General features: G+C 48.0%; 58 protein-coding genes and 1 pseudogene (1 of these 59 cut by a window edge). 45 read left to right on the forward strand and 14 right to left on the reverse strand.

The genetic code is table 11. The features are described 5' to 3' along the window. Positions 1-418: 418 nt before the first annotated feature. The 5 genes and pseudogenes from lexA (at position 419) to MHN31_RS20780 (ending at position 5,569) form a co-directional block, all read left to right on the forward strand. On the forward strand, positions 419-1,027 hold the full coding sequence (gene lexA, locus MHN31_RS20760) for a transcriptional repressor LexA (protein WP_125564615.1): 609 nt from the start codon (positions 419-421) through the stop codon (positions 1,025-1,027). 331 nt (positions 1,028-1,358) lie between these two features. Further along, the gene (coxB, locus tag MHN31_RS20765; RefSeq protein ID WP_228553517.1) at positions 1,359-2,471 is read left to right on the forward strand and encodes a cytochrome c oxidase subunit II; all 1,113 of its coding nucleotides are present in this window, start codon (positions 1,359-1,361) and stop codon (positions 2,469-2,471) included. Beyond that, entirely contained in the window at positions 2,468-4,066 is a 1,599-nt protein-coding gene (gene ctaD / locus MHN31_RS20770; RefSeq protein WP_125564611.1) for a cytochrome c oxidase subunit I, read from the forward strand. The genes coxB and ctaD overlap by 4 nt, the downstream gene beginning before the upstream one ends. After that, positions 4,063-4,578: pseudogene (locus tag MHN31_RS20775) on the forward strand (cytochrome c oxidase assembly protein); the annotation flags it as partial. The gene ctaD and the pseudogene MHN31_RS20775, both read left to right, overlap by 4 nt. 127 nt (positions 4,579-4,705) lie before the next feature. After that, positions 4,706-5,569 (forward strand): cytochrome c oxidase subunit 3, encoded by an 864-nt coding sequence (locus tag MHN31_RS20780; RefSeq protein ID WP_239445210.1) that lies wholly within the window; start codon positions 4,706-4,708, stop codon positions 5,567-5,569. Here the strand turns inward: MHN31_RS20780 and MHN31_RS20785 are convergent. Next, positions 5,564-5,776 (reverse strand): DUF2909 domain-containing protein, encoded by a 213-nt coding sequence (locus MHN31_RS20785; RefSeq protein WP_239445230.1) that lies wholly within the window; start codon positions 5,774-5,776, stop codon positions 5,564-5,566. The two genes, MHN31_RS20780 and MHN31_RS20785, sit on opposite strands and share 6 nt — an antisense overlap. Positions 5,777-5,838: 62 nt before the next feature. On the opposite strand from MHN31_RS20785, the gene MHN31_RS20790 reads away from it, so the two are divergent. From MHN31_RS20790 to MHN31_RS20810, 5 genes are read left to right on the forward strand one after another with little or no spacing between them, the layout of a single operon-like run. After that, positions 5,839-6,513: an SURF1 family protein gene (locus MHN31_RS20790; protein ID WP_239445211.1), complete on the forward strand. Its 675-nt coding sequence runs from the start codon at positions 5,839-5,841 to the stop codon at positions 6,511-6,513. After that, positions 6,506-7,003: a transmembrane cytochrome oxidase associated protein gene (locus MHN31_RS20795; protein WP_125564600.1), complete on the forward strand. Its 498-nt coding sequence runs from the start codon at positions 6,506-6,508 to the stop codon at positions 7,001-7,003. Before MHN31_RS20790 ends, MHN31_RS20795 begins: the two co-directional genes overlap by 8 nt. Continuing rightward, positions 7,000-7,992, forward strand: coding sequence for a COX15/CtaA family protein (locus MHN31_RS20800; RefSeq protein WP_125564598.1), 993 nt, complete (start codon positions 7,000-7,002; stop codon positions 7,990-7,992). Before MHN31_RS20795 ends, MHN31_RS20800 begins: the two co-directional genes overlap by 4 nt. A gap of 3 nt (positions 7,993-7,995) precedes the next feature. Next, positions 7,996-8,901, forward strand: a complete 906-nt coding sequence (gene cyoE, locus MHN31_RS20805; RefSeq protein ID WP_125564596.1) for a heme o synthase — start codon at positions 7,996-7,998, stop codon at positions 8,899-8,901. After that, positions 8,898-9,503 carry an SCO family protein gene (locus MHN31_RS20810; protein ID WP_239445212.1) on the forward strand — a complete coding sequence of 202 codons (606 nt, stop codon included), beginning with the start codon at positions 8,898-8,900 and terminating at the stop codon, positions 9,501-9,503. The genes cyoE and MHN31_RS20810 overlap by 4 nt, the downstream gene beginning before the upstream one ends. Before the next feature lie 134 nt (positions 9,504-9,637). On the opposite strand, the gene MHN31_RS20815 is transcribed toward MHN31_RS20810, so the two are convergent. Continuing rightward, a complete protein-coding gene (locus MHN31_RS20815) occupies positions 9,638-9,955 on the reverse strand; it encodes a hypothetical protein (RefSeq protein ID WP_125564592.1) in 318 nt (105 codons plus the stop codon). Between the two features lie 328 nt (positions 9,956-10,283). On the opposite strand from MHN31_RS20815, the gene MHN31_RS20820 reads away from it, so the two are divergent. From MHN31_RS20820 to MHN31_RS20855, 8 genes are all read left to right on the forward strand, one after another. After that, positions 10,284-10,556, forward strand: coding sequence for an STAS domain-containing protein (locus MHN31_RS20820; protein WP_194868742.1), 273 nt, complete (start codon positions 10,284-10,286; stop codon positions 10,554-10,556). A 9-nt stretch (positions 10,557-10,565) separates the two neighbouring features. Next, entirely contained in the window at positions 10,566-10,928 is a 363-nt protein-coding gene (locus MHN31_RS20825) for a response regulator (RefSeq protein ID WP_010387164.1), read from the forward strand. Between the two features lie 18 nt (positions 10,929-10,946). Next, a complete protein-coding gene (locus MHN31_RS20830) occupies positions 10,947-13,058 on the forward strand; it encodes a chemotaxis protein CheA (protein ID WP_239445213.1) in 2,112 nt (703 codons plus the stop codon). Then, positions 13,055-13,570: a chemotaxis protein CheW gene (locus MHN31_RS20835; RefSeq protein ID WP_010387162.1), complete on the forward strand. Its 516-nt coding sequence runs from the start codon at positions 13,055-13,057 to the stop codon at positions 13,568-13,570. The genes MHN31_RS20830 and MHN31_RS20835 overlap by 4 nt, the downstream gene beginning before the upstream one ends. A 1-nt stretch (position 13,571) precedes the next feature. After that, complete coding sequence (locus MHN31_RS20840; protein WP_239445214.1) at positions 13,572-16,259, forward strand: methyl-accepting chemotaxis protein; 2,688 nt, start codon at positions 13,572-13,574, stop codon at positions 16,257-16,259. A gap of 160 nt (positions 16,260-16,419) precedes the next feature. Continuing rightward, positions 16,420-17,241, forward strand: coding sequence for a protein-glutamate O-methyltransferase CheR (locus MHN31_RS20845; RefSeq protein WP_239445215.1), 822 nt, complete (start codon positions 16,420-16,422; stop codon positions 17,239-17,241). Continuing rightward, positions 17,238-17,852 carry a chemoreceptor glutamine deamidase CheD gene (gene cheD, locus MHN31_RS20850; RefSeq protein ID WP_125564582.1) on the forward strand — a complete coding sequence of 205 codons (615 nt, stop codon included), beginning with the start codon at positions 17,238-17,240 and terminating at the stop codon, positions 17,850-17,852. The genes MHN31_RS20845 and cheD overlap by 4 nt, the downstream gene beginning before the upstream one ends. A 9-nt stretch (positions 17,853-17,861) precedes the next feature. Next, the gene (locus tag MHN31_RS20855) at positions 17,862-18,893 is read left to right on the forward strand and encodes a chemotaxis response regulator protein-glutamate methylesterase (protein ID WP_239445216.1); all 1,032 of its coding nucleotides are present in this window, start codon (positions 17,862-17,864) and stop codon (positions 18,891-18,893) included. On the opposite strand, the gene MHN31_RS20860 is transcribed toward MHN31_RS20855, so the two are convergent. After that, positions 18,880-19,917, reverse strand: a complete 1,038-nt coding sequence (locus MHN31_RS20860; protein ID WP_239445217.1) for a polysaccharide deacetylase family protein — start codon at positions 19,915-19,917, stop codon at positions 18,880-18,882. The genes MHN31_RS20855 and MHN31_RS20860 overlap by 14 nt on opposite strands. Between MHN31_RS20860 and dinF the strand changes: the two genes are divergently transcribed. After that, on the forward strand, positions 19,894-21,225 hold the full coding sequence (gene dinF / locus MHN31_RS20865) for an MATE family efflux transporter DinF (protein WP_275446874.1): 1,332 nt from the start codon (positions 19,894-19,896) through the stop codon (positions 21,223-21,225). The two genes, MHN31_RS20860 and dinF, sit on opposite strands and share 24 nt — an antisense overlap. Before the next feature lie 45 nt (positions 21,226-21,270). On the opposite strand, the gene MHN31_RS20870 is transcribed toward dinF, so the two are convergent. Then, complete coding sequence (locus MHN31_RS20870; protein WP_010387151.1) at positions 21,271-21,549, reverse strand: hypothetical protein; 279 nt, start codon at positions 21,547-21,549, stop codon at positions 21,271-21,273. 6 nt (positions 21,550-21,555) lie between these two features. Further along, on the reverse strand, positions 21,556-22,131 hold the full coding sequence (gene nfuA, locus MHN31_RS20875; RefSeq protein ID WP_010387149.1) for a Fe-S biogenesis protein NfuA: 576 nt from the start codon (positions 22,129-22,131) through the stop codon (positions 21,556-21,558). A gap of 155 nt (positions 22,132-22,286) precedes the next feature. Here nfuA and MHN31_RS20880 point away from each other — a divergent pair, with 155 nt between their 5' ends. Then, the gene (locus MHN31_RS20880; RefSeq protein WP_239445218.1) at positions 22,287-24,818 is read left to right on the forward strand and encodes a M14 metallopeptidase family protein; all 2,532 of its coding nucleotides are present in this window, start codon (positions 22,287-22,289) and stop codon (positions 24,816-24,818) included. On the opposite strand, the gene MHN31_RS20885 is transcribed toward MHN31_RS20880, so the two are convergent. Beyond that, positions 24,815-25,489, reverse strand: coding sequence for a phosphoribosyltransferase family protein (locus tag MHN31_RS20885; RefSeq protein WP_239445219.1), 675 nt, complete (start codon positions 25,487-25,489; stop codon positions 24,815-24,817). The genes MHN31_RS20880 and MHN31_RS20885 overlap by 4 nt on opposite strands. Positions 25,490-25,546: 57 nt before the next feature. Here MHN31_RS20885 and bioH point away from each other — a divergent pair, with 57 nt between their 5' ends. From bioH to MHN31_RS20900, 3 genes are all read left to right on the forward strand, one after another. Next, positions 25,547-26,284 (forward strand): pimeloyl-ACP methyl ester esterase BioH, encoded by a 738-nt coding sequence (gene bioH, locus MHN31_RS20890; protein ID WP_239445220.1) that lies wholly within the window; start codon positions 25,547-25,549, stop codon positions 26,282-26,284. 103 nt (positions 26,285-26,387) lie between these two features. Further along, the gene (locus MHN31_RS20895; protein ID WP_010387144.1) at positions 26,388-26,696 is read left to right on the forward strand and encodes a hypothetical protein; all 309 of its coding nucleotides are present in this window, start codon (positions 26,388-26,390) and stop codon (positions 26,694-26,696) included. Beyond that, positions 26,696-27,601 carry a putative metalloprotease CJM1_0395 family protein gene (locus tag MHN31_RS20900; protein ID WP_239445221.1) on the forward strand — a complete coding sequence of 302 codons (906 nt, stop codon included), beginning with the start codon at positions 26,696-26,698 and terminating at the stop codon, positions 27,599-27,601. The genes MHN31_RS20895 and MHN31_RS20900 overlap by 1 nt, the downstream gene beginning before the upstream one ends. 66 nt (positions 27,602-27,667) lie before the next feature. Here MHN31_RS20900 and MHN31_RS20905 read toward each other — a convergent pair whose 3' ends face one another. Beyond that, complete coding sequence (locus MHN31_RS20905) at positions 27,668-30,004, reverse strand: Tex family protein (protein WP_239445222.1); 2,337 nt, start codon at positions 30,002-30,004, stop codon at positions 27,668-27,670. Positions 30,005-30,089: 85 nt separating this feature from the next. Beyond that, positions 30,090-30,563 carry a transcription elongation factor GreB gene (greB, locus tag MHN31_RS20910; RefSeq protein WP_125564563.1) on the reverse strand — a complete coding sequence of 158 codons (474 nt, stop codon included), beginning with the start codon at positions 30,561-30,563 and terminating at the stop codon, positions 30,090-30,092. Positions 30,564-30,783: 220 nt separating this feature from the next. Between greB and ompR the strand changes: the two genes are divergently transcribed. From ompR to MHN31_RS20925, 3 genes are read left to right on the forward strand one after another with little or no spacing between them, the layout of a single operon-like run. After that, entirely contained in the window at positions 30,784-31,503 is a 720-nt protein-coding gene (ompR, locus tag MHN31_RS20915) for a two-component system response regulator OmpR (protein WP_010387140.1), read from the forward strand. Next, the gene (gene envZ, locus MHN31_RS20920) at positions 31,504-32,853 is read left to right on the forward strand and encodes a two-component system sensor histidine kinase EnvZ (protein ID WP_125564561.1); all 1,350 of its coding nucleotides are present in this window, start codon (positions 31,504-31,506) and stop codon (positions 32,851-32,853) included. After that, positions 32,846-33,550, forward strand: coding sequence for a hypothetical protein (locus tag MHN31_RS20925; RefSeq protein ID WP_239445223.1), 705 nt, complete (start codon positions 32,846-32,848; stop codon positions 33,548-33,550). The genes envZ and MHN31_RS20925 overlap by 8 nt, the downstream gene beginning before the upstream one ends. 324 nt (positions 33,551-33,874) lie before the next feature. Here the strand turns inward: MHN31_RS20925 and MHN31_RS20930 are convergent, their stop codons facing one another. The 3 genes from MHN31_RS20930 to hslR all read right to left on the reverse strand — a co-directional run bounded on the left by MHN31_RS20930 (position 33,875) and on the right by hslR (position 36,940). After that, positions 33,875-35,413, reverse strand: coding sequence for a phosphoenolpyruvate carboxykinase (locus MHN31_RS20930; protein WP_125721725.1), 1,539 nt, complete (start codon positions 35,411-35,413; stop codon positions 33,875-33,877). Positions 35,414-35,672: 259 nt separating this feature from the next. Beyond that, positions 35,673-36,518, reverse strand: coding sequence for an Hsp33 family molecular chaperone HslO (hslO, locus tag MHN31_RS20935; RefSeq protein WP_125564557.1), 846 nt, complete (start codon positions 36,516-36,518; stop codon positions 35,673-35,675). Between the two features lie 11 nt (positions 36,519-36,529). After that, a complete protein-coding gene (hslR, locus tag MHN31_RS20940; protein ID WP_125564555.1) occupies positions 36,530-36,940 on the reverse strand; it encodes a ribosome-associated heat shock protein Hsp15 in 411 nt (136 codons plus the stop codon). Between the two features lie 241 nt (positions 36,941-37,181). On the opposite strand from hslR, the gene gspC reads away from it, so the two are divergent. From gspC to MHN31_RS21005, 13 genes are all read left to right on the forward strand, one after another. After that, a complete protein-coding gene (gene gspC / locus MHN31_RS20945) occupies positions 37,182-38,072 on the forward strand; it encodes a type II secretion system protein GspC (protein WP_239445224.1) in 891 nt (296 codons plus the stop codon). A 28-nt stretch (positions 38,073-38,100) separates the two neighbouring features. Then, positions 38,101-40,161 carry a type II secretion system secretin GspD gene (gspD, locus tag MHN31_RS20950; protein WP_138539545.1) on the forward strand — a complete coding sequence of 687 codons (2,061 nt, stop codon included), beginning with the start codon at positions 38,101-38,103 and terminating at the stop codon, positions 40,159-40,161. Between the two features lie 58 nt (positions 40,162-40,219). Then, on the forward strand, positions 40,220-41,707 hold the full coding sequence (gene gspE / locus MHN31_RS20955) for a type II secretion system ATPase GspE (protein WP_171045146.1): 1,488 nt from the start codon (positions 40,220-40,222) through the stop codon (positions 41,705-41,707). Beyond that, positions 41,707-42,933 carry a type II secretion system inner membrane protein GspF gene (gspF, locus tag MHN31_RS20960; protein ID WP_125564547.1) on the forward strand — a complete coding sequence of 409 codons (1,227 nt, stop codon included), beginning with the start codon at positions 41,707-41,709 and terminating at the stop codon, positions 42,931-42,933. Before gspE ends, gspF begins: the two co-directional genes overlap by 1 nt. A 72-nt stretch (positions 42,934-43,005) precedes the next feature. Beyond that, positions 43,006-43,431, forward strand: a complete 426-nt coding sequence (gene gspG / locus MHN31_RS20965) for a type II secretion system major pseudopilin GspG (RefSeq protein ID WP_125564545.1) — start codon at positions 43,006-43,008, stop codon at positions 43,429-43,431. Positions 43,432-43,436: 5 nt separating this feature from the next. After that, entirely contained in the window at positions 43,437-44,060 is a 624-nt protein-coding gene (locus MHN31_RS20970; RefSeq protein WP_239445225.1) for a type II secretion system protein, read from the forward strand. Then, on the forward strand, positions 44,057-44,452 hold the full coding sequence (gene gspI / locus MHN31_RS20975; RefSeq protein ID WP_125564541.1) for a type II secretion system minor pseudopilin GspI: 396 nt from the start codon (positions 44,057-44,059) through the stop codon (positions 44,450-44,452). The genes MHN31_RS20970 and gspI overlap by 4 nt, the downstream gene beginning before the upstream one ends. After that, entirely contained in the window at positions 44,452-45,168 is a 717-nt protein-coding gene (gspJ, locus tag MHN31_RS20980) for a type II secretion system minor pseudopilin GspJ (protein WP_125564540.1), read from the forward strand. Before gspI ends, gspJ begins: the two co-directional genes overlap by 1 nt. Next, positions 45,149-46,147 carry a type II secretion system minor pseudopilin GspK gene (gene gspK, locus MHN31_RS20985; RefSeq protein WP_125564617.1) on the forward strand — a complete coding sequence of 333 codons (999 nt, stop codon included), beginning with the start codon at positions 45,149-45,151 and terminating at the stop codon, positions 46,145-46,147. The genes gspJ and gspK overlap by 20 nt, the downstream gene beginning before the upstream one ends. Then, positions 46,147-47,355, forward strand: coding sequence for a type II secretion system protein GspL (gspL, locus tag MHN31_RS20990; protein WP_125564538.1), 1,209 nt, complete (start codon positions 46,147-46,149; stop codon positions 47,353-47,355). The genes gspK and gspL overlap by 1 nt, the downstream gene beginning before the upstream one ends. After that, positions 47,352-47,828 carry a type II secretion system protein M gene (locus MHN31_RS20995; RefSeq protein WP_125564536.1) on the forward strand — a complete coding sequence of 159 codons (477 nt, stop codon included), beginning with the start codon at positions 47,352-47,354 and terminating at the stop codon, positions 47,826-47,828. The genes gspL and MHN31_RS20995 overlap by 4 nt, the downstream gene beginning before the upstream one ends. A 2-nt stretch (positions 47,829-47,830) precedes the next feature. Beyond that, the gene (locus MHN31_RS21000) at positions 47,831-48,589 is read left to right on the forward strand and encodes a type II secretion system protein N (protein WP_239445226.1); all 759 of its coding nucleotides are present in this window, start codon (positions 47,831-47,833) and stop codon (positions 48,587-48,589) included. Between the two features lie 3 nt (positions 48,590-48,592). Continuing rightward, on the forward strand, positions 48,593-49,168 hold the full coding sequence (locus tag MHN31_RS21005; protein ID WP_125564532.1) for a UPF0149 family protein: 576 nt from the start codon (positions 48,593-48,595) through the stop codon (positions 49,166-49,168). Between the two features lie 5 nt (positions 49,169-49,173). On the opposite strand, the gene MHN31_RS21010 is transcribed toward MHN31_RS21005, so the two are convergent. Together MHN31_RS21010 and MHN31_RS21015 are read right to left on the reverse strand one after the other, a co-directional pair. Further along, positions 49,174-49,377 carry a hypothetical protein gene (locus tag MHN31_RS21010; protein WP_125564530.1) on the reverse strand — a complete coding sequence of 68 codons (204 nt, stop codon included), beginning with the start codon at positions 49,375-49,377 and terminating at the stop codon, positions 49,174-49,176. Continuing rightward, complete coding sequence (locus MHN31_RS21015; RefSeq protein WP_194868754.1) at positions 49,377-49,733, reverse strand: hypothetical protein; 357 nt, start codon at positions 49,731-49,733, stop codon at positions 49,377-49,379. The genes MHN31_RS21010 and MHN31_RS21015 overlap by 1 nt, the downstream gene beginning before the upstream one ends. A gap of 233 nt (positions 49,734-49,966) precedes the next feature. Between MHN31_RS21015 and ccoG the strand changes: the two genes are divergently transcribed. The 4 genes from ccoG to MHN31_RS21035 all read left to right on the forward strand — a co-directional run bounded on the left by ccoG (position 49,967) and on the right by MHN31_RS21035 (position 53,777). Continuing rightward, positions 49,967-51,394, forward strand: coding sequence for a cytochrome c oxidase accessory protein CcoG (gene ccoG / locus MHN31_RS21020; RefSeq protein WP_125564526.1), 1,428 nt, complete (start codon positions 49,967-49,969; stop codon positions 51,392-51,394). Positions 51,395-51,511: 117 nt separating this feature from the next. Next, on the forward strand, positions 51,512-52,486 hold the full coding sequence (locus MHN31_RS21025) for a serine/threonine protein kinase (protein ID WP_239445227.1): 975 nt from the start codon (positions 51,512-51,514) through the stop codon (positions 52,484-52,486). Between the two features lie 19 nt (positions 52,487-52,505). Continuing rightward, entirely contained in the window at positions 52,506-53,129 is a 624-nt protein-coding gene (locus tag MHN31_RS21030) for a thiol:disulfide interchange protein DsbA/DsbL (protein WP_010387105.1), read from the forward strand. 12 nt (positions 53,130-53,141) lie between these two features. Next, positions 53,142-53,777: a thiol:disulfide interchange protein DsbA/DsbL gene (locus MHN31_RS21035; protein ID WP_125564523.1), complete on the forward strand. Its 636-nt coding sequence runs from the start codon at positions 53,142-53,144 to the stop codon at positions 53,775-53,777. Between the two features lie 59 nt (positions 53,778-53,836). Here MHN31_RS21035 and trmA read toward each other — a convergent pair whose 3' ends face one another. Next, complete coding sequence (trmA, locus tag MHN31_RS21040) at positions 53,837-54,934, reverse strand: tRNA (uridine(54)-C5)-methyltransferase TrmA (protein ID WP_239445228.1); 1,098 nt, start codon at positions 54,932-54,934, stop codon at positions 53,837-53,839. Between the two features lie 159 nt (positions 54,935-55,093). On the opposite strand from trmA, the gene MHN31_RS21045 reads away from it, so the two are divergent. Together MHN31_RS21045 and murI are read left to right on the forward strand one after the other, a co-directional pair. Next, complete coding sequence (locus MHN31_RS21045) at positions 55,094-56,206, forward strand: DUF5610 domain-containing protein (RefSeq protein ID WP_239445229.1); 1,113 nt, start codon at positions 55,094-55,096, stop codon at positions 56,204-56,206. A gap of 97 nt (positions 56,207-56,303) precedes the next feature. Continuing rightward, positions 56,304-56,842, forward strand: the 5' portion of a protein-coding gene (gene murI / locus MHN31_RS21050) for a glutamate racemase (protein ID WP_138539535.1). It continues 262 nt past the right edge of the window; 539 of the gene's 801 nt are visible here — the first part of the coding sequence; its start codon is at positions 56,304-56,306; its stop codon lies off the right edge, out of view.

Here is a 56,842-nt window from a genome sequence, read left to right on the forward strand (position 1 = left end):
CAAGCTCCAAATAAAAGAAAGCCCGATTCGAAAGAGTCGGGCTTTTTTGCGTCTGGAGTAGTTTAAAGAAGCTGTAGATAGAATAGCATCGCCTATTCATCCATGAAGCTGGGTTGGATGGTGCATGCAGTACTTAGCAACCTTTGGGGACACGTTCCTGTGGAGGGGTCTTTTTTGCGCTGTGAATAGGTCTGTGTTCTCTACAATAGCTCATTTCACTTTGCACTTGATTGTCGCGTCGCTCGGTAAGTACTGTTTCATATAGATGTTAGTCACTTTATGCGTGGAGCCTCAAGATATAGTGAGCTATCAGGGTAGGTAATAGAATGCGAGTTTGAGGTTCACGCAGAATAACCGTTGCGAAAAAATGATAACTGTATATACTCACAGTAAATGCACTGTATGGAAAACCAGTTATATGCGACCACTCACCAAACGACAAGAACAAGTTTTTGAACTCATAAAAGTCTTCATCAAAGATACCGGCATGCCTCCGACTCGGGCAGAGATTGCTGAGTCGCTTGGGTTTCGGAGTGCGAATGCTGCAGAAGAGCACTTAAAAGCGTTAGCGAAAAAGGGTGTTATAGAAATGGTACCAGGTGCAAGCAGGGGTATTCGGCTAGTAGAAAATGAACCTGAACAACTAGGGTTACCCTTAGTTGGTCGAGTTGCTGCCGGAGAGCCCATTCTTGCTCAGGAGCATATTGAGAGTCACTGTTCAGTAGACCCGGCAATGTTCCACCCCGCGGCCGATTATTTGTTGCGCGTTAATGGCATGAGTATGAAAAACATCGGCATTATGGATGGAGACCTACTTGCAGTGCACCGCACTCAGGTTGTGAATAATGGCCAGGTTGTCGTTGCTCGTGTAGAAGAAGACGTCACGGTTAAGCGCTTCGAAAAGTTAGGGAAGAAAGTCTATCTACATGCTGAAAACGAGGACTTCTCGCCCATTGAAGTTGATTTAGAACAACAGAGCTTTTCGGTAGAAGGCCTGGCGGTCGGTGTTATCCGAGGTGATATTTAATTAATTCCCGTGCGCAGCCTGGTTTGCCTTTTCTGGGCTGTTTTTACTTCTTGTATACACTTTTAAGTGACCATATCAATTGCGCTTGTATATAAGTGACTCCTAACAAACAGCTATTTTTCAATTATTTCCCCGCCTGAAAAACAAAATCTACACGAGACAAAAACTTGCTAAACGGTCAAATTTTGACTAGTTGTTAAATGGTCGTGCAGTACTCATGGGATAACCCAAGTGAAATGACAGTCATCCGATAATAAGAACCGTTGCTTCTCACGCTCGAAGCAATTGAGGGAGACGTCTAATGAAAATAGCCAAACTCATCACGATTGCGATGTGTTTATGTGTCAGTATGCTCACGCTCGCAAGCGACTACAACATGCGTACAGGCGTAACTGACATCAGTAATCAGGTTTATCAGTTACACATGACCATCTTCTGGATCTGTTGTGTAATAGGGCTGATTGTCTTTTCGGTCATGTTTTGGGCACTGATCCATCATCGGCGTTCTAAAGGCGCGGAGCCCGCGCAGTTTCATGAAAGCACTAAAGTTGAAATCCTCTGGACTGCTATCCCATTTTTAATTTTGGTTGCTATGGCTGTGCCTGCGACAAAAACACTGATCGCAATGGAAGACACTGATAAGGCAGATCTGACGATTAAAGTTACCGGATCGCAGTGGAAGTGGCATTACGAATATTTGGGTCATGATGTCGATTTTTATTCCTTAATGTCTACGCCAAGAGCCCAGATAGACAATATGGAAAGCAAGACTGAAAACTATCTGTTGGAGGTCGATAAGCCGCTGGTGATCCCGACGGGTAAGAAAGTGAGGTTTTTACTGACTTCTGATGATGTGATCCATTCCTGGTGGGTACCTGACTTTGCGGTAAAAAAAGATGCTAATCCAGGGTTCATTAACGAAGCTTGGACAAATGTCAATGAGCCCGGCACCTATCGAGGCCAATGTGCAGAGCTGTGCGGCAAAGATCATGGTTTTATGCCAGTTGTCGTCGAAGCCAAGCCCGAGGCGGAATTTCAGGCATGGCTTGCCAACGAAAAAGCGCAAAGAGAGCTTGCCGCGCAGCAAGAGGCCGCGCTTTTGGACCAAACACTCAGCAAAGATGAGTTAATGGCGACGGGAGAGCGTGTTTACATGGCCTACTGCGCAGCATGTCATCAACCCACAGGGCTCGGTCTGCAAGGCGTGTTTCCTGCCTTAAAGGGGAGCGCTATGGTCACCGGCGATCTGCAAGCACACATTGAAATTATTATGGACGGACGCCCTGGCACTGCGATGCAGGCTTTTGCGAAGCAGTTGTCATTAAAGGAAGTGGCCGGAGTTATCACTTATAAAAGAAATAGCTGGGGGAATGATACCGGGGAAGTTATTCAACCTAGCCAAATACAAGCTTACCTTGACGGCAAACAGGAGGAAGCCAAATGACTTCGAGTACACAGCAGGCTGCTCATGAACAAGAGCATGAACATGAACATCATGGCCCGGCAACTGGTATCAAGCGTTGGCTTTTTACGACAAATCATAAAGACATAGGATCTTTGTATTTGTTGTTTTCTTTGTTGATGTTCCTGATTGGCGGCGGTATGGCAATGGTTATTCGGGCAGAATTATTCCAGCCAGGCCTTCAGCTCGTTGACCCACACTTTTTTAATCAAATGACCACAGTGCATGGGTTGATTATGGTATTTGGTGCTGTGATGCCTGCCTTTACAGGCCTGGCAAACTGGATGGTACCTATGATGATCGGTGCGCCTGATATGGCACTGCCACGGATGAATAACTGGAGCTTTTGGATTCTGCCTTTCGCTTTTCTCATATTGCTTGCCTCATTGTTTATGGAAGGTGGTGGTCCGGCCTTTGGCTGGACCTTCTATGCACCGCTCTCCACAACTTATAGTAACGACAATACAGCATTATTTGTGTTCGCAGTGCATATCATGGGGGTCAGCTCCATTATGGGCGCTATCAATGTGATCGTGACGATAGTGAACATGCGTGCGCCCGGTATGACATGGATGAAGCTTCCTTTGTTTGTCTGGACTTGGCTAATTACGGCATTTTTATTAATTGCTGTGATGCCCGTGTTAGCGGGTGCCGTTACCATGGTTTTAACAGACAAGTATTTTGGCACAAGTTTCTTCGATGCTGCAGGCGGAGGTGACCCTGTGATGTTCCAGCATATTTTCTGGTTTTTTGGTCACCCGGAAGTATACATTATGATTTTGCCGGCTTTTGGCGTGATCTCTACCATAGTGCCTACGTTCTCAAGAAAGAAGCTTTTTGGATATGCTTCTATGGTATATGCGACTTCCTCCATCGCACTGTTATCCTTCATCGTGTGGGCACACCATATGTTTACTACAGGTATGCCATTGGCCGGTGAGCTTTTCTTTATGTATGCGACCATGCTGATCTCTGTGCCGACGGGTGTGAAGGTGTTCAACTGGGTGGCCACAATGTGGCGAGGTTCTATCAGTTTTGAAGTCCCAATGCTGTTTGCTATCGCCTTTATTGTGTTGTTTACACTCGGTGGCTTTTCCGGTTTGATGTTGGCCATCACCCCTGCTGATTTCCAATATCACGACACTTATTTTGTGGTAGCACATTTTCACTACGTCTTGGTTACGGGGGCCGTCTTCTCTATCATGGCGGCTGCCTACTATTGGCTACCTAAGTGGACTGGTTACATGTATAGCGAGTCATTGGCCAAGTGGCATTTTTGGTTGTCTCTGGTTAGTGTGAATATCCTATTTTTTCCAATGCATTTTGTGGGGCTTGCGGGAATGCCACGACGTATCCCAGATTACGCGCTGCAGTTTGCGGACTTCAATGCTCTGATCAGTATCGGTGGCTTTGCATTTGGCTTATCGCAGTTACTATTTGTGGCTGTGGTATTTAAATGCATCGCAGGTGGTCAGCGAGCGCCTGCTAAAGTATGGGATGGTGCTGAAGGGTTAGAGTGGGATGTCGCCTCACCAGCTCCTTATCATACTTTCAGTACTCCACCTGAGGTGAAGTGATGCATACCCCGTTACTGAAAAAACTCGTGTTATTGGTCTTTGGTATGTTTGCATTCGCATTTGCACTTGTACCACTGTACGACGTGTTTTGTGACATAACAGGTTTGAATGGCAAAGTTGATTTGACTGCAGCTGAGGCTAGTGAAAAGCAAGATTTGGCGCGGCAAGTCGATGTGAGTTTCACAACCCACACACAAGGGCTGGCACCGTTCAAAGTAAAAGCTGCGACGTATCAGGTGACGGTGACACCCGGTACATTAACAGAAGTGAGCTTTACGGCTGAAAACCTGAGTGGAGATGCTCGGGTTATGCAGGCCATCCCATCTGTTTCGCCTGGGATGGCGGCTAAATATTTACATAAGCTCGCTTGCTTTTGCTTTGACCAGCAAAGTATGCAGGCGCGTCAGAAAATGTCATTTACGCTGCGCTTTTATGTAGACACAGAACTGCCAGTTGACATCGCTGAGCTGACACTCGCCTATACCCTATATGACATTACAGATAGAACGGCGACGGTTCAAAGTACGCTATTGCACTCAGAAACAGAGCGATTCGGTGAGCTCAGGCGTGGCACAGACGGGGACTATTATGTTCGCAGCATACAAGCCGCGGTGTATCAACAAATACGAGGATTAAGTCATGGCTAGTGGTTATGAAAAATACTATGTACCAGAGCAAAGTCCGTGGCCCATAGTTGGGGCTGTTGCTATGTTTGGTGTAGCCGTAGGAGGTGGGTTAACGGTAATGAAGAGTCCCGGTGGCCAATTTATTTTGTATGCGGGAATCGGTTTACTGCTGTTTATGTTGGCAGGGTGGTTTCGACATGTTATTCGGGAGTCTCAGGGAGGGCTTTATTCGGAGCAAATGGATCGCTCATTTAGACAGGGAATGGCTTGGTTTATTTTTTCTGAAGTGATGTTTTTTGCCGCGTTTTTTGGTGCCTTGCTTTATGCTCGCGTGTTTGCGGTTCCCTGGCTTGGCGGGGCTAGTAATAATGCCATGACGCATGAGTTATTGTGGCCTAGCTTCGAAGCAGTGTGGCCGTTACTTAACACCCCGGGGGGAGACACAACGCAAGCCATGGGTTGGCAAGGTCTCCCTTTGATAAACACCGTTATCTTGTTGATTTCTTCAGTGACACTTCATTTTGCGCACACTGCGATGGAGCAAGGGCTGAGAAACAAAGTGAAGGTGTTCCTGGGATTAACCATTTTGTTGGGTTTTGCATTTTTGGTCTTGCAGGTAGAAGAGTATGTTTATGCCTACCAGGATTTAGGGTTGACTCTGGAATCAGGTATCTACGGTAATACATTCTTTATGCTCACTGGCTTTCACGGTATGCATGTGACGCTTGGCGCGATTATCCTGGCGGTTGTTTGGTTACGAGTAATGAAAGGTCACTTTAGCGAACATAACCATTTTGCATTTCAGGCTGGTGCCTGGTATTGGCATTTTGTCGATGTGGTTTGGTTGTGCCTGTTTGTATTTGTTTATGTGTTATAAGCCCGGGGCTGGATTGAATTGGAGCCAGCCCAACCCTTTTGCAATGAGAATAAGTAATAACACACTCGCTGAAAAAAATACTCTTTTACTCAGAAATCGGGACATTGACTCACCAGAGTGAGTGCCTTTGAGCATAATGAACAAAGCTCGAAACAAGTTGTAGATGATGCTGAAAAGCAAAACAATAATAATGAATTTGAGTAGCATGGCATATGACGCAGATAAGTATAAGTAGATCAAAGGTTAGCGCATATTGCACAGTTTTGGCAGTGAGCCTTGTGGTATGTACATGCCTGGCCCTTTCTGTTTGGCAGTGGCAACGAGCTGCCCTAAAGGCACACTTGCTCGAAAAACGGCAAAGTGGTCCGGTTATCGCCGATTTCAATGCAAGCACCGATCTGCAAAATCAACGGGCATTGGAAGGGCAGCAGTTTCGGCTACATGGTCATTTTGATGATTCGCGCTATTGGTTACTCGATAATCAGATAGTCAACGGGACGCCTGGTTATGATGTGATTAGCCTGTTTCGTCCTGTCTATAGCGAAGAATGGTTGGTTGTGAACCTTGGCTTTATTCCCGCGACACACAGCCGGACTGTGTTACCCCAGGTAGCGCTTCCCAGCTCGTTACAAACCGTGAATGTGGAATTCAAAATAGGCAAGTGGGCTGGCTTCACGTTAGCTACCCAACCAGACTTGAACGCGGCGCAGCCTGAGCTGATCCAATATCTTGACCATGCCTATTTTTTGGCACAAACACAACGTCCTGTTGCCGTGTCCTTAGCTTATGCGTCAGACCCAATCATAAACGATATTCAGCCTCACTATGAAGCCGTTGTGATGGGGCCTGATAAGCACCGGGCTTATGCATTGCAATGGTTTTTGCTAGCTGTGGCAGCAATGGTCGTCCCCTACTTAGCTTACAAAAGGAAAAATGATGTATAAGGTGCCTGGATTATTTTTAGCGTGTTGCATTTTACCTTTGATTGTCGCGTGGGGCGTACTTTGGTCTGGGTGGCAACCAGACAGTACAACTAACAAGGGGAGCTTTTTAACGCAGGAGGTTGTACTGAATGTGCCTGAACAGCAGCACAAGTCATGGTTCATTGCGTTAAATCAGCCTGACAGTTGTACTGAGTTATGTCTGGGTCAGCTGGCCTTAATGGAACAGCTTACCGTGGCATTGGGTAAGCACCGTCAGCAAGTCGGTTTGCTCTTATTGGGTCAAGGGCAAAGTGACAAGGCCAGCGTGTTACCTGAGGTACCGTCTTTATCACCGGGGGCATTCTATTTGGTCGATAAACATGGCTTGGTGGTGCTTGAGTATTTACCACAGCGAGACCAAACCGCAAACCGAGTATTGCTCAAAGGGTTGTTGAAGGATTTAAAAAAGCTGCTGTCTTATGAGCGAAGTAGTTCAGGAGGTAAGTCATGACACAAAGTTTTAGAAAATTGGTGCTCATGTCGGCACTGCTAGCAGCGCTGGTTGTGTCCTTGGGTGCTTATACCAGACTAAGCAATGCAGGTTTGGGGTGCCCGGACTGGCCAGGGTGCTATGGGTTTTTGACGGTGCCGAATGAAGCGCATGAGTTGGTGTCAGCGCAACAGCAATTTCCCGGCAGCGAAGTACACCAAGAGAAAGCCTGGATCGAGATGATCCACAGATATTTTGCCGGCAGCTTAGGTTTGGTTGTTGCAGCAATTTTCTTTATGGCATTGCGCCAACCTAACTGCGGCACAAGTATCAAAGGGCTGTCTGCATTACTGGCTGTGCTAATCGTGTTTCAGGCGCTGCTGGGCATGTGGACCGTGACGATGAACTTACAACCACTGATAGTGATGGGCCATCTGTTGGGTGGGTTCACCATATTGAGTTTATTAACTTTGCTTTGGCTCAAAGCCAGTCAGTCGGCTACTGTCGCCATTCCTCATGTTGCAGGCCTAAAAGTGATGACGCTGGTTGTGCTCATGGTCTTGATTGTACAAATTGCATTAGGTGGGTGGCTTGCCGCGAATTACGCTGCACCACACTGTCGTGGATTGCCATTGTGTGAGAATGGGGAGTTGTTCTCACTGAGCAGTTTATTTCAGTTACCTCAGTCTTCTGCCAGCTATGAATTTGGTGTTTTACCGTTTGAAACCCGCCTGTCTATTCATTTGGTTCATCGGCTTTGGGCTATGGTGACACTGTTCGCCATATTGATACTGTGCTGGCGTTTGTATGTGCGAATTCCTGACGCACGTGTACGACCCGTCATTTTGCTTCCGGCAATGCTAGTGCTTTGCCAGGTGTTATTAGGCGGCGCGATAGTGCACTGGCAGTTCCCATTATTGCTGACGCTGTTTCACAATGTCATGGCTGCGCTGCTATTACTGAGCATGGTGCGGGTGTGCTATCTGCTGTTTTATCAATCTAGGGGGTAAGTTATGGCCATTAGTGTGCAGCAACTCGGATCTGTAATCCCTGATTTTTACGCGGGCATTAAGCCTTATTTGGCGATCACCAAAGCTAAGGTGGTCATGATGTTGGTGCTTACTGCCTGGGTGGGTGTTGCGCTGGCCCCGGATGTAGGGCGAAGCATAGGTCATCAACTGATGAGCTTAGTGTCAATCGGGCTAATTTCTGCCTCGGCTGCGGCAATTAATCATGTTGTTGACCGTAATCGGGATCGAAAAATGGCGCGGACACGCCATCGTCCCCTGGCTATGCAGCAACTCTCTGTGTCAAAAGCACTCATTTTTGCCGTTAGCCTGGCTGTTGCCGGAACCCTTGGCCTATTGTTGTTCAGTAATTGGTTGTGTACGGTTTTGACGCTACTAGCTTTGCTTGGCTATGCCGTTGTTTACACTATGTTCCTTAAGCACATGACACCACAAAATATTGTTATTGGCGGATTGGCAGGCGCTTTACCTCCTCTGCTTGGGTGGGTCAGTGAAACGGGCGCTTTGGCAGCGGAGCCCTGGCTGCTCGTTATGATTATTTTCGCCTGGACGCCGCCGCATTTCTGGGCTTTGGCGATAGCCCGAGAAGCGGACTATGCCAGGGCTGGGATCCCGATGCTGCCTGTCACACACGGGATCAAGTTCACCAAATTGTGTATGGTCGTGTATACCTTGTTATTGGCAGTAACATGCGTACTGCCCTATTTGATAGGTATGGTTGGGCATGCATATCTGGTTGCTGCAAGCATTCTTAATGGACTATTTATTTACCTGATTGTGCGACTGTATATGAATCATACAGTGCAACAAGCGATGGGGGTTTTTCGTTTTTCTATCTGGTATTTATTGTTACTCTTTGTCTCTCTTTTTGTCGACAGAGCATTGGTATGAAACTCATTTTTCCTCTTTTTATAATATTCGTGCTACTTACTGGATGTCAGCCTGCTCCCCAAGTGTCTGAGTTCGCTGTACATTATGAACAACCTCGTACGCTCAAGGCTTTTGCTTTGGAAGACCAAGATGGGGCGCAAGTTACGACTGAGCAGTTAAAAGGGCAATGGAGTTTGTTGTTTTTGGGGTACACTCATTGCCCCGATATATGCCCAATGACCTTGGCAAAACTCACTAATATTGCCGCGCAGTTAGAGTCCCACCAGGCTGTCAACGTGTGGTTTGTAGCGGTAGACCCGCAGCGGGACACACAAGCAAAGCGAAAACAATATATTGATTACTTCAACCCGGATTTTGTCGCAGCGTCTGCGCCTCATAAAGTATTGTTTCCTTTTGTACGCGACATAGGCTTGATCTACGCGATCAACAACAGTGATCAACCCGAGTATTATGTTGATCATAGTGCTTCGATTGCATTGGTTAACCCACAGGCACAATTGGAAGCCATATTTAAACCGGAGTTTAAGGTCGGGGAGGTACCTGTTATCAATGAAGCCCAATTGATAGCGGACTTTAAGGTGATCGTGCCCAAGAGCGAGTAGGTGGTGAGGTCGGGATAGGTTCGGATTTATGCCAGGGCAATGAAATTACTGAAGTCATAGGCAGGCTTAAGGTGGGAAAAGGCCATATAAAATGGCAATCGTCAGCCAGCTCACAGCCTGTCCTTGTAACTCTATTATTGTGGGTCCTGGATGGACAATATCAAAATTTCGTTGGTAGTGATTGTGTAGCGAACCCAGACATTTGTTTGCGACAGCTTGGCTGCTAACGCCATTGAAAATCTGGCATCTGCTTTAGGCTCGCCTGCTTGGCCTAAAATTACAAAATGTCCAATTCCACTTACTTTGATTCTAATTTGGCCCGAGTCATTAATGTAAACTCTCTCGACCAGGTTGTTATAATGGTCAGCATAACGGCTGTCATTTGTAGCACTGCTAGCATTACTATTTAGAAATAGTAAGAAAGCGCCTAATGCAAAAATAAGCTTTTTCAAGTGGTCCCTCAATAGTTTTTTCAATAGCTGAAATCTGTTTTGTATTCTAATTAGAAACATCACATTGGGTCAATTCCTGAACTTTAAAGTAAGTAAGGTATTGCAGCTGAATGAACAGGTAATAGTCAGTATAAGATGCCTACTTCCCCTCTGATAACGTTCAGCCAAGCTTTAGCGTTAGTTAGTCGCTTTGCTGGTGAGTTCGCCGATTTCTAAAGTCACTGAATCTAATAATCAATTACTTCTTTTCTGTTATAAATGTGGTAATTTCACAGTCACGGTCTAATCTATTCATATCAATAAGATTTGCAAGGAATGTGCAAGGCACATGATTAAACTTCCCCCGGAGCTGGTCATAAACCAGGTTGAAGAATTACATCAACAGTTGCTGCTCGAGCTTGATGCTGGCCATGCTATTTCATTAGACATTAGTGAAATCCAGCGTGCCGATACCGCATCGATCCAATTGTTGTGCGCGTTGCAAAAGTATTTACTGGATATTGGGCAACATATTTCCTGGGTGGGTGAAAGTGCAGCATTATCTTCATCTGTTGAAAAATTAGGGTTAACCGAACTTTTATCTATCAGTAGTACGAATTAAGAGGTCATTATGAAAAAGATTTTAGCTGTGGATGATTCTGCTTCGATGCGTCAAATGGTTGGCTTTACACTAAAAAAAGCGGGTTTTGATGTTGTAGAGGCAAAGGATGGCAGTGAAGCACTCAATCTGGCTAAGCAGCAAGGGTTTGATGCCGTGATCTCGGACGTGAATATGCCTGTTATGGATGGCATTACCTTGATTCGAGAGCTGAGAAGTTTACCTGATTATAAATTTACACCGCTTTTGATGCTCACAACAGAATCTGGTCTGGATAAGAAAAGTGAAGGTAAAGCTGCAGGCGCAACGGGCTGGATTGTTAAACCATTTAACCCGGAACAATTACTGGCTGTGCTGAAAAAAGTCATCCGTTAATCCCCGCGAGGTGCTGCCATGAGTATCGATTTAAGTCAGTTTTTCGATGTTTTTTTTGAAGAAAGCTTTGAAGGGCTCGATGCGATGGAGTCTGAGCTGCTTAACCTCGAGCCAGGCAAAGAAGATCAGGAAACCATAAATACGATTTTCCGGGCTGCACATTCGATTAAAGGAGGCAGTGGCACTTTTGGTTTTACGGCGGTTTCTGATTTCACTCATGTGTTAGAAACCTTGCTCGACCAGATCCGCAATGGTCAACGGCAGCTCGTTGCTGAGCATGTCAATTTGTTGCTCAAAGCAGTCGATTGCTTGCGGGCTATGCTAACGGCACTGCAAGCCCAAGAAGAACCAGAGCGACAAGAAGCTAATGAATTAAAACAACGCTTCGAAGCGATTTTAAATGGCGAAAACAGCACCGATGCCCCGGAGCAGGCGATCAGCGAACCTGAAGAGCAAGCCGACCTCCCCATCACTTTTCAGATCGATTTTAAGCCACTGCCGTATTTATTCAAAACCGGTAATGAGCCGCTCTATATGATTGCGGAGCTGTCAGAGCTTGGGGAGCTTGAAACCCAGGCATTGCACGATGAAGTGCCCAAATTAAAGCAGCTCAGTGCCGAAGATTGCTACCTTTATTGGCGGTTTTTCCTGACCACAACGCGTGGTGAAAGTGCTATCAGAGAGATTTTCGAGTGGGTCGAAGATGACGCGGAAATCACCATAGTGCAATGTGGAGGCTTGTTTGAGGAGCCAGTTGAGCAAGTCGAGTCATCTGACACCCCGCAGAGTGTTCCGGCGGAAGCTGAGGTACCGGTACAGACCCCTGCGTCTTCTAAAACGGTTCAGGAAAATAAGAAAGAGACTGTGCCCGCCAAAGATGCTCGAAAAAATACAGATCCTAGTACAACCTCCATCCGGGTTGGTATAGATAAAGTGGATTCGCTAATAAACATGGTAGGTGAGCTGGTCATTACACAGGCTATGTTGAGCCAGATTGGCGAGCAGGAAATTACTGAATCTAGCATTGCCGCACTCCAGGAAGGTTTGGCACAGCTGGCACATAACACGCGTGATTTGCAGGAAAACGTGATGCGTATCCGCATGTTGCCCATCAGTTTTGTTTTTAGCCGATTTCCCAGGCTGGTACGGGATATCTCTCAAAAACTCAATAAACAAGTTGAGCTCAAGTTGATTGGGGAGCAAACCGAGCTTGATAAAACCGTCATGGAAAAGCTGTCTGATCCTATGGTGCATTTAGTGCGCAACTCCCTGGATCATGGCCTGGAGACACCCGAGGAACGCATCGCCCAGGGCAAGGACCCCGTTGGTACTGTTACTCTAAATGCGTTTCACCAGGGGGGGAATATCGTCATCGAGATTATGGATGATGGAAAAGGGCTGGATACAGAGAAAATTCGCAACAAAGCCATTCAGAATGGGCTGATTCAGGAGCAGGATGAGCTTACCGTTGATGAGATTAATGAACTGATTTTTATGCCGGGGTTTTCAACTGCTGACAATGTCAGTGAAATATCTGGTCGCGGTGTCGGGATGGATGTCGTGCGTAAGAATATTCAGGCATTAAATGGCTCTGTCGAGGTCAGTTCGGAAGCGGGAGTGGGATCGACTTTTACGATTCGCTTGCCACTGACACTGGCGATTTTGGATGGTCAGCTGGTTCAGGTCGCTGATCATACTTATATTATTCCTCTGATCTCTATCGTTGAATCGCTGCAAATTGATATTGCTAAAGTCAGTAATGTGGGTAAAGGTTTGCAGGTTCTCCGTTTGCGTGATGAGTATATTCCGATCCTGCGATTGTATGACATTTTTAATCATAAAGGCGCACGAGAAGAACTGGACAAGACCTTGCTGGTGGTGGTTGAAAACGACAATTACAAAGTCGGCATTTTGGTAGATGACCTGCTGGCGCAACAGCAGGTCGTGATCAAAAGCTTGGAAGCCAATTATCAACGTGTTGATGGCATATCAGGTGCCACTATTTTAGGCGATGGTACTGTGTCTTTGATCATCGACATCAGCGGGTTAATAAAACTGAGCGGCTTGAGGCGGCCAGGGTCCTCTGAGTTGCTCGTGGACCTAAAAGCGGATGAGGGTATCCCCGCATGACAGAGCATATGAACTTAAATCAGCAGTTGGTACTGGATACCGAGACAGACGAAAAACAGTTTCTGACTTTTATGATGGATGAAGAAGAGTATGGGATTGATATATTGGCGGTCCAGGAAATTCGTGGCTGGGAGCCCGTAACGGTGATTCCTAATTCCCCACCATTTGTGAAAGGGGCGATGAACCTGCGCGGCACGATTGTACCAATCATTGACCTGAGACAGCGATTTGGCATTACTCACATCGGCTATGGCCCTCTCACTGTGGTGATAGTGGTATCAGTGACACTGAAAGAGCAAACCAAGTTGATGGGCATTGTGGTGGATGCGGTGTCCGATGTGTACAGTATTTCTGAGGAAAAGGCGAAGGATGTCCCTGACTTTCAGGACTCAGACAATGCCCAATTTGTTCATGGATTGGTTAATGTTGGGGAAAAAATGGTGGTGTTATTAAATTTGAAGAAGGTGCTCGATTTACACGACAAGAGTTGTGCTAAGAGCAACGGGGGCTGAGATGAGTAGTCAGAGTATCCAAAGTAGTTTAAACAATAAAATCATAATTGCGGGTGTGATACTGGTTATCAGCATCGTACTGGGCATTCAGCTTGGAGCATCGGGCGCTGAAAACATGCAGCTGGTGGCGGTGGCGCTGCCTTTATTTGGGGTGGTTGTCGCGCTAGGTTACCTTAAAATGGCCTTGTCTGCGGTGAGTGCCCAACTGGGGTGTGTATATCGTGTGTTGCCACATGTGACTGTGGCAGATCAGGAACAATTACAAAGCCTGGACCTGACGGATTTTCCTGAGCTGTTTCAAGCGCTAAAAGCTGCGCATGATGAGGATGATCAAACGGACCTGACGCAAAGTCTGATGCTGGCTTTGAAAGGCTGTCAGGCAAATATCATGGTGGCAGACACTGATCTGAACATCGTGTATCTGAACGACTCGGTTAAATCAATGTTGAGGGCCAATGAGCAGCAATTACAGCTTGATTTGCCAGGCTTTAGTGTTGCTGGCCTGATAGGCACAAACATTGACTCCTTTCACAAGAACCCAAGCCATCAGCGTAATATTCTGGCCAATTTGCGCGAAACATATCAAACCAGAATCACTGTTGCCGGGCTGACTTTTGATTTGATAGCGACGCCGGTATTTGATGAAGGGCATCGCATCGCCACCTTGGTGGAATGGAAAGATCAAACAGAGTGGCTTGCCGCAGAAGAAAAGCACAGGAACTTGGCGGAGAAAAATGCACGTATTTCTCGCGCGCTGGATGTGTGCCAGGCGAATGTCATGTTGGCAGATGAAAACTTGAACATTGTGTATGTGAATGAGTCTGTATCGGTTATGCTCAGACGTAATCAGGCACAGCTGCGCACCGCACTGCCAAACTTTGATGTTGATACCCTGATTGGTACCAATATTGATGTATTCCACGAAAACCCTCAACATCAGAGGGGTTTGCTGAACACACTGTCGAATGTGTATAACACGGATATTGTGGTAGCTGGTTTTAATTTTGGCCTGATCGCAACACCTGTGTTTGATCAGACCGGGAACCGGATTGGTACTGTCGTTGAGTGGGAAGATAAAACAGAGCGTTTGGCTGCTGAGCATCAAGCTAAACAGACTGCGGGTGAAAACCTCCGCGTGCGTCGCGCTCTGGATAACGTGCAAACCAATACGATGATTGCGGACTCAGACAACATCATTGTGTATATGAATCAGGCGGTACTCGAGATGATGAGAAACGCTGAGTCAGATATTCGTAAAGATTTACCAAACTTTGATAGCAGTCAACTGATTGGTCAGAACATAGATGTATTCCACCGTAACCCGGCTCATCAAAGACGCTTACTGGAAACCTTGTCTCAACCTTACAAGACCGAAATAAAAGTGGGTGGGCGCACTTTTGGTCTGGTTGCTAATCCAATTGTGACTGATACGGGCGAACGAGCTGGTACTGTGGTTGAATGGGAAGACAGAACGGGTGAGGTTGCAATTGAGCAGGAAGTGAATACGGTCGTCGAGTCAGCTCGCTCTGGTAACTTGTCTGTGCGATTGGAAGAAGGTGATAAGCAGGGCTTTTACTTGCGTTTGACTCAGGGGTTAAATGGCCTGCTGGAGAGTGTAGATAACGCCGTGGCAGATACCGGAAATATGCTTGATGCACTTGCCCGGGGAGATCTGACGCAACGTATTGAGGCCGACTATCAAGGCGCGTTTGATAAGCTAAAGCAGGATGCGAACAGCACCGCAGATAAACTGACTAATGTGTTGGAGCGGATCAGTACCTCTGCGTCTTTGGTCGCCAGTGGTGCTGAGGAAATATCGCAAGGTAATGCCGATCTGAGTCAGCGTACGGAAGAACAGGCGTCCTCACTGGAAGAAACAGCTTCGAGCATGGAGCAAATGACCAGCACTGTGCGACAGAATGCAGACAATGCCAAGGTTGCCAATGAACTGGCTGAAGATACCAGTGAGAAAGCAACCCGAGGCGGGGAAGTGGTAAATCGCGCAGTAGAAAGCATGTCAGCTATCAACGATGCCAGTAAGAAGATAGCGGATATCATTAGCGTGATTGATGAAATCGCCTTTCAAACTAACTTGCTGGCATTGAACGCAGCGGTAGAAGCTGCACGTGCAGGAGAGCAGGGGCGTGGTTTTGCCGTAGTCGCGGGCGAAGTACGTAATTTGGCGCAGCGTTCGGCCGGAGCGGCAAAAGAAATCAAAGATTTGATCCGTGACAGTGTGAGTAAAGTTGAGGATGGTACTTTATTAGTTAATGAGTCTGGTGAAACGCTCAAAGAAATTGTGGCGGCGGTGCGGCGTGTTACCAATATGATTTCAGATATTGCAGATGCATCGGTAGAGCAGAGCTCTGGGATTGAGCAGGTGAATAAAGCTGTCACACAGATGGACGAAATGACGCAGCAAAATGCGGCGTTGGTAGAACAAGCATCCGCAGCAGGTGAGTCAATGGCCGAGCAGGCCAATGACATGCGTAATATGCTGAACTTCTTTAAGGTCGCAGAGGCGCCGGCCAGCCGAGAGGCCATTGCAGAAAAACCAACTGTCACGAATGGCCAGGCTCGCACGTCCGCGATTGGTTTATCGGCGCCGGAAAGTCGCAGTACGCGACAGCCCCTGGAGACAGCAGCTAATCGCTTTGCGGACGACTCTGAGGAGTGGGAAGAGTTTTAACAGTTCTGGTTTGTTTGTACCCTGGTTGAGCTGTACGCCATCTTTGGTGTCGGCTCAGCCTTAGTGACACACCTGACTCACCGGGATTACCACATAATGAATGCATAAGACGGCGCAGATAACACGTAGTCGGGGTCGCAGCGCATAGGTGAGGAGGGATATGAAAGAGTTTTTGATGACGGATGAGGATTTCAGCAGTATTTCTCAGCGTGTATATGAGACTTGCGGCATCGTGCTTGGACCCCATAAACGCGATATGGTTTACTCACGGCTTGCCCGCAGAGTGAGGGCTAACGGCCTCACGTCTTTTTCCGAATATCTGGCTCTGTTAAATGAAGAGCCAAATACCGAGTTTAGCCATTTTATTAATGCGATTACGACTAATCTCACGTCATTTTTTCGCGAATCACATCATTTTGACTTTTTACATCAACAAGTGATCCCAGAACTGAAGATCAAACATAGAACAGATAAACGCATACGAATTTGGTCTGCTGGCTGCTCCACTGGTGAGGAGGCGTACAGTATTGCGATGACCATCGCGAATGCCTTTCCAGCAGACTGGGACGTGAAAGTATTAGCTACTGATTTGGACTCAAACGTATTGCACAAAGGCCAAGAGGGTGTTTATAACAGTGCCTCGGTCACAGGTCTCGACAGTGAGCACCTGAAAAAATGGTTTATGTGTAGTTCGGATGGCACCCAGTACAAAGCAAAAGATGTATTACGGTCCAGGGTGTTTTTTAAACGCCTTAATTTGCTTGAACCCTGGCCTATGAAAGGTCCTTTTGATGTTATTTTTTGTCGTAATGTACTGATTTATTTTGATAAAGAAACCAAAGATAGATTGTTTGATAATTATCACCAGCTATTGGCAGAGCAAGGTTATCTGTTTATTGGTCATTCAGAGACAATGGGTAAAGAGCATTTGGGCTTTAAAAACCTGGGGAAAACTATGTACCAAAAGGTAGCGCAGATATGAATCAGTTTCAGCCCGTACTGCATGGCTTTGAACACGTAAAGCGGTTTTGGGATTCAGGTCGTGGTGCTGTGGTAGCTAAAGTGCTCCCAGGAGAGTTTTATGTGTCAAAAAGTGACGAGCTAATCTCTACGGTGTTGGGCTCTTGCATTGCGGCCTGTATTTATGATGAACAGCAGGGGGTAGGAGGGATGAACCACTTTATGCTGCCGGGTGTGAAGGGTGCTTCAGCGATTCATGCCGATGACCTCAATTGCCGCTATGGCAACTGGGCAATGGAATACCTGATTAATGAAGTGATAAAAAATGGCGCCCGGCGGGAGCACCTGAAGATAAAGCTGTTTGGTGGTGGGAAAATCATCAGTTCGATGACCGACATCGGTGTTGGTAATATCCGATTTGCTGAGGCATATGTTGAGGAAGAGCAGCTTACCCTGGTGTCCCATGATGTGGGTGGACCCTGGCCGCGCAAAGTGGTGTTTCATCCACAAACAGGTAAAGCGCAGGTGAAAAAACTGCGTCAGATGCACAACGACACCATTGAAAAACGTGAGGTTAAGTATCTTCATGATATTGAAGAGCAAGGTAAACAAACAGACATTGAGCTGTTTTAGAGAGATTGCATGATTAAGGTATTGATAGTTGATGATTCCCCTTCACTCAGAGCAATTCTGACTGAGGTGTTGGAGTTGGCTCCTGATATTCGGGTCGTTGGGGCAGCAGAGGACCCCTATGAAGCGCGCGAGATGATTAAAAAGCTCAATCCAGATGTGCTGACGCTGGATATTGAAATGCCAAAGATGAATGGACTGAGTTTTCTAAAAAATCTGATGCGCTTGCGCCCTATGTCTGTGGTTATGTTATCTACCTTAACGCAGCAAGGCTCTCCCGCAACGTTAGAAGCGCTTGAGCTGGGGGCAATTGACTTCATTGCCAAGCCAACCACGAATGTCGCCGCTCAATTAAATGCCTATGCTGAGACCCTGCATCAGAAAATCCGTATTGCCCGTCAGGCCAATCTTTACGCTTTTCGCGCTGAAAAAGGCAAAAAGCAGGCCCCAGTTTCACAGAATGCCCAATTTAAAAATAGCGCGGTGCTGGCTCTGGGCGCGTCTACCGGTGGCACAGAAGCGCTGCGTGAGGTCTTGGTTCGTTTGCCTAAACACTGCCCACCGGTGGTAATTGCGCAGCATATTCCACCAGTATTCAGTACTTCATTTGCACTGCGTATGGACCGTTGTTGTGATGTGCATGTCAAAGAAGCAGAAGAGGGTGACGTGCTTGTGCCAGGGCATGTGTTTATCGCACCAGGAGACATGCACCTTAAAGTGGTGCAAAAAGGCGGACGACTGCAATGTCACCTGAGTCAGAGCGAGAAAGTTAACCGACACCGCCCTTCGGTAGATGTGCTGTTTGATTCCTTGCTGCCCTGGGCTAAACAAATCAGCGCCGGGCTACTGACTGGTATGGGCAGTGATGGGGCAGCAGCCTTGCTGCGCCTCAGAGAAGCTGGCGCAAAAACACTGGCTCAGGATGAGGCCACTTCGGTGGTTTGGGGTATGCCCCGGGCCGCCGTTGAGATGGCATCGGCCGAGAGGGTTGTGCCCCTGTCTAAAGTGACGATGGAGTTACTTAATGCGGTTAAGCGCGCGTAATCACCCAGGGCTGAGAGTACCAGTAAAATTGACCACTGAATTGTTTTGATGGAGCTGTGCAGTTGTATCGAGAACGCCCTGTAGGTAAGTCCTTAGGTGTTGTAATTGTCACGGTTTTCTCTCCCTCCCAGGTGAGCTCTGCTCTGCCTACGCCTGATACAAAGCAGGCAAATTGATTCTGATAAAAATCCATTTCTTTGAAGGTCAGAGTAATCGATGGGGTCGGGTCATCCGTTACCGAGTCCTGATATTGGGCTTGTGCCAGTGAAAAGGGCAATGAGTGAAGTTTGGTTTTCAACGTCTTCAGGTTGGCATAGATGCCGGACGCGGGAAAGCGGGGCAGGCGCGTGAAGTCTGAATCGGGCCCCACGGCGCCGGAATGCTGACCAATACCTACTAAGCCGAGTTCAGCGACTAACTTCTGTAGCGGACGATCAAATTCGCCGTAGGGGTAAGCGATATAAGGAAAGTCATGGCCTGTCTCTGCTTTGATACGAGCTTGTGACCAAACTAAGTCCTGACGGATCCGGTTGTGCCACTGATCCTGCGTTTCTCCGGCTTGCTTGTGATGCAAATAGTCGTGCTGAGCACTGTGGTTCGCAATGATTGCGCCGCGTTTTGCCAGCTGGCGTAGTTGTTCCCAGCTCATCACGTACCCTTTCTTTTCATCAATGAGTTTTGGGTTTACAAAAATAGTATAAGGATAACCAAACTGCTCAAGTAGTGGCGCTGCGGCTTCCATGTTATTCAGATAGCCATCGTCAAAGGTGATTGCGACGGTTTTTGGTGGCAGAGCTTTGCCAGCTTGCAGTTGCTCAATGAGCTTATCTAATGCAATGACTTTGAATTGCTCTGTTTTGAGGAAGTTCAGGTGCGCAAGAAAGGTGGCTTCGCTGACACTAGTCACGGCCGGCAGTTTTTCACTGACATGATGATACTGTAGAATAACCGCGGCCAGGCCTGCCCGGGTGTTGAACAAAACGAGTATAAGAACTAAAACATGAAACCACTTAATCGCGCGCATACTTCTCACCATATTCAATTGCTTGCTATTGCTGCTCCGATGATTTTATCAAATATCTCGGTGCCCCTGTTAGGATTAGTTGATACGGCGGTCATAGGCCACTTGAGCGAAGCTTATTATCTTGCCGGGATAGCCTTGGGATCCGGGAGTATTGCCTTGTTGTTCTGGCTCGCCAGTTTCCTGCGCATGAGCACCACCGGTGAAATCGCCCAGGCAAATGGTCAGCAAGACAGTGTTCGGGCGTTACAATCGCTGTCGGCCAGCATGAGTTTTGCGGTGTTGTTTGCTCTGTTACTGATAGTGTGCACGCCCTGGTTGTTAGAGCTGATAGCTGTATTGTCCGGGGCTACGCCCGAGGTATTTGAACAAGCGAGTGTCTATTTTTCTATTCGTATCTTTAGCGCACCGGCGGCCATGCTGAATCTGGTGATGCTCGGATTTATGCTGGGGATGCAATACGGACGTGGGCCTTTTTATGTCGTGCTGTTTACTAACTGTGTCAACATAGTGCTTGATGTTTTGTTTGTGGTGGTGCTGGATTTCGCTGTTGCAGGCGCGGCCTGGGCATCGGTGATCGCCGATTATTCAGCACTGCTGTTGTCTTGCTATCTGCTGCGTGGCGTACTAAATCGCGCAGGTTGGCAGTGGCAGCTTAAAGTACCCCACAAAGAAGAAATACAGCGATTATTGCACCTTAATCGCGATATCTTTATTCGCTCACTCATGCTGCAGCTGTGTTTTAGCTTTATGACGTTTTATGGTGCGAGGCTGGGTGAGGACATTTTGGCAGCCAATGCGGTGCTATTGAACTTCCTGATGCTGGTGAGTTTTGCAATGGACGGCATTGCTTATGCGGTGGAAGCAAAAGTTGGGCAGGCCAAAGGGGCGCGTGATGTGTCGATGCTCAGGCGGTGGGTGCAAATAAGTTGTTTTTGGGCTGGGTGTTTTGCGCTTATTTATAGTGGGGTATTTGTTTTATTTGGCCAGGCAGTAATAGGGTTGCTAACCGATATTCCGGCTGTAATAGACACCGCACTGGTGTATTTACCCTGGCTGGTGGTCCTGCCTTTGATTGCAACAAGCTGCTTTTTGTTTGATGGGGTATTCGTTGGCCTGACTCGGGCCAGGGAGATGCGCAACAGTATGTTGTTGTCTGCTCTGTTAGGGTTCTTTGTGCCTTTTTGGCTGGCGCAGCAGTGGGGGAACCATGGGTTATGGTTTGCCATGAGTTGCTTTATGGGTTTAAGAGGGCTGACGCTGGTCATTAAGTATCGACAGCTGAGTATCAGGCAACAGCTGCTGGAATAAGGAATAGAATGGGGCGTTGTCCCGGTGCAGCGAGCGGTGTATGGCCTATTTTAAATCCTCAAAGGCTTTTTTGGCCGTCGCTTTGGCTGAGTCACGTGCTGACAGCACCTGAGAAAAACGGTTAGCGAAAATGCCCAGGTAACCATATCCTGCGACACCTAGTGCAATAGCAAGAATGATCAGGCCGGGCAGCTGAAGCCAGGCTTGATAGACATAGCCCAGTGCAATGAGCACCACACTGAGAGCAAACAAGGCCAGTCCGCAGAGGAAAAATCGCAGGCTTCGCTTAGGGTGAGACCCTAAGCGATAGATAATACGGCGCATACGCAATTAATAGTATGAGTGATCGCCTCGTGAATGTTCAGTAATATCACGTACACCGGTGATTGCATCGAATTTTGCGATCATTTCTTTCTCGATGCCCTCTTTCAGTGTGACATCAATCATAGAGCAGCCGTTACAGCCACCGCCGAATTGTAATACTGCAACGCCTTCAGCCGTGATTTCTACCAGGCTGACCTGACCACCGTGGTTGGCCAGTTGCGGATTCACTTCAGTCACCAGCATGTGCTCAACTTGCTCTTCCAAAGAGGCATTTGAGCTGAGCTTTTTGGCTTTCGCATTTGGCGCTTTTAGGGTCAGCTGGCTGCCCATTTTGTCGGTGACAAAGTCAATTTCAGCCTCTTCCAGGAAAGGGGCACTTTCGGCGTCGACGACGGCATCAAAGCCATTAAAAGGAAGGCGAATATCGCTGTCTTCCACAGCATCGGCAGGGCAGTAAGATACACCGCACTCAGCTTGAGCAGTACCTGGGTTGACGACGAATACACGAATGTTAGTGCCATCGGCTTGATCGGCTAATAGCTTGGCAAAATGTGACTGAGCTGTCTCTGAAATTGTGATCATAATCTACGCTATACTTGACTAAATTACTCGGTTAATCCCTATGATACTCCCCTCATCTTGTTGTAGCTAGTGTTGGGCGTAAAAATTTGCAGCAACTTAAGTCGCATTGATAGCGTACTGGCTGGTCAAAAATTGCCGGAATAAATGGAGACTTTATGTATCGCCTGTTAGTTATGCTGTGTTTGTTGAGCTTGCCGCTAAGTGCCAAGCCATTGAATTTTTATTTTGATGACACAAGCCAGTTTGATCCTGCAATTCCAAAACCGCATGAGGTGCTCGGTTATGAGGTGGGTGAGTGGCATGTTCGTCCAGAGCAACTGGTGCAGTACTTACATACCCTGGCACAAGCCAGCCCCAGGGTTGAAATAACCACCATTGGCTACAGCCATGAACGCAGGCCGCTCATCCTGCTGACGATCACAGAGGCTGCGCGACTGAAAAACATCGAAGCTGTGAAGCGCGCGCACATCGCTTCACTTGCGCAGCCTAAGCAACGCACAGAGGCACCAGCGGTTGCCTGGCTGGGTTACAGCGTGCATGGTAATGAGCCGTCCGGGAGTAATACCGCCATGCTGGTGGCTTATTATCTGGCTGCTGCACAGGGCGAAAAGATCGAAGCTTTGTTGCGCGACACCGTAATCCTGCTCGATCCGTCTTTGAATCCAGACGGGCTAGCGCGCTTTGCGAACTGGGCTAATAGCCACCGGGGCCAGGTATTATCAAGCGATCCCCAACACCGGGAACATGTTGAACGATGGCCTTCTGGCAGAACCAATCACTACTGGTTTGATTTAAACCGGGACTGGCTGTTGTTGCAGCATCCGGAATCTCGCGCCCGAATTGCGGCATTTCATGACTGGAAACCCAATGTGCTGGCCGATTTTCACGAGATGGGTCCTAATTCGAGCTATTTTTTCCAGCCTGGGATCCCCTCACGCACGCATCCTTTGACGCCTGAGCGCAACCAGAGCTTAACGGCGGCCATTGGCCAGTTTCACGCCGATGCGCTGGATCAGGCTGGGCAGTTATATTTTACTCAGGAGAGTTTTGACGACTTTTACTATGGCAAAGGCTCAACTTACCCGGACATTAACGGCGCGGTGGGGATATTATTTGAGCAGGCTAGCAGCCGTGGTCATGTGCAAGAAACCATTAATGGCTTGTTAACCTTTCCACAAACCATCAAAAATCAGCTCATTACTTCACTCTCTACGTTACGGGGCACAGCCGCTAACCGTCAGGCTTTACTCGACTATCAGCAGCACTTTTATCAAAGCGCGCAAAAAGAAGCCAAGCAGCAAGATTTTCTTGGGTATGTGGTATCGGCAGGACAGGACCCATATCGATTCAGCCAGTTTTCCGAGCTGCTTAGCCAGCATCAGGTACAAGTGCAGCAGCTGGAAAAGGCATTGAAAATTAAAGATCAGCAATTTAAGGCCGGCGATCTGTATATTCCTCTGGCACAGCCGCAAGTCCGTTTGGTCAAGGCTATGTTCAGTGAACAAACCCAGTTTAAAGACAATACCTTTTATGATGTTTCAGGGTGGACGTTACCTTATGCCTATGATCTAGATTTTGCCAAGGTAACCAGTAGCTGGGGATTGAAAGTCACTGAATCAAAAGCACAAAACGATGGTATCGTCGCAGAGACGCCCCTGACAGAGGCATATGCCTACGCTTTCTCCTGGCAGCATTATCTGGCACCTAAGTTACTTAACCAGCTGCTGACAGAGGGCCTGGAGGCACGAGTGGCACTGCAACCCTTTACTGCAAAGCTGACTCAGAGCGAACAGCAGTTTGATGCTGGCACTGTGGTGATCCCGGCGGGGCTGCAAAATCAGGAGAACTGGCGGCGTATCCTGTCAGAGCAAGCCAGTGCGCTCGGTATTGAGGTCATGGCGATTCGCTCAGGCCTGACGCCGCAGGGCATTGATTTAGGCTCGCGACGGATGATGCCACTGCATAAACCCGAAGTGTTGTTGGTTGGTGGGCTAGGCACCAGTCAGTACGAAGTCGGTGAGCTTTGGTATCACCTTGACAGGCATGTCGGAATTGCCCCCAGCGTGATAGAAATAGACCGCCTTGGACGCGCAGACTTAAGTCGTTACAGCCATATTGTGCTGGCGGATGGCCGTTACTCAGCAATGAGCAAGAAAGCGCAGGCCGCGATTATCAGTTGGGTCCACAAAGGTGGGGTGATCTGGGGTCATAAGCGCGGCGCACAATGGTTGATTGAGCATCAGTTGCTGAATGCTGAGATCATCAGCAACAAAGATTTACGAGCGTCTTTTGATACTCAGGGGATGCGTTTTAAAGACAAAGAGCAGCTGGCCGCACAGCAAAGGATCGCAGGGGCTATTTTTGGCACGCAGCTGGATCTTTCTCATCCACTGGCATTTGGATTTGAGAATAGTACCTTACCTGTTTTTAAAAACAGTGCCTGGGTGCTTCAGGCCAGTGAAGAACCGTTTTTGGATGTGGCCGTGTATCAGCAGCAGCCTCTACTGGCAGGCTATGCTGATGAACGAAATGTATCGCAGATCGCGCAGTCGGCGGCATTGGTGGCTGATACTTATGGCCAGGGCGTGGCTGTCGCAATGACGGATAACCCGGTATTTCGCGGATTCTGGTATGGCAGCAGTCGACTGTTTAGTAATGCGTTGTTTTTCTCGCAGGCGATTCATTAATAAGGTGTGAGGCAGGTAGCACAAGCCCAGATCTGAGCGGCGCCAGCGCGTCGGCAGAGCTGGGCAGCGGCATTCATGGTGGCCCCTGTGGTGATCACATCATCAACCAGTAAAATTCGCTGACCTGTTAGGGTGCCCTCTAGTCTAAAAGCCTGGGTCTGGTTTTTTAAGCGGGCCCCACGCGTTAATGACTGTTGGCTACGTGTCATACGTTTCGATAAGACGGGCAGCGTGGCAAGCTGGGCTTCGAGCACGCGGCCCCAGGTTTGCATTACCTGATTAAAGCCGCGATTGATCAATCTGTGTCTGGGTAAGGGAATGAGAATAGCCGCATCCACATCGATTATTTGTTCGGCACAGTAGCGCCGCCATTGATGGCTAATGACCTGACGTAATAAGTAAGCAGCATGACTTCGATGACGTAGCTTGAGTTCACATAACCAGCGTTTCAGCATGCCCTTATACCAGCCACAGGCAATCAGGCCATCGCAGCAGGGCAAATTAAACTGCGTCTGAATATCTGCACGCAACAGTAGGTTGCCCTGGTCCGGGGAAAACAGTGGCAGTGCACTCAGACAGGGAGCACATATCCCTTGAGTGTCAACTGTGCTGTGGCAACAGGGGCAGTAGCAGGGAAACAGCGTGTGTGTGAGTGCGCGGGCTAATGACATTGCTTTCCATCCTTGAATCGCTATCATAGCCACAAGTTTGGTCGAGGAAGTGAATGAATGCAAAGCGAGATTGTCTTATTGCACGGTTGGGGTATGAATAAACAGGTATGGCAACTGAGCATTGAGCAGCTTCAGCAAGTACAGCCTTTACCCGTGCGGGCGATAAATTTAGCGGGGTTTGGCGGAGCGGCATTTCCTGAACACTGCAAATCTCTCGACGACCTTGCCGATGAGATTGCGACAGAGCTTGCCGATGGTTCGGTGTTGATTGGCTGGTCGCTGGGCGGGCTGGTGGCGCTTAATCTGGCGCATCGATATCCCGCTAAGGTAGCCAAAGTGGTGATGGTCGCTTCCAATCCATGCTTTGTAGAGCAGCCAGACTGGCCGGGGATCAAGCCTAAAGTGCTGGCAGGGTTTAAGCAGGCGCTGGCCGACGATAGCGCTAAAACCATAGAACGTTTTTTGGCTATTCAGGCGATGGGTAGTGAGCATGCCCGTGATGATATTAAACAATTACGTCAGTTATTGGCGCAATTGCCAGCGCCACATCCAGAGGCATTAAGTTTGGGCCTTGATGCGTTGAACCGGTGTGACTACCGCGCTTATTTTCGTGAGCTTACGCAGCCAGTGTTTGGCCTCTTCGGCCGACTCGATGCGCTGGTGCCCGGTGATGTGATTGAACGTATGAGTGCGCTCAATCCACATTTCAAGGCGTTTGTTTTACCCAAAGCATCGCATGCCCCATTTATCTCGCATAAAGATGAGTTTGTTACTCATTTAAAATCAATTCTTTAGTTTCCCACAATGAAAAAAGCGGCAATTTTTTGCCGCCCAGACTTTATTTCGTTTATAAATTGAGCAATAATTAGGGTGAGATTTTCTAACTGTGGGGCGATATATGGCAGTCAGTGACATCCTAAATGCAGGTGTTCAGGGGTTTGAGCTTGCCCGCCAAAGTGCCGAGCAGGCAGCAGCCGACATCAATAAGGCGACACTGGACCAGCAAAGCGAGCAACAGGTCGCACAGCAACGACAACTTCAGGGCGCATCCAGCAATGAAGGTGTGACTGCTCCTGTGGGTCAACCACCAAGGTTGGACGAGGCGGTCGTAGACCTCAAAGTGGCAGAATTTAATGCTAAAGCAAATGCACAGACGATCCGCACAGCTGACGAAGTCCTGGGTACCTTAATTGACATTAAAGCGTAATGAACATAGTAACGCCACCCCCGGCGATGAACTTAAACACGGCGAACGTCTATACTGAGACGGCGCAACGTGACAATCAGCTCCGCGAGGTTATTCCAAAACCTGCGCCGGTCTCCCCTGCGTTTACTGAAAACAAACCCCTTTCAGATGGTGACAAGCAAAAACCTTTGTCTGCGGACGACTCCGGCTTATATGACAGCACTGGTCAGCTTAAAGATGGCAAAACCATTGAGGAGCGTGAGGAAGGCGGACAAAGCAGTCAGGGAGAACAACAGGAGCAACAAGACTCACAAGAACTGAGTGACCGCGAACAGGCTGAGTTGGAAGCTGAGCAGGCACAGATTCAGGAACTGAAAGACAGAGATCGCGAAGTGCGTCTGCATGAAGAAGCGCATGCCAGAGTGGGGGGGCAGTACGCAGGGTCACCAACTTATGAATATCAGCGTGGGCCGGACGGCAATAATTATGCGGTTGGTGGTCAGGTGATGATAGACGTGGCACCCACTGGGGATCCACGCGAAACCATTGATAAAATGCAAACAGTGCGTGCTGCCGCGTTGGCACCGGCAGAGCCGTCGGGTGCTGACAGAGCCATCGCAGCAGATGCGACAGCCAAAATAGCTCAGGCTCAGGCGGATCTTGCCAAGCAATCCATTAGTGGCGATGAGGATGAGGACGACAGCAGTAATCGTGTTGTGGGGTACCAAACCCGTCGTCTTAATGAAGATGAGATCAGTGAGCAACAACCTGAGTCTGCCCGGTTAGAAGAAGAAGTGGACCCATTTGCTGTGGCATTGCCTATCGAACGGGATCCGGAAATTGCTTCACGCGCACTGAGAATTGAAGGATTTTATGGAGACGTTGCCAGGCCCAAAGGGGCATCGCAGTTATCTGTGGTGATTTAACTCGCCTTTATGTATTAAACGACAGAGGCCCGCGATTGCGGGCCTCTGTCGTTGTGGTATCAGCCGTTACTTTTTCAGCTTTGCAAAGGCCTCTGCAAAGGCATTGCCCATAGCTGCGTTGCTGTTGTCACGTCGATTATCACGGCGAGGCTCTTTACGCTGTGCGGGTCGCTGAGACTTGCCGCCAGGTTTTTGCGAAGCAGGTTTACTTTGCTTCTGCCCGGTACTTGCCGGGATCTCATCGTTCAGTCGCATGGTAAAACTGATCCGTTTACGGGCAACGTCCACTTCGATGACTTTCACTTTAACAATATCACCGGCCTTAACCACTTCACGTGGATCGGAAATGAACTTGTCCGTAAGTGCAGAAATATGTACCAGGCCATCCTGATGTACACCAACATCGACAAAGGCACCGAAGTTCGCAACATTTGAGACGACACCCTCAAGGGTCATGCCGACTTTCAGATCAGCAATGGTCTCGACGCCCGCTTTAAATTGGGCCGTTTTAAACTCAGGACGCGGGTCACGGCCCGGTTTGTCCAGCTCACCCAGAATATCCGTGATGGTTGGTACGCCAAACTTATCGTCGACATACTCGGCTGGATCCAGTTTGCTCAGCACATCGCTGTTGCCGATCAGTGCGGTGACATCAAGTGCCTTGCTGCCACAGATCTTTTTCACAACCGGGTAAGCTTCCGGGTGAACCGCTGAGGCATCCAGCGGATCATCACCATTAGCAATTCGCAGGAATCCGGCAGCCTGTTCAAAGGCTTTAGGTCCCAGGCGCTCTACTTGTTTTAGCTGTTTGCGGCTGCTGAATGAGCCATTGCTATCACGGAACTTAACGATATTGGTGGCCAGGGTTTTATTTAGGCCAGATACGCGTGTCAATAACGGCACAGACGCAGTATTAACATCGACACCCACTGAGTTTACGCAGTCTTCCACCACAGTCGTCAGTGTCTGACCCAGCTGGCTTTGTGACACATCATGCTGATATTGGCCTACACCAATGGATTTCGGCTCGATTTTAACCAGCTCAGCCAGCGGATCTTGCAGTCGGCGGGCAATGGAGACGGCACCACGCAATGATACGTCGAGATCCGGGAACTCGTTGGCGGCAAACTCAGAAGCGGAGTAGACCGAGGCACCGGCTTCACTGACCATCACTTTGGTCAGTTTTAGCTCACTGGCTGCTTTGAGCAGTTCAGCTGCCAGTTTATCGGTTTCGCGAGACGCCGTACCATTACCGATCGCAATCAGTTCAACCTTGTGCTGACGACATTGCTGTTCCAGCGTGCGCAGTGACTTATCCCAATGATTTTGCGGTGCATGGGGGTAAATGGTGGTGGTTGCCAGTAACTTACCTGTCTTATCGACAATGGCGACTTTACAGCCAGTTCTCAATCCCGGGTCGATCCCCATGGTCACGCGTGGGCCTGCCGGGGCAGCCATCAGCAGATCTTTGAGGTTTTTGGCAAAGACATCTATGGCGCCTTGCTCGGCAAATTCTCGAGTAGCACCCAACATTTCGTTTTCAAGATGGGTGGCGAGTTTGATTTTCCACGCCCACTGTACCACGGTCATTAGCCAATTGCTGGCCGCTCGCCCCGAGACCTCCAGACCATAATGGTCTGCTATCATTTGCGCACAATACTGCTGCGGGTCTTCCGCTTGAGGCTCTGGGTTGATAGATAGCTGCAAAATGCCTTCATTGCGGGCTCTGAGCATTGCCAGGGCACGGTGAGAAGGGACGCTGGCGAGCTTTTCGTCGTGCTCAAAATAATCGCGGTACTTACTACCTGCATCTTCCTGCCCTGGCACAACACGGCTTTCTAGATAACCATGCTGTTTCAGCTGATTTCTGAATTTACTGAGGAGTTTGGCATCCTCGGCAAAGCGCTCCATCAGAATAAACTTGGCGCCATCCAGTGCGGCTTTGCTATCTGCAATGCCCTGATCGGCATTGATATAGGTTTCGGCAGCTTGTTCTGGTGTCTGATCTGGATCGCGGAACAGCAAGTCGGCCAGCGGCTCAAGCCCGGCTTCTATGGCTATTTGGCCTTTGGTGCGACGTTTGGGTTTGTAGGGGAGGTATAAATCTTCCAGTTCGGTTTTACTCTGCACCTGGTTTAGCTCTGAGGCTAATTGGTCAGTGAGCTTGCCCTGCTCATCAATGGTTTTGATGATAAAAGCCCGTCGTTCTTCCAGCTCCCGCAGATAACCGAGGCGTTGTTCGAGCAATCGTAGCTGAGTATCGTCCAGACCGCCTGTGACTTCTTTACGGTAACGGGCAATAAACGGAACAGTCGCACCTTCATCGAGGAGTGCGGTGGCAGCATCCACTTGCTGTTGTGATGCGTTTAGCTCAGCAGCTAAACGGGCTGAGATATTGCTCATGCAAAATCCTTATATAGTTCAATTGGCTAGGCCTCTTTCTCGGCCTGCGTTTGCGGTCATCATATCATATCTGAAACGGAAGTGTTCAGGCCGTGTAGTCGATCTTATTGACATACCAAAGCATTTCACCTTGCGGGGTTTTTACACTGTATTCTTCGTCGACGGCTTTCCCAAGTAACGCGCGCGCCATGGGGGAATCGATGGAGATATAATCATTCCGTTCATAGATTTCATCGGGCCCGACGATGCGAAAGCGTTTTACTTCGCCGTCATCGTTTTCAATTTCGACCCAGGCACCAAAATAGACTTTGCCCTGCTGTTGTGGAGAATACTCAACAATTTTTAAGTCGGGCATGCGTTTACGCAAGTAGCGTACTCGACGGTCTATTTGTCGTAACAGGCGCTTGTTAAAAGTATAGTCGGCGTTTTCTGAGCGATCGCCCAAACTTGCTGCCCAGTTAACGATTTTGGTCACTTCCGGGCGTTTTTCAAACCACAGATGATCGTGTTCCTGCTGTAGCTTGCGATAGCCTTCAGGTGTAATTAGGTTGGTTTTCATTTTGTTGCTTACTTTGGTAGAACAACTACATGTGTCTAGTGTAATTCGGATCCGGTCCGATACCAATCTTACCTGCTTCACCTGGGGCCAGGTAAGGTAAAGCCACATCAGGCGACACTTGTAACGTTCGGTAACAATCTTATTCATTGTTAATGGTGTCTAAGCGTTTTAATTTCAATTATATTTAGGGTCAACTAAAGAAAAAATAAGAAGAATGCCAATGGGGAATGAAACCACCAAAGTGTTAGTCGTTGACGATGATATGCGTTTGCGCAGCCTGCTGGAGCGATATCTGGTCGAGCAGGGGTTTATCGTTCGTAGTGCTGCCAATTCTGAGCAAATGGACAGATTGCTGGAGCGTGAAAACTTTCATCTGATGGTATTGGATTTGATGTTACCTGGTGAAGATGGTTTGTCTATCTGCCGTCGTCTCAGGCAAAAAGAAAACGAAATACCCATTGTGATGTTAACGGCCAAAGGGGATGAAGTTGACCGGATCATCGGATTAGAGCTGGGCGCGGATGATTACCTGCCTAAACCATTTAATCCGCGTGAGTTGCTTGCCCGGATCAAAGCGGTGCTGCGCCGTCGTGCCAAAGAAGTCCCTGGGGCTCCGGCTGTTGAAGAAAATGAAGTCGAATTTGGCGCCTTTAAGCTCAACCTGGCAACCCGGGAAATGCAAAAAGACGATCAAACCATTGCGCTGACCAGCGGTGAATTTGCAGTATTGAAGGCGTTGGTGAGTCACCCCAGAGAGCCATTGAGCCGTGACAAACTAATGAATCTGGCCCGCGGCAGGGATTACAGCGCACTGGAGCGCAGTATTGATGTGCAGGTCTCTCGGTTGCGCAGAATGATAGAGGAGGATGCCTCTAATCCACGCTATATCCAGACCGTTTGGGGTCTGGGTTATGTTTTTGTGCCAGACGGCGAAAAGTAAATGAGTATCCTGCCACGCAGCGCGTTTGGACAAACGGTGTTTTTTGTCGGTGCGCTGCTACTGATCAACCAGATCGTCTCCTACATCACAGTCACGCTGTACGTGTTCAAGCCTACTTTTGAGCAGGTCAACCTGATGCTTGCCAAGCAGGTTAAAACCGTTTTCATTGACTGGGAAGAAGGGGTTGAGATTGATTCCGCTTTATCAAAAAAGTTTTTTGAGATCACGGGCATTGAAGTGATGAGCCAGCGTGAGGCCTATCGCAATGGCCTCGGAGAGGCAAAAGAATACACTTTGTTGTCGCGTAGTATGTCTGAGCAGCTCAATGGCTCCGCGCGGGTACGGATCAGTCAGGGCGATCCTGTGGTCTACTGGGTAGAAGCGCCCCAGGCACCGGGTTATTGGGTTCGGGTACCACTCACCGGGTTCTCTGAGACTAAAATGGAGTTTTTGGTGTTTTATCTCTCCAGTATCGGCTTTTTAAGCGTACTGGGCGGTTGGCTGTTTGCGAGACACCTGAACCGGCCTCTCAAGGCTTTGCAGATTGCAGCCAGCCGGGTTGGGGTGGGGGACTTTTCTACTCGCCTGGTTGAGCATGGCTCTACGGAGGTCATCGAAGTGACCAGAGCTTTTAATAAAATGTCCAAAGGGATCGCTGAGCTGGAGAACGATCGGCGTCTATTGATGGCTGGGGTATCTCACGATTTAAGGACACCTTTGACCCGGATCCGACTGGCAACAGAAATGATGTCGGACGAAGAAGCCTACCTGAAAGACGGCATTATTGATGATATTGAAGATATGAATGCCATTATTGATCAGTTTATTGAGTACCTCAGGCACCATAACAGTGGAGAAATGGTGCTGGACGATGTCAATGCTGTCGTTGAGGAAGTAGTGCATGCTGAGCAACAGCATCAGCGCGAAATTGTATTGACGACAGCGGCAAATGTTCCCGCGGTGATGATGAACCATGTGGCGCTAAAACGGGTGGTTACGAACATGATAGAGAATGCTATCCGTTATTCAGACGACCAGATTGAGGTTGTGACAGAGTTTAGTGCTCGCCACAAGGCGGTGTTTATTAAAGTTAAAGACAGAGGGCCAGGGATCCCTGAAGAGGAGCTGGAAACGTTATTTGAACCTTTTAAACAGGGTGATCTGGCGCGTGGCAGTGAGGGCAGTGGGCTGGGCCTGGCGATCATCAAACGCATTGTTTCTACCCATGGCGGTAAAGTACGTTTACGTAACCGCGAGAAAGGGGGGTTGAGCGCGGAGGTGATGTTGCCAGTTGCGAAAAAATTTACTCCCCTGACAGCCGCACCTGAGCCGTCAAAGCCCAGTGAATAAGCGCGACTTATCGTACGGGGCTGGTTGCCTGAGCTCAGCAGACAGAGCTCAGCTGTTGTCTATTATTGGCTTGTGCTTTGAGGGGATCGACCCTGAAGCATATTTTGCTTATTACTTTGAGCAAAGCGGGCCTACGCACCGCCGGCTGAGACTTTATTATTCGGATTCAGCAGAGCTCATTGGTTATTGTTTGCTGACCTTTGACGATAGCCATAAGGCATTGAGTGTTATCGGGGCGTCGGCCGGCTTTTTACCGCAGTTCCGGGGTAAGAATAATACCTTTACATTCTCTATTTTCGAAGTGACCAAGGCTTATCTGCGCCGGCCCTGGCGCACTTTGTTATACGCAGATACTATGCTCAGTCCGGCCATGTTCCGGGCGATGGCGAAGAACATTGCCACTGTATATCCAACAGCGACAGGATCTCCGGTTGAGTCCCAGCTTTATGGAGCGTTAAACCCGACTGGATTAGTATCTGAGGTGAATGGTTTGCCGTGTCTTAAAGTGGTGGGGCGAAAAACGCGTTATTCGGCGCTGGAAGTAGCCCAGTTTAAAGCCAGCAAGAAACCCGAAATTGCCCATTACTGCGCGCTGAATCCCAATTTCGATAAGGGGGTGGCGTTGCTCACGGTGATCCCGGTCACACTGGGTCAGTTGCTTTCAACAGCCTGGAAACAGCTCAAGCACTCCCGCTAAATTTATACCAATTTCACTTAGTACCTGCTCTATTTGAAGGTGCAAATATGACGCTAACGGTGTTAAAACCTTCTCATTTAGAACCTTTACCTATGGTATAAATTCGCAAATTTTCGCCTCGTCTATATGGACCTAGATGCCTCAGCGATAGCAGAACGCGGGAGCGGTGTTATCGACCCTGTTTTCTCGCCTCAAAATAGAACACTTAGTTAAGCAAATTGGTATTACTCTAAGCGGCAGCGTGCCAGAGAAGGGTGACTATTGGGCATAAAAAAACGCCCAACGAGGGGCGCTTTTGATAAAGGAATCTGATCCTAAATTAGCTTAGCCGCGAGGACCTGCTGATTTGATGGCTTCAGAGACATCGTATTTTGCGAAGTTCGCTTCGAAGTCCGCAGCCAGCTTAGATGCATACTCAGCATATTTTGCTTTGTCTTCCCAAGTGTTGATTGGGTTAAGCAGTTTGCTGTCTACGCCTGGTACAGCAACCGGTACGTCCAGGTTTAGGGCGTCAATGTGTTGTGTTTCTACGCCTTCCAGGGTGTCGTTAACGATTGCGTCAATCACAGCACGTGTGGTTGGGATATCGAAACGTTTACCAATACCGTAAGGGCCGCCAGTCCAGCCAGTGTTAACCAGATAAACTTTTGAGTTGAACTCACGTACACGCTTCATAAGAAGTTCTGCGTAAACGCCAGCCGGACGCGGGAAGAAAGGTGCGCCGAAACAAGTAGAGAAAGTTGACTCGATGTCTGAAGTAGAGCCAATTTCTGTAGAGCCCACTTTTGCAGTGTAACCGCTCAGGAAGTGATAAGCCGCAGCCTCTTCTGACAGAATAGACACAGGTGGTAGTACACCGCTCACGTCACAAGTCAGGAAAACCACTGCGCGAGGTTCGCCAGCACGGTTTTCTACTTTACGCTTTTCAACGTGCTCAAGCGGGTAAGCTGCACGGGTGTTTTGCGTCAGGCTAGTGTCATTGAAATCAGGTACGCGTGCTTCGTCCAGTACCACATTTTCAAGGATGGTGCCGAACTTGATTGCGTTCCAGATGACCGGCTCGTTCTTTTGCGACAGGTCGATACATTTAGCGTAACAACCGCCTTCGATGTTGAATACACTGCCAGGTGCCCAGCCGTGCTCATCGTCACCGATCAGGAAGCGTTTAGGATCTGCCGACAGGGTTGTTTTACCTGTGCCAGACAAACCAAAGAATAAGGTAGTGTCGCCTGCTTCGCCTACGTTTGCACTACAGTGCATTGGCAGTACGCCCTTCGCTGGTAACAGGAAGTTTTGTACTGAGAACATAGACTTTTTCATTTCACCGGCATAATGCATACCTGCGATAAGCACTTTGCGCTCTGCAAAGTTGATAATCACTGTACCGTCACTGTTCGTGCCATCACGCTCTGGATCGCAAACGAAAGAAGGTACATTCATTACCTGCCATTGGGGTAAATCAGCTGCATTGTATTTTTCAGGCTCGATAAACATGTTTTTGGCAAAAATGTGGTGCCAAGCTGTTTCTGTTGTTACAACAACGGGTAAATAGTGCTCAGGATCTGAACCCACTTCAAGGTGAGAGACAAAGTGGTCGTTGCTGTTCACGTGTGCTTCTACACGGGCCCACAGCGCGTTGAATTTGTCAGCATCGAATGGGCGGTTAACGTTACCCCATTGGATGTCGTTTTCTGTGCTTGGCTCTTTAACGATAAAACGGTCGTTAGGTGAACGCCCTGTGCGGCGGCCTGTTTTTGCTACAAAAGCTCCATTTGCGGCCAAAGTCCCTTCACCACGGCGGATGGCGTGTTCGACAAGTTCAGCTGCAGTTAAATCGACAAAACGAGTAGCGCTTGAAGTCATGTTTATACCTAAATGTGAGAATTGAACGGGATAGCTCTGGAGAAGTTTCACCAAAAGCTGAAATTATAGTAACAGATGAAATTCAGATATTCGAGCCCTGAAACCGGGTAAAACGCCATAAATTTGTCAAAAAAATCGAATAATTTCAATGATACCGGTGTCATAAAATATGACCTTTAAATGACACCGGTATCAATTTTAAGCGACAAAAAAGCCGCCAAAATGGCGGCTTGTCTTCAATGTGATTAAAATATCCCAGCTAATTAAAAATAGCCTTGATATCTTGTTCTTCAAATCGGTAATTTTTTAGGCAGTAGTGACAGCTGATATTGATCTCACCTTGCTTCTGAATATCCTCCAGCAGCGCCTCTTGGCCGATGTTGGCTAATGCACTGATGGTTTTGTCACGGCTGCAACCGCAAACAAAATTAATCTCCTGGGGTTCGAACAGCTGTGGGTTATCTTCATGATATAAGCGTGTCAGGACTGTTTGTGCGTCCAGCGTAAGCAATTCCTCATCTTTAATAGTATTGCTCAGTGCTTCTAGATGCGCAAAATCCTCTTCCGACTTAGTTTTGTCAACAGGCAGTACCTGTAAAAACAATCCGGCCGCTTTGGCACGCTCACCGTTTACATCGGTGGCAAACCACAAGCGGGTCTTGAGTTGTTCAGACTGGATAAAATAATCTTCCAGACAAGCCGCCAGCGTCTCACCGCCTAGCGGAACGACCCCTTGATAGCGCTCACCCTTATTGGGTGTAATGGTGATCACCATATAGCCTTTACCCATCAAATCCTGAATACTGCTACCTGTGATCTCACCTTGTAGACGGGCAATACCGCGCATATTCTGCTTGTGATCGCCATTGATAGCTGCGTACTTAACTGGGCCATCCCCCTGCAACTGTACAGTGATGTCGCCTTCAAATTTTAAAGTGGCAGTCAGCAGGCTGGACGCAAGCAGCAGTTCACCCAATAAAGTTTGTACTTCCTTCGGGTAGTCATGACCACTGATAATGTCATTAAAGGTCTGTTCAATTTGTACGAGTTCACCACGTACATCGAGTTGATCGAAAATATATCGATGAAGTAAATCTTGTTGCATCAATTCGGATCCTAGCTAGATTTCAGTTTGAGCAGTTCGCGACGCTGCTTTTTATCTGGTTTATGCTCAGGGCGCGGTGCAAAAAAGCTATTGTTTTTGCGCGCAATGGCATTTTGTGCCCGTTTTTCAAGGCTGGCAGCTGACTCTTCGTAGAGGGTCTGGGCAATGGGCGCACTCTGACGCTTTTCCATAATGTGCAGCACGGTGACTTCCTTTTCATCGAAACCCTGTGCCAGTTTGATCACAGCACCAACCTCAACCATTCGGCTGGGTTTACAGCGTTGGCCATTGTAGTGTACCTTGCCACCCTGGATCATCTCGCGGGCAATGGTACGGGTTTTATAAAAGCGTGCCGCCCAGAGCCACTTGTCCAGGCGTACTTTCACTTCGCTTAGGTTGTTTTCTTGATTGACTTTTGTCACAATTCGTTAACTAATGCCCAAAGCTAATTTAATCGGTGAAATTTAACACATTTGATGAGGCAAAAAAAGCATCTGAACACGCTCTGATGTGGTTACATCTCAGCCACAGGCACTGTTAATGCTGTGTTCAGTTAGGTATTCTAAGTTGTACCTATTTACTTTAAAGTTTCATATACGCGTGCTTGTTGAATCGAATTCGAGGCGGTACACTGAGGCGCTCAACAGAATAAGAATATGACATATGGAATTACAGCTACAACAGTTGCAAAAATTACTACATAACTTACCCCATGCGAAACTTAGCCGCCTGGTGGTGTATTTGGCTGTTGTGTATATCGCATTTCTTTTTGCTAAGTTATTTTGGCTGCTTTGGCCAGTACCGCAGACACAGCCTTTACCTACTCAGTCTCAAGTTTATGCGCAGAATTCGGCCGCGGTTAGCAGTCGCTCTATTCTCGGCCACAACATATTTGGCAAGGCCAATGAAAAACCTGTGGTTGAAGCGCCTAAGCCGGTAATATCTGATGCCCCCGAAACGCAGCTAAATGTTCGCCTAACTGGTATTGTAGCAGTTAGCCAGAATGATGCTGCCGGGCTGGCGATTATTGAGTCCCAGGGGCGCCAGGAAACCTACGTGGTCCAGGATGCCGTTAAGGGTACCCGCGCCAAACTGGCTCAAGTTCTGCCTGATAGGGTGATCCTGGATGTGGGTGGCCGGTTTGAAACTTTGATGTTAGATGGCATTGAGTTCAGCCGTCAGGTTGCTTCACCGGTACAGCCGCGTCGTACTAGCGCAAAGCCAAACAGAGTCAGTAATCAAACCCGTGAAGAGCTTAAGCAGCGCCGAGACGAATTGCTGGCTGAGCCGGGTAAATTGTTTGACTACATTCGTATTTCACCTGAAAGGCGCAATGGCCAACTGGTTGGTTATCGTTTGCGTCCAGGTAAAGACCCTGAACTGTTTAAGAAAATGGGGCTTAAAAATAACGATCTCGCCATTGCTATTAATGGCTTCCAACTCACGGATATGAAACAGGCTATGTCAGCAATGAACGAGCTGAGAAATAGCACTGATGCCAATATCACGATTGAACGTGACGGCCAGACTGTCGATGTGCAATTTAGCCTGTAAAGACAATAATTTTGGAGTTATAAAAATCATGGGTAGAAAGCTACACCTCACAAAAATCAAAAAAGGGTTAGCTAAGTATGCAGCTCTGTTATTTGCGGCTGGATTGTCCTTGTCTGTTTCTGCGGTTGAGTATGCGGCCAACTTTAAAGGCACTGATATTAACGAGTTCATTAATATCATCAGTAAAAATCTCAACAAAACCATCATCATTGACCCAAATGTACGGGGCAACATTAATGTTCGCAGCTACGAGCTGATGGATGAGGCCCTTTATTATCAGTTTTTCCTTAACGTTCTAGAAGTTTACGGCTATGCCGTCGTTGAAATGGAAACTGGGGTTCTGAAAGTTGTACGCAGCTCGGATGGTAAGAAGGCCAATGTTCCATTGGTCGGCGATGGTAACGACAATAACGGGGATGTGATGATCACCCGAGTTGTTGAAGTTAAAAACGTCAGTGTACAGGAACTGGGACCATTGATCCGTCAGTTCAGTGACCAAAAAGATGGTGGTCACGTGACTAACTTCAACTCAGCTAACGTGATGATGTTGACGGGTCATGCTGCGTCGGTGAATCGCTTGGTTAATATCATTAAGTCGGTTGACCAGGCAGGTGATCAGCGCGTTGACATTGTACGTCTGCAACATGCGACAGCTGACGATGTTGTTCAGGTAGTTGAGAAAATCTATAAAGATGGCGGTAAAAACCAGGTTCCAGAGTTTCTGATCCCTAAAATTGTCTCGGATAACCGAACTAACAGTGTGGTTGTTAGTGGTGAAGTACAAGCGCGTACGCGTGCCATTGAATTGATCAAGCGTCTGGATGAAGAACTGGAGAACCAGGGCAATACGCAGGTGTTTTACTTGGATTATGCCAAGGCAGAAGAGCTGGTTAAAGTGCTTCAAGGGGTGAGCAAAACGCTACAAGAAGAAGCGCAGGGAGGCAGTAAGACCCGCACCCGGAGCAGCCAGAACGAAACCAGTATTGAGGCCCACGAAGATTCAAACTCACTGGTTATTACTGCGCAGCCGGATACCATGCGCTCGTTGGCCAGCGTTATCGAAAAGCTTGATGTTCGTCGAGCTCAGGTATTGGTTGAAGCCATTGTAGTTGAAGTACAGGAAGGTGACGGTATTAACTTTGGTCTGCAATGGATCACTGAAAAAGGCGGTATGCTGCAGTTCAATAATGGTACAACGGTACCAGTTGGTGCATTGGCCGTGGCAGCTGAGCAGGCGCGCGACAAGACGGTCGTTCGTACTCAGGCTGGTACAGAAGATCCGACTAAGATCACCGAATACAACGAAACCGTTGAGGGTGATTTAGGTGCATTGGGTTCTTTGCTGGGCGGTATCAATGGTCTGGCAATGGGCGTAGTGAAAAACGACTGGGGTGCGATCATCCAGGCTGTATCAACCGATACCAACTCAAATATTCTGGCTACGCCATCGATCACTACCATGGACAACGAAGAAGCGTCTATGATTGTCGGTCAGGAAGTCCCTATCATCACAGGCTCAACGGCCAGTGAAAATAACTCTAACCCGTTCCAGACCGTAGACCGTCAGGAAGTGGGTGTTAAATTGAAGGTCACGCCACAAATTAATGATGGTACCGCGGTACAGCTAACCATTGAGCAGGAAGTTTCCAGTGTCAGCGGCGCAACCGCGGTTGATATCTCGGTGAATAAACGTGCTATTAACACAACCGTAATTGCTGATGACGGCGGCATGGTTATCCTGGGTGGTCTGATTGACGAAGATGTTCAGGAAAGTGTATCTAAAGTGCCTCTGTTGGGTGATATTCCATTCTTAGGGCACTTATTTAAGTCAACAAACACAACTAAGCGCAAGCGTAACCTGTTAGTGTTTATTCGTCCGACGATTGTCCGTGACAGCCGCAGTATGAACGAGCTGAGCCATGCTAAATATAAGTTTATCCGTGGTGAGCAGACTAAGCAGCGTGAAGACGGTATTGATCTGATGCCACTGCAGGATGCGCCAATTCTGCCTCAGTGGGATGATGCCATGGTATTACCACCGACGTATGAAGAGTTTCTGAGCGAGCAAAACGAGAAGAACAATGACTGAAGCAATACAGGAACTCATTGACGGTCATGATGAAACAGCGTTGGCGCTGGATGAATCAATGGATGCAGAGGCTGGGTCGCATGTGCGCTTGCCCTTTGCTTATGCAAGACGCCAGAGTTTGCTGTTAAGTCAGCAATCAGAAGGTCTGAAAGTTTATTATAAAGGCCAACCTTCGCTGGATGCGTTGCTTGAAGTACGTCGTATTGCTCAGGCTGGATTTACCCTTGAGCAGCTGGATGACGACAAGTTTGAGTTGCTGCTGGAAGCCTCGTATCAGCGAGACAGCTCTGAAACACAGCAGATGATGGAAGACATAGGTAACGAAGTTGACCTATTCTCGCTCGCCGAAGAAATGCCGCAAACTGAAGATCTGCTTGCTGCTGATGACGATGCGCCAATCATCAAACTAATTAACGCCATGCTCAGTGAAGCGATCAAAGAAGGGGCCTCGGATATTCACATCGAGACCTTTGAGCAGGAATTAGTGATCCGTTTCCGGGTCGATGGTGTGCTGAAAGAAGTGCTTAAGCCTAACCGCAAGCTGTCTTCATTGCTGGTATCCCGGATCAAGGTTATGGCTAAACTCGACATCGCTGAAAAGCGGGTCCCACAGGACGGTCGGATCAGTTTACGTATCGCTGGTCGTGCCGTTGATGTGCGGGTTTCGACTATGCCATCCAGTTTTGGTGAGCGTGTAGTACTGCGTCTGTTAGATAAAAACAATGCGCGTCTGAACCTGGAAGATCTGGGTATGACGGAGCGCAACCGTGAACTGTTTGCTGAGATCATTGCCAAACCACACGGTATTATTCTGGTTACCGGTCCGACCGGTTCTGGTAAGAGTACCACCTTGTATGCTGGTATGACGCAGATTAACTCCAAAGATCGCAACATACTGACCGTAGAAGACCCTATTGAATATGAGATCCCCGGAATTGGTCAGACTCAGGTGAACCCCAAAGTGGATATGACCTTTGCCCGTGGTCTGCGCGCGATACTGCGTCAGGATCCAGATGTGGTGATGGTTGGTGAGATCCGGGATCTGGAAACCGCCCAGATAGGCGTTCAGGCGTCACTGACAGGTCACTTGGTGATGTCAACACTACACACCAATACCGCTTCGGGTGCGATTACCCGGATGGAAGACATGGGCGTTGAACCTTTTCTACTATCTTCATCTTTATTGGGTGTCTTGTCACAGCGACTGGTACGAACTTTATGCCCTAACTGTAAAGAAGCACATCTTGCGGATGACCGTGAATGTGAGCTGTTGGGTGTTGAGAAAGGATCTCAAACCACAATTTATCGTGCTGTGGGTTGTGAAGAGTGTAACTTCAACGGCTATAAAGGTCGAACCGGTATCCATGAACTGTTAATTGTGGACGAGCACATTCGTGAATTGATCCATAACGGTAAAGGTGAGCAGTCGGTTGAGAAGTACATACGAACGTTCAGCCCCAGCATTCGTCAGGATGGCTGTGCCCGTGTGCTGAAAGGTCAGACGACGCTGGAAGAGGTGATGCGGGTCACCCGTGAGGAAGGCTAATGGCTGCGTTTGAGTATCGTGCTTTAGACGGCAAAGGAAAAGAGAAAAAAGGCATACTGGAGGCAGATACTGCCAAGCAGGTTCGCCAGATGCTGCGCGAAAAAGCCATGATGCCACTTGAGGTGGCGCCTGCAGCGGAAAAAGAAAAGTCTGCCAGCTCTGGTGGTTTTAGTCTAAGACCTAGCTATAAACCTTCGGTTTCCGATATTGCCCTGATCACCCGCCAGCTAGCGACGTTGATCCAATCCTCTTTGCCAGTAGAAGCTGCCGTAATGGCAGTGGCAGAGCAGTGCGAGAAGCCACGTCTCAAACGCATGCTGATGGCCGTTCGTTCTAAAGTTGTTGAAGGTTACACGCTGGCTGATGGTATGTCAGAGTTTCCGCATGTATTTGATAATTTATATCGGGCTATGGTGGCGGCCGGTGAAAAGTCGGGCCATTTGGATCAAGTATTAAATCGCCTGGCAGATTACACCGAACAGCGTCAGCATATGCGCAGCCAGATCACCCAGGCAATGGTTTATCCAACCATTCTGGTGATATTTGCTATTGCTATCGTGTCAGTTCTGCTGGGCACTGTGGTACCAAAAATTCTAAAAACGTTTGAGAAGTCTAAACAGGTTCTGCCGTGGACAACAGAGTGGGTTATGGCAGCCAGTAATTTTGTGCAGGCCTACTGGATGGTGTCTCTTATCGCTATTTTTGGCAGCGTCTTTTTAATCAAGCAAGCGCTGAAACGGCCCAAGGTGCGTTTTTGGTACGATGCTAAGCTATTACAGCTTCCCGGCATTGGTAAAATTAGTCGCGGCATCAATACCGCGCGCTTTGCTCGTACTCTGAGTATTTTGTCTTCCAGTTCCGTACCTTTGCTGGAAGGGATGAAAATCTCCGGTCAGGTACTGGAAAATGAGAAGATAAAAGCGGCCGTGACCGAAGCGGCAACCCATGTGAGTGAAGGTGCAAGCCTGCGAGCTGCATTGGCACAAACAAAGTTATTTCCGCCCATGATGCTTCATATGATTGCAAGTGGTGAAAAGTCCGGGGAACTGGAGCAGATGCTAGAGCGTGCTGCTAACAACCAGGACAGGGAATTCGAAAGTATGGTCAGCGTTTCGTTAAAACTGCTCGAACCCGCCATGATTGCAAGCATGGCCGTGATCGTGCTGTTTATCGTAATGGCGATCCTACAGCCAATCATGGCGATGAACAAAGCAATTGGTCTGTAGTCAAATTAATTGCATATACAACATCAGCGTGTCGGTTTGATATCGCACGCAAACAGCATTGAGGTAATCAACGTGAAAAAACAATCTGGATTTTCATTATTAGAAGTAATGGTGGTTTTGGTCATCATTGGGATGATCATGTCTATCGTGGCGCCTAACATCATGGGTCAACAAGAAGAAGCTGCAAAAGAAAAAGCGATGCTGGACATTCGTCAGATTGAAGACGCAATGAAAATGTACAAGCTTAAGAATAAAAAGTACCCAACCACAGAGCAAGGTTTGGAAGCCCTGGTAACACAAACCTCCATTGACCCTGTACCAAAGCGTTTCCCTGAAGGCGGCTTTATTTCAAAGCTACCTGAAGATCCTTGGGGTAATCCGTATCAGCTGGTTAGCCCGGGTGAAATGGGTAAGATCGACATCTTTTCAATGGGGCCTGACGGTGAAGTAGGCACAGAAGATGACCTGGGTAACTGGGACAACGAAGAAGACCGTTAATTCTTATGCACACAGCAGTAAACCTTCAATCAGGTGCGCATCAGGCGCACCTACCGAAATCTGGCCGCCAGGCCGGGTTCAGCCTTATCGAAATTCTGATGGTGCTGGTGATCATTGGCTTTTCAGTCAATCTGGTCACGTATACGCTGTCTGACGATATGGAAGAAGAATTAGAGCGTGAAGCGCTCCGACTGCATAGTGTGATCAATATGGCCTCTGAATTTGCCATTCTCAATCAAATTGAGCTGGGCTTTCATCTGGATAAGAAAAAGCTCGAGTTTCTGGTTTTTGATGGTGAAAAATGGACGACTTTTGAGGCCGAAGAACTCTACCAGGCGGTAGAGTATTCCGATGAGTATAAAATTGTACTCACTACGGAAGATTTAGCCTGGGCACAAGACAACATGCTTGAGCAGGCCAATTGGCGTGAGTTGATGGGCAGCGGCGATGAAGAGAGTTTGTTGGAACTGAAAAAACTGAAAATTCCTCAGGTCTTGCTATTGTCGTCGGGTGAAGTCAGTGCGTTTCAGCTCAGCCTTGAGCTCGAGGAAGACAGTGAGCCCGTGTATTTTGTTGAAGGCGAGTTTATGGCGCCGGTGAATTTACGTAAGGAGCCGGAAGACTCATGAATGGCCTGATAGCAAGGACAAAACAAGCTGGCTTTACACTTCTTGAGGTGATGGTTGCACTTAGTATCTGTGCCGTCGCGGGGATTGCTGCGATGCAGGCAACGGGTGAGCATATTAATCATATCAGCACTTTGGAGCAGCAAGCTTATGCTTCTTGGGTGGCCGAAAACCGCCTTGTTATGATGCGCGCTGGCGCCAAAGAAGGCGCGGTGCGCAATGGCCTTAAAGGCGATGAGGAAATGGGCGGAGTAACCTGGTATTGGTCACAGTCTACCCTCGCAACGGCCGATCCCACTTTTGTGAAGGTCACAATAGAAGTGTTTTCCGATGAAAAACGTGAACACTCAGTGTACGACCTGACCACCTTTATTTATAAAAAAGGGAAGCGATAATGCACGCGCATATTTCCTCCCGACAGGGTGGCTTTACCCTGATTGAGGTATTACTGGCCTTGGCTATTTTGGCCATGGTGGTCACTGCCACTCATCAAATCCTGGATACCACACTCAGAGCCAAAGAAGCATCTGAAGAAACGGTGGCAGAGCTGGAATCATTGCAAACTATGTTTCGTTTGATGGATCAGGACTTCAACCAGATGACCAAACGGGAAGTACGTAATGAGGCGGGGGATTTTAGCCCAACATATATCATTCATGGTCGCTACAATCTGAGCAGTCAGTACGATGGGATTGCTTTTGTACGTGATGGCTGGACCAACCCAATTAGTCTGCTGCCTCGTTCTGAATTACAGGCAGTGGGTTATCGTGTCGTAGACGACAATCTGGAACGTATTTACCGAATTTATGTTGACCAGCTTGATGGCACTGAACCTCGCAGCCAGGTGATCCTGGAAAACGTTGAAGAGCTTAAGTTTGAGTTCCTAGACGATAAGCAGAAGTGGCAGAATAGCTGGGACATTAAAGCCCTGCCTTTGGCGGTTGCTGTGACTATCCAGCAACAAGAAGCTGAGCCAATTCGACGCATTTTTTTAACGCCGGGCGATGGCAAAGTGAAACAAGCCAGCAGCGGTGACGATAATCGCAATGGTAATAACGACAATAACAACAATAACGGCCAAAATGACAATGATGGACAAAGGAGGGGCTAGCGTGAAATCTCAACGTGGTGCAGCGTTAGTCATTGTTTTGTTCATTGTGGCTCTGGCCGCGACTATCGCAACAGAAATGACCATGAGTCTGATGGTACAGGTGCAAAAAGCCACCAACCTGCAGACCCATCAGCAAGCTAAATGGTATAGCTATGGGGCGGAAGAGTTGGTCAAAAAGGTCCTGCTCGATAGCCGTAAAGACGAGCCTGATAAAGTTCATTTGGGACAACCCTGGGCATTGTCAGAGGTACCCTATCCGGTGGATCATGGCACTTTGAGTGGTGAGATCACGGATTTGCAGGCCTGTTTAAACCTCAATGCGTTGCGTAATAAACCGCAAAACAGCGGCAACCGGAATGACACAAACCCAGCACACAAAGCGTTGCTTGAGCTGTTAAAGAACATCGAAGACCTGCCCAGTGAAGAAAGCGAAGAGGCCATGGCAGACAGCGTGTATGACTGGTTGGATGATGACAGTATTACGTTCCGCTCGGGCGCCGAAGAAGATGAATATATGTCACTCAGAACCCCTTATCTGACAGCAAATAACCTGTTTGCCTCGGTCAGTGAGCTGAGGATAATCAAAGGGTTTAACCCTCTGGTAATGGAAAAGTTACTGCCTTATGTATGCGTTATCCCGGGCAGCACTGAGTTGGCTATTAATGTCAATACCATTCAGCCCGAACAGGCGTTGTTGCTGAGCGCGTTGATGGAGGGGCTGAGCGAATCTGGCGCAGAGGCAATTATTTCGGCCCGTCCGGAAAAAGGCTTTGACTCAATACAGGAATTTTATTCGGAAGCGGCAAATCAGGGTGCTTCCGACAAACAAAAGAACGATAAAATTTTTACTATTTCAAGCAATTATTTTAAGTTACGAGCAAAGGCTCAGTTCGATGAGCGTTTGTTTCGCCTGACCTCAATAATCGAAATAAAAGATGGTCGGGCGAGCATCCTAGCGCGTAAATTTGGAGGCGTTTAGTGTCAGAAAATTTGATGATCCGTGTGGGTCACTCACAACAAGAGCCGGTTCACTGGTTAGTCTGGTCGGCGCAAGATGCGCAGATCATTGCCAGCGGTGAGCTGGAGCATGCCGGACTGCTCGGTGAGCTTAGTGAAAAAGCACAGAGCCGTTCGGTTGTCGTGTTGCTGCCAGCCTCTAGCGTGCAGTTAAAAACGATTGATTTACCGGCCAAGTGGAATCGCAAACTGGAGCAGGCCCTGCCTTTCATGCTGGAAGAGCAAATTGCCTGCGATATTGATTCGGCCTTTATCGCCGTAGGTAAAGCCGGTCAGCGGGACGAGCAGCACACCATAGATGTGGCCTTATGTGATAAAGCCTGGTTAGCAGCCTGGATGGCCTTATTCGATGATTTTGACATCAGTGTTCAGCGTTTGCTACCTGATGCATTATTACTGCCTGCGCCGCCAGAAAACACTATCAGTGCTATAGAGCTGGGCACGCAGTGGTTGTTCCGCTCAGCAGACTGGCAGGTCAGTGGTGTTGAATCTGACTGGCTCGCAGGTTTCTTAAACTTGCTACCTGAGGAGCGTATTCAACATTTCAGTCCGGGTGAAGCACTGGCATCGAACAAAACGCTCGATGCGATGGAAAGCGAGTATGACTTACCATTGGCGTTGTTTGCTAAACAACTTGAGCAGCAAAGCTTTAACTTACGTCAGGGTAAATTTGCTGCCAAGAAAAAGCAGCCTCAGTGGTGGCGTGATTGGCAAGCTGGCCTAATTGCGGCGTCAATCGCATTGGTCTGCTTTATCGGAATAAAGTCAACGCAGCTGATCTTGTTGCAGAATCAGGCTGATGAGCTAAGCGCGCAGGCTGTTGCCAGTTATAAACAAGCTTTTCCGAATAAAGTGGTGCGCCCACACTTGCTGAAGAAACAGATCCAGAATGAGCTAAACAGTTTATCAGGCGAGCAGCAAGGCGGCTTCCTTGAGTTGACCAATCATTTTGTGACTGTATTCGATGAAGTGAAGGACTTTGAACCCGAAACACTGCGTTATGATCAACGTCGTAACGAACTGCGGATCCGGGCAAAAGCCAACGGCTTCCAGGTCTTTGGTCAGGTAAAAAGCATCCTGGAGCAGCGCGGCATGACAGTGCAGCAAGGTGCACTTAATAATGATGGCGACTACGTGATCGGTGAGATCCGCATTCGAGGTGCAGCATGAAACAGCAAGTGATTAATTATTGGCAATCTCTTAAAGAGCAGGAGCAAAAGCTGCTGATCCTTGGCGGAGTTGTGTTTTGTGTGTTTGTGCTGGTGATGGGGATCATCCGTCCACTCAATACCGCTGTTGAAAAAGCAGAAAAAGAAGTCGATAAACAGCAGGCCCTGGTTTCCTGGGTAGGCAAAAGTGTGACCCAGCTGAAGAGCCAGGGGGTTGGCCGTGCCTCTGCGGCCAATGTTAACCTGACTCAATTGGTGAACCGTACGCGTGGCAAATATAAAATTGTCATCAGTAAAATGCAGCCAAATGATAATGCGCTGCGTGTCAATATCGACAATGTGGAGTTTAACCAGTTGATTGCCTGGCTGGACGAGCTGACCAATCAGCATGGTGTTAAAGTGGCTAACCTGGATCTGGGGAAGGAAGATGCGCCCGGGTATGTTCGAGTTAGCCGTCTGGTATTAGAGAATTAAGTATGAAGAAGATCATCAGTTTAGTGCTGGTTTTTTTACTGGCCTTTGGTGTTTTTGCTGCCATTAGCATGCCAGCCAGTATTGTTTTGCAGCTTTCGCAGGGCTCTTTACCTCGTGCGTTGGCCATTGGAGCCGTATCGGGCTCGGTGTGGGAAGGGCGGATCAGTGAGGTCCGTTACGAAAATGTGCAACTGAATGACGTCACCTGGCAGCTAAATGGCTGGGGACTGTTAACGGGTCAGTTACAGGGTAAAGTTCGTTTTGGTTCACCCAGAGCACTGGATGAAATTTCAGGTAATAGTAATTTCTCTGTGTCTTTACTGGATCAGGCTGCGCAGCTGGATGATGCCACCTTGCGTTTTAGCGTCGAGCAGGCGATGCAGCAGGTTACCCTGCCGCTGCCAGTGGATGCCAAGGGTCGCGTGATCCTGAGTATTGATGAATACCATACTGGCCAGCCATACTGTGATGCCCTCACCGGTGAGATCAGCAGTCCCAATATTGATATCAAAGGGCTCAGTGGCTGGTTCAGTATCGGTGATATGAGTGGTGTACTGAGCTGTAAATCTGGCGATATTGCCGTCACAGTGGATCCGGAGAACCGTTTAGGGCTGCGTGCTGACGCCACGCTGGCTGCCAATATGCAGTTCCGGGTTGCAGGCAATATCAAACCTGAAGCCTCTTTACCAAAAGAAGTTCATGATGCCGTTAAATTCTTAGGCCGTCCTGATAGCGAAGGGCGTTACCCGGTGAACTTATAAATCATGATGACGTTTAACTACGACGCGCAGCATCAGACTGCGCTGACTAATTATCTTGAGCAGCGGCCAGGTGCATTGAGCCTGCGCGCTGTTGAAGGCTATTTGTTTGGGTTGATTTGTAGCCCGGACGGGATAGAGCCTGAGCAATGGCTAAGCGAGCTGAGCCTGAACGATGAGGCGCTGGAAGAACACACCGTGTTTGCTTTTTTAGCACTGCATCATCATATCAGCGAGCAGGTTTTCTCTGAGCAATTTGCTCTGCCTGCACAGGCACACTCTCCCTGGTCGGAAAAGCAACAGTGGAGCCAGGGCTTTTTATTGGCCAGCCAACCCTACTATGAGCGTTTAGCAACCGCTTCTGAGGTGCCACAAGAATTGGTTGAGGCGTTGCAAATGGCGACGGAGCAATTGGCATTTTTCAGTTTGCAAGAGCAGCAAGTAGCACAGTTTTGTCAACAGTCGGGGCAAGAGATGTCGGCCTTTTGTGCTCAGCAATTGAGCTTAGCTAATGACTTTGCGCAAGGCTATGCAGCCTTGATTGAGCAGGTCGCTCTGGCGAGCGGCCTGTACAACGAGTAATTCAGTTACATCAAATCCAGTTCAATGTGAGTGCAGCCTTTCGCACAATGTGCACTCCCTTTAGCTCCCTTTGCAGCGGTCAGGTCGAGTTGGATTGGCTGCTCACAGTGCTGACACAGCACCGTCTGGCCTTTACTCAGTTTCTTCAGCAGGGCTTTTTGTTCATTGAAAGACTTAGCACTGGCTTTGTTCAGTTGAGAAAAGTCCATTACAGCCCCGCCTCGCGCAAAGAGCCGGCCGCGATTTCACACACATCCAGTAGCTTGGGGCCATAAAAGTACATATTCAGCTCATTGCCTTCACAAAACTTGAGGTGAAACACTTTCATTTTTTCATTAGTCGACAGGGCAGACATAATATAGTCGTGCTCTGACTCGGTTAAGGTTAGCTCTTTTTTGATTTGCTGGCGTGCGAGCTTGGCTGCCAGGCTATACTGGGCTTTGCTGGTATCACCAAGCAGATCAACACCATACTGTATCATCTTCTCACGCGGCTCTTTGACACTTGGGTGGTCAATGGTAAACAGAGCCAGGATTGCCACGACTAAAATTAAGTACTTTTTCATAACTGCAACAACTTTGATCTAAACAGCTAAAAGATGTTGCCAGTGTAATAAAATGACGGAATTAAAAGCAAGTTTAGCGCTCAGAATTTTTTATTACCCGAAATGAACGCGATGCTGTTTTATGTCGGGTTTTCCCTTTAAAATGAGCGAGATCTGATCCAGATTGATATACTACATATATAAAATAGAGGTCACTGTAGCAAGTACCTGTCCCAGGCGCGTAAGGAGCTGTGATGGACAAGCAAATTAAGGTCAAAAATATTCCCGTCGACGTCAAAATCCACAAACCCGACGATTTACAACCAGACAGGTTTAACCCTCGCAATCGTATTTATGTCAGGGCTGTTACCGGGTTGCACCAGAAACTCAGAAAGCAGATAGGCTTTATCGGCATGCTGGCGTTCATGCTGTTGCCCTGGATTAACTTCAATGGTGAGCAAGCGGTGCTGTTCGATATCTTTGAGCAAAAATTTAATATTTTTGGTCTGACTCTGTGGCCTCAGGACCTCACCATTCTGGCCTTTATTTTGATGATAGCGGCCTTTGCCTTGTTTTTGGTAACGACTTTCTATGGTCGGGTGTGGTGTGGTTACACTTGCCCGCAGACGGTCTGGACGTTCATTTTTATCTGGTTTGAAGAAAAGCTGGAAGGTACCGCCAATCAGCGTAAGAAGCTTGATCAGCGGCCCATGGATTTTGATAAGTTCTGGCGTAAATCAGCCAAACATCTCAGTTGGGTGCTGTTTTCTCTGTATACCGCCATTTCGTTTGTCGGTTATTTCACGCCCATCCGTGAATTACTCCCCGACCTGCTGATGTTTTCAGCTTCAGGGTATGCGGCGTTAAGTGTGGTGATCTTTACTCTGTGTACTTATGGTAATGCCGGCTGGATGCGTGAGATCATGTGTCTGCATATTTGTCCCTATTCACGTTTTCAGTCTGCGATGTTCGATAAAGACACTTTCACTGTGAGCTATGATACCGCACGTGGCGAAAATCGCGGACCTCGTGGTCGTAAGGAGGATCCTAAAGCGCTGGATCTGGGTGACTGTATCGACTGTAAACTATGTGTGCAGGTTTGTCCGACCGGTATCGACATCCGTAATGGGCTGCAATACGAGTGCATCAATTGTGGTGCCTGTATCGATGCGTGTGATGGTGTAATGGATAAAATGAACTATCCCAGGGGATTGATCTCCTACACAACAGAACGCAATCTCGAAAGCAGCAGTGAAAAAACCAAAGCCGTACGGGGCAAGTTGGTCGGTTACCTATTGATCCTAATTGTCTTAACTGGGGCTCTGGTTGCTAATGTTGCGATGCGCAAAACACTTGACCTGGATATTATCAGAGACAGAAACCAGCTGTATCGGGTCAATGTAGAAGGGTTGGTTGAAAATACTTATACACTGAAGATGATCAACAAAGCACAGGTGCCTCAAACTTTCCTTATCAGTATTCGCGGTTTGTCTGATTTCACTATTCTGGGCAAGCAGGAGATCCACATTGCAGCTGGCTCTACGGTAGATCAGCCGTTGTCGGTCGTCATTGACCCTTACGATCTGACGTTACCGGTTACCGAGTTTGAGTTCGTCATCACAGTTAAAGATGCGCCCTCGGAGTCAATCGCACAGCCGACAAACTTTTTTAAAGGTCGTTAGCATAGATAGGGTACAATGGGGATAACTCAGATAGACATCACAAAAGCGGGGTAGCCCGCTTTTTTGTTACTTTGTCCTAGGCCAGTTTTTGGAACAGGACAGTGAAAGGTAAACACTATGACAGATTTCAGCTTTCAAAATTTAACGCCTGACCTGATCCTGGATGCCATTGAAAGCGTCGGGGTTTATCCCGAATCGGGATTGTTGCCCCTCAATAGTTATGAGAATCGGGTTTATCAGTTTCGTGCCGACGATAACCGTCGCTATGTGGCGAAGTTTTATCGCCCTGAACGCTGGCAGTCCGAGCAAATTCAGGAAGAACACGACTTCACGCTCGCCCTGCAGCAAGCTGAAGTACCGGTTGTTGCCCCTCATCGTGTTGACGGACGCAGCTTGTTTGAGCATCAGGGCTATCGTTTCTGTCTGTTTCCAAGTGTCGGCGGTCGTCAATTCGAGGTGGACAACTTAGATCATCTGGAAATGCTTGGGCGCTATATTGGGCGTTTGCACAGCGTTGCGAAGCAGGATGACTTTGCGCACCGACCGGCGATTGATGTGACCAGCTATCTGCATCAGCCGCGTGTTGATATTTTGGCTTCTGAGTGTTTGCCTGATACATTACGGCTTGCATTTACCACGGTGCTTGATCAGGTCATTAACAAAGCAGAAGAAAAATTCACATCAATCCAGCCGATCCGTTTGCATGGTGATTGCCATGCTGGCAATATTCTATGGTCTCAGGAACAGTTAATGATAGTGGACCTTGATGATTGTCGTCAGGGACCCGCGGTTCAGGATCTCTGGATGATGTTAAGTGGTGACAGGCAGAATCAGGTGATGCAACTTGATACCCTGTTATCTGGCTATGAAGAGTTTGCCTCGTTCGATGCGCGCGAACTTGCCTTAATTGAGCCGCTGAGGGCCATGCGTATGGTGCATTACATGGGATGGCTCGCTAAGCGTTGGCATGATCCGGCATTTCCCCGGAACTTTTCGTGGTTTGCAACAGACAAATACTGGGAACAGCAGATCCTGGCATTAAAAGAACAACTTGCCGCTCTGGATGAAGCGGCGATCAGTCTTTATCCATAAAAATTTAGAGAGAATAGTAATGTTAAAATCGATCAAGGTTGCGCTAATTGCGTTGTGTATGCCAGTGTTGGCAATGGCAGCCGACTTCACGGATGGTAAGCACTATCAGACGCTAACGACAACAAAAAGTGAATCGGCCAAAGTCACCGAGTTCTTTTCTTTTTATTGCCCGCATTGCTTCCAGTTCGAACCGGTTGCCAAAGCGTTGGAGAAAAGCCTGCCACAAGGTGCTGTGTTTGAAAAAAGCCACGTTAATTTCCTGGGTGGCCTGGCACCAGAAGTACAGAGTAACCTGAGTTATGCCTACATCATTGCAAAACACCATGGTAAAGCACAGCAGGTGAGCGACCAGATCTTCAACACCATACACGTGCAGCAAGTGCAACTAAAAGACTTAAAAGATGTCAAAAAGCTACTAGAAGCGAATGGGATCAGTGCTGAGCAGTTCGATGCTGCTATGGCCAGCATGCCGGTGATCAGTGCTGAGAAAGCGATGGTTGAGAAGCAAGATGCATTTAGTAAAGCGGGTGCCTTAACGGGCGTCCCCACTTTTGTTGTGAACGATAAATATAAGATTAACCTGAGAGAACTGAGCAGCCAGGCTGAGCTTGATGCTCTGGTTAAGCACCTATTAGAAAAATAAGGGAAGCAGACTATGTTTAAATCCATTTGCGCCGCTGCACTGGCGCTGTTCCTACCTTTAATGGCCAATGCTGCTAACTTCCAGGAAGGCAAGCATTATGAAGTGGTTGCGGAGCGCGGTACAAAGAAACCTGAAGTGACAGAGTACTTCTCTTTTTATTGCCCTGCCTGTAATAACTTTGAATCATTGATCGGTGAATTTAAGCCAAAACTGGATCAGGACGTGAAGTTCAAAAAGAGTCACGTCGACTTTGTTGGCGTCAGAGACCCTGAAATTCAGCAAATGATGAGCACGGCATTGGCGACAGCGTCAGTATTGCCGCAAAAAGACAAGATTGTATCGGCCATGTTTGCGCACTTGCATGGCAAGCGCGGTAAGTTCAATGAAGTAGCGGACATCAAAGATCTGTTTGTTGCACAGGGCGTGTCTGGTGAAAAATTTGATAAGCTGTACAAGAGTTTCTCAGTTCGCACAAAAGCGAAGAAAATGAAACGTGCGCAAGAGCAAATGCAGGACAAAGGTGCATTGAGTGGTGTACCAACGTTTATCGTCAATGGTAAATACAAGCTGATCTTGTCGCGAGAGTCTGGTGTAACTTCACCGGATGACATTGCCGCACTGATTAATTATCTGGCGAAAAAATCTTAATTTGCCAGAATGAAAAAACCCGCGATGTTCGCGGGTTTTTTTATGTCTTAGATTCGCATTTACTTTCTGGTCAGAAAGACACCCGATTCAACATGGTGGGTGTAAGGGAACTGATCGAAGATAGCGATACGCGACACCAGATGCGTTTCACACAGCAATTCCAAATCACGTTCCAGCGTATCCGGGTTGCAGGAAATATAGATGATGTTGTCGTATTGGCTGACCAGTTTACAGGTTAGTTCATCCATGCCTGCGCGTGGCGGGTCTACCAGAATGGTCTGGCAGTTGTAACTGTGCAGATCTATCCCCTTGAGGCGTGAGAACTGTTTTTCGCCCTTCATCGCTGCCGTAAATTCCTCACTCGACATACGAATGATATCAAGGTTATCTACTTTATTGGCTGCGATATTGTACTGTGCTGAGTGTACAGAAGATTTAGAAATTTCTGTGGCCAATACCCGGTTAAATTGACCCGCCAGGGCGATGGAAAAGTTGCCATTGCCACAATACAGTTCAAGTAAATCGTTTTGCAGTGGTGCGCACAGGTCTTGTGCCCAGGCCAACATCTTTTCGTTCACTGCAGCATTGGGTTGAGTAAAGCTGTTTTCGACTTGTTGGTAGGTGTACTGCTTGTCATTAACAGTCAGCCGCTCAGTCACAAAGTCATCACCAAATACCACTTTTTGTTTTCTGGCTCGGCCGATAAAGTCAACTTTATAACTCTGCTGTAGCTCATGACGTAGCGTTTGCATAGCTTCTTGCCAGGCATCATCCAGTGCTTTGTGGTAAAGCAGGCTGATCAGTACTTCTCCACTGAGTGTGGTGAGATAGTCAATCTGGAACAGTTTACGGCGCAGGATCTCGTTGTGACGTAGTTTATCCATCATCACCTGCATCATTTCATTGACCAGAGGCGCACCTGGATCAAACTGATCCACCCGGATCTTCTCTTTGGTTTGCTGATCGAACATGATGTGGAACAGATCGTCACCGTCATGCCAGACTCTGAATTCACAACGCTGACGATAGTGGCTTTTGGGGGAGTCGTACACTTCCAGCTGTGGCGCATCGAAGCGGGCAAATTGCGCACTGATCCGCTGTTGTTTTTCTTTCAACTGTTGCTCGTAGGTCGAAGTGTCAATCGTGATCACCGCCATATTAAAACCACCATAGTTAATGCAAAGAGGCGCTATTTTAGGATGCACTTTCGATTTGTCCAGCACAGAGCAAAACTTTTTGCTCTTTTATTGTACAATAGACTTAAGCTTATGGCGTTTTGGCCGATAACCAACTATCAAGTAAAGCGGAGAGCAGACATGAAAATCGGACAGTTGAATCAGCTGTTGAATCCGGCGATGCAGCATAACGCGGGTAAAGCTAAATCGCTTATCCCTAATATGTCAATTAATACGGATAGTTACCACGGAAACAAATCTCAGGCAGCGGCAAAAATGCTCGATGATAAACTGGCGCAGGCGCTGGGCATTGAGAAAAAAGAAGAAAAAGACAAGCCGCTGTTTGATTTTGAGGAAATTGTCAAAAATGTGCTGGGGTTTGTACAGGGGGCTGTGAAGAAAGCCAAAGCCGCAGGGGAAGATGACGACACACTCAAGAGTATGCTTGATCAAGCACGCAAGGGCGTGCAGATGGGGATTGATGAAGCGTCTGAAGAGTTAAAAGGCACCGGTTTATTCAATGATGAAATTGAAAATGGGATAGAAAAGTCCAGAGAAGGTATTTTTAGCGGCCTGGACGAATTTGAAAAAGAACTGTTTGATCCTAAGCCCCAACAAGTGTCTGTTAGTGCCGCTCAGTTTGCCAGCTTATCTAATCAGGCTGAATACGCCTTTACTACAGCAGAAGGCGATGAAGTGGTGATTTCATTCAGTGATGCGATGAGCCAGTCTAAGGCGGCGAGTTATGCACGCAATGGTGATGGTGAAGGATTTGCTTATGGTGAGCAGAGCAGTCGTGAACTTAACTTTTCTATCAGTGTGAATGGCGATCTGAATGAAGATGAGCAGGCTGCCATCAACGATATGATGAAAGATATCCGTGATGTCAGCGACACCTTTTTTGCCGGTGATTACGACGATGCCTTTGCCAAAGTGCAGGAGCTGGGTATTAACAGTGAACAAATCGTCAACTTCACCATGGACCTGCGCCAGACTAAAACATCTGCAGCGATTGCTCAGTATCAGCAAAGTAATCCGATGAAAGATTTGGAAAAAGCATTACAGCCATTGGATCAGCGTTTAGAAGGGATCCATGATGAGGCGAAAGGACTGGGTATAGAAGCTCAGTTACCGGATATTATGGCGTGGATCAACGAGGGCCAGGCACGTCTGAATGAGTTTCTGGATTATGCTGAAGGCTTCTTCAGCGCCCTGGAATCACGTCAAGCTGAGAAGCAAGACCAGCAGGTATAATAGAGCGTCTGAACCCACTCTGCTTGAGTTGACACAAGTATTTATTTTAAACCCTGACCGTGGCACACTGCGCGCGAACTGTAAATAAGGAGCGCATGTGCCACACATTCTCGTTTTTGATTCTGGTATCGGCGGAACCAGCGTGCTTGAGCACATTCGTGCAGTACTGCCTCATGCCGATTATAGCTATGTGATGGACAATGTGCTGCTGCCTTATGGCTTACAGTCCCAGCAGACTATTCAGCAGCGTTTGGCCGCCCTGATAAAGTGGCTCGATCGTGATTTGCATCCGGTCGATATCATAGTGATTGCATGCAACACCGCCTCAACTTATGCATTGGGATCCACTCGTCAGTTAACCTCTATCCCGATTGTCGGAGTTGTGCCTGCCATTAAGCCCGCAGCCATCGCCAGTCGTAGTCGACATATTGGCTTACTGGCGACGCCTGCAACGTCCGGAAATACATACACCCAACAACTTATTACGCAATTCGCGAACGAATGCCAGGTTGATTTGTATCAGTCGACTAAATTGGTTGAGCTGGCTGAGCAGTTTTATTGGTCCGGTGAGATTGACCGTGAGCAGCTTGCCGCTGAGATCAAACAACTTGAACTCGCCGCAGGGCTAGATCACTT

Origin of the sequence: Pseudoalteromonas sp. McH1-42, assembly GCF_022347845.1 — a bacterium.
In the GTDB taxonomy this organism is placed as follows: domain Bacteria; phylum Pseudomonadota; class Gammaproteobacteria; order Enterobacterales; family Alteromonadaceae; genus Pseudoalteromonas; species Pseudoalteromonas rubra_D.

Excerpts from the sequence above, each read along its gene's own strand:
- lexA (WP_125564615.1), top strand. The coding sequence starts at position 419 with ATGCGACCACTCACCAAACGACAAGAACAAGTTTTTGAACTCATAAAA.
- coxB (WP_228553517.1), top strand. The coding sequence starts at position 1,359 with ATGTGTTTATGTGTCAGTATGCTCACGCTCGCAAGCGACTACAACATG.
- ctaD (WP_125564611.1), top strand. The coding sequence starts at position 2,468 with ATGACTTCGAGTACACAGCAGGCTGCTCATGAACAAGAGCATGAACAT.
- MHN31_RS20780 (WP_239445210.1), top strand. The coding sequence starts at position 4,706 with ATGGCTAGTGGTTATGAAAAATACTATGTACCAGAGCAAAGTCCGTGG.
- MHN31_RS20785 (WP_239445230.1), bottom strand. The coding sequence starts at position 5,776 with ATGCTACTCAAATTCATTATTATTGTTTTGCTTTTCAGCATCATCTAC.
- MHN31_RS20795 (WP_125564600.1), top strand. The coding sequence starts at position 6,506 with ATGTATAAGGTGCCTGGATTATTTTTAGCGTGTTGCATTTTACCTTTG.
- MHN31_RS20800 (WP_125564598.1), top strand. The coding sequence starts at position 7,000 with ATGACACAAAGTTTTAGAAAATTGGTGCTCATGTCGGCACTGCTAGCA.
- cyoE (WP_125564596.1), top strand. The coding sequence starts at position 7,996 with ATGGCCATTAGTGTGCAGCAACTCGGATCTGTAATCCCTGATTTTTAC.
- MHN31_RS20810 (WP_239445212.1), top strand. The coding sequence starts at position 8,898 with ATGAAACTCATTTTTCCTCTTTTTATAATATTCGTGCTACTTACTGGA.
- MHN31_RS20820 (WP_194868742.1), top strand. The coding sequence starts at position 10,284 with ATGATTAAACTTCCCCCGGAGCTGGTCATAAACCAGGTTGAAGAATTA.
- MHN31_RS20825 (WP_010387164.1), top strand. The coding sequence starts at position 10,566 with ATGAAAAAGATTTTAGCTGTGGATGATTCTGCTTCGATGCGTCAAATG.
- MHN31_RS20830 (WP_239445213.1), top strand. The coding sequence starts at position 10,947 with ATGAGTATCGATTTAAGTCAGTTTTTCGATGTTTTTTTTGAAGAAAGC.
- MHN31_RS20835 (WP_010387162.1), top strand. The coding sequence starts at position 13,055 with ATGACAGAGCATATGAACTTAAATCAGCAGTTGGTACTGGATACCGAG.
- MHN31_RS20840 (WP_239445214.1), top strand. The coding sequence starts at position 13,572 with ATGAGTAGTCAGAGTATCCAAAGTAGTTTAAACAATAAAATCATAATT.
- MHN31_RS20845 (WP_239445215.1), top strand. The coding sequence starts at position 16,420 with ATGAAAGAGTTTTTGATGACGGATGAGGATTTCAGCAGTATTTCTCAG.
- cheD (WP_125564582.1), top strand. The coding sequence starts at position 17,238 with ATGAATCAGTTTCAGCCCGTACTGCATGGCTTTGAACACGTAAAGCGG.
- MHN31_RS20855 (WP_239445216.1), top strand. The coding sequence starts at position 17,862 with ATGATTAAGGTATTGATAGTTGATGATTCCCCTTCACTCAGAGCAATT.
- dinF (WP_275446874.1), top strand. The coding sequence starts at position 19,894 with ATGAAACCACTTAATCGCGCGCATACTTCTCACCATATTCAATTGCTT.
- MHN31_RS20860 (WP_239445217.1), bottom strand. The coding sequence starts at position 19,917 with ATGCGCGCGATTAAGTGGTTTCATGTTTTAGTTCTTATACTCGTTTTG.
- MHN31_RS20870 (WP_010387151.1), bottom strand. The coding sequence starts at position 21,549 with ATGCGCCGTATTATCTATCGCTTAGGGTCTCACCCTAAGCGAAGCCTG.
- nfuA (WP_010387149.1), bottom strand. The coding sequence starts at position 22,131 with ATGATCACAATTTCAGAGACAGCTCAGTCACATTTTGCCAAGCTATTA.
- MHN31_RS20880 (WP_239445218.1), top strand. The coding sequence starts at position 22,287 with ATGTATCGCCTGTTAGTTATGCTGTGTTTGTTGAGCTTGCCGCTAAGT.
- MHN31_RS20885 (WP_239445219.1), bottom strand. The coding sequence starts at position 25,489 with ATGTCATTAGCCCGCGCACTCACACACACGCTGTTTCCCTGCTACTGC.
- bioH (WP_239445220.1), top strand. The coding sequence starts at position 25,547 with ATGCAAAGCGAGATTGTCTTATTGCACGGTTGGGGTATGAATAAACAG.
- MHN31_RS20895 (WP_010387144.1), top strand. The coding sequence starts at position 26,388 with ATGGCAGTCAGTGACATCCTAAATGCAGGTGTTCAGGGGTTTGAGCTT.
- MHN31_RS20900 (WP_239445221.1), top strand. The coding sequence starts at position 26,696 with ATGAACATAGTAACGCCACCCCCGGCGATGAACTTAAACACGGCGAAC.
- MHN31_RS20905 (WP_239445222.1), bottom strand. The coding sequence starts at position 30,004 with ATGAGCAATATCTCAGCCCGTTTAGCTGCTGAGCTAAACGCATCACAA.
- greB (WP_125564563.1), bottom strand. The coding sequence starts at position 30,563 with ATGAAAACCAACCTAATTACACCTGAAGGCTATCGCAAGCTACAGCAG.
- ompR (WP_010387140.1), top strand. The coding sequence starts at position 30,784 with ATGGGGAATGAAACCACCAAAGTGTTAGTCGTTGACGATGATATGCGT.
- envZ (WP_125564561.1), top strand. The coding sequence starts at position 31,504 with ATGAGTATCCTGCCACGCAGCGCGTTTGGACAAACGGTGTTTTTTGTC.
- MHN31_RS20930 (WP_125721725.1), bottom strand. The coding sequence starts at position 35,413 with ATGACTTCAAGCGCTACTCGTTTTGTCGATTTAACTGCAGCTGAACTT.
- hslO (WP_125564557.1), bottom strand. The coding sequence starts at position 36,518 with ATGCAACAAGATTTACTTCATCGATATATTTTCGATCAACTCGATGTA.
- gspC (WP_239445224.1), top strand. The coding sequence starts at position 37,182 with ATGGAATTACAGCTACAACAGTTGCAAAAATTACTACATAACTTACCC.
- gspD (WP_138539545.1), top strand. The coding sequence starts at position 38,101 with ATGGGTAGAAAGCTACACCTCACAAAAATCAAAAAAGGGTTAGCTAAG.
- gspE (WP_171045146.1), top strand. The coding sequence starts at position 40,220 with ATGGATGCAGAGGCTGGGTCGCATGTGCGCTTGCCCTTTGCTTATGCA.
- gspF (WP_125564547.1), top strand. The coding sequence starts at position 41,707 with ATGGCTGCGTTTGAGTATCGTGCTTTAGACGGCAAAGGAAAAGAGAAA.
- MHN31_RS20970 (WP_239445225.1), top strand. The coding sequence starts at position 43,437 with ATGCACACAGCAGTAAACCTTCAATCAGGTGCGCATCAGGCGCACCTA.
- gspI (WP_125564541.1), top strand. The coding sequence starts at position 44,057 with ATGAATGGCCTGATAGCAAGGACAAAACAAGCTGGCTTTACACTTCTT.
- gspJ (WP_125564540.1), top strand. The coding sequence starts at position 44,452 with ATGCACGCGCATATTTCCTCCCGACAGGGTGGCTTTACCCTGATTGAG.
- gspK (WP_125564617.1), top strand. The coding sequence starts at position 45,149 with ATGGACAAAGGAGGGGCTAGCGTGAAATCTCAACGTGGTGCAGCGTTA.
- MHN31_RS20995 (WP_125564536.1), top strand. The coding sequence starts at position 47,352 with ATGAAACAGCAAGTGATTAATTATTGGCAATCTCTTAAAGAGCAGGAG.
- MHN31_RS21000 (WP_239445226.1), top strand. The coding sequence starts at position 47,831 with ATGAAGAAGATCATCAGTTTAGTGCTGGTTTTTTTACTGGCCTTTGGT.
- MHN31_RS21005 (WP_125564532.1), top strand. The coding sequence starts at position 48,593 with ATGATGACGTTTAACTACGACGCGCAGCATCAGACTGCGCTGACTAAT.
- MHN31_RS21010 (WP_125564530.1), bottom strand. The coding sequence starts at position 49,377 with ATGGACTTTTCTCAACTGAACAAAGCCAGTGCTAAGTCTTTCAATGAA.
- MHN31_RS21015 (WP_194868754.1), bottom strand. The coding sequence starts at position 49,733 with ATGAAAAAGTACTTAATTTTAGTCGTGGCAATCCTGGCTCTGTTTACC.
- ccoG (WP_125564526.1), top strand. The coding sequence starts at position 49,967 with ATGGACAAGCAAATTAAGGTCAAAAATATTCCCGTCGACGTCAAAATC.
- MHN31_RS21025 (WP_239445227.1), top strand. The coding sequence starts at position 51,512 with ATGACAGATTTCAGCTTTCAAAATTTAACGCCTGACCTGATCCTGGAT.
- MHN31_RS21030 (WP_010387105.1), top strand. The coding sequence starts at position 52,506 with ATGTTAAAATCGATCAAGGTTGCGCTAATTGCGTTGTGTATGCCAGTG.
- MHN31_RS21035 (WP_125564523.1), top strand. The coding sequence starts at position 53,142 with ATGTTTAAATCCATTTGCGCCGCTGCACTGGCGCTGTTCCTACCTTTA.
- trmA (WP_239445228.1), bottom strand. The coding sequence starts at position 54,934 with ATGGCGGTGATCACGATTGACACTTCGACCTACGAGCAACAGTTGAAA.
- MHN31_RS21045 (WP_239445229.1), top strand. The coding sequence starts at position 55,094 with ATGAAAATCGGACAGTTGAATCAGCTGTTGAATCCGGCGATGCAGCAT.